The sequence below is a fragment of the Microcoleus sp. MON2_D5 genome (assembly GCF_036701905.1).
Lineage (GTDB): Bacteria > Cyanobacteriota > Cyanobacteriia > Cyanobacteriales > Microcoleaceae > Microcoleus.
In genome coordinates this window covers 90,125-147,795 of sequence record NZ_JAUBRM010000003.1, presented here as the reverse complement: position 1 = coordinate 147,795, position 57,671 = coordinate 90,125, and the positions used below count along the sequence as shown (strand labels likewise).

51 protein-coding genes, 4 pseudogenes and 1 CRISPR repeat array (1 of these 56 cut by a window edge) are annotated in these 57,671 nt (G+C 45.0%); of the genes and pseudogenes, 35 read left to right on the top strand and 20 right to left on the bottom strand.

Going from position 1 to position 57,671, the window contains the following annotated elements; all coding sequences use genetic code 11:
* Positions 1-925 carry the 3' portion of an OmpA family protein gene (locus tag QUA47_RS02135; protein ID WP_333429536.1) on the top strand. 11 nt of this gene lie to the left of the window's left edge, so only the last 925 of its 936 coding nucleotides appear in the window; its start codon lies beyond the left edge, outside the window; its stop codon occupies positions 923-925.
* A gap of 439 nt (positions 926-1,364) precedes the next feature.
* Here QUA47_RS02135 and QUA47_RS02130 read toward each other — a convergent pair whose 3' ends face one another.
* On the bottom strand, positions 1,365-2,477 hold the full coding sequence (locus QUA47_RS02130) for an AI-2E family transporter (RefSeq protein ID WP_333407074.1): 1,113 nt from the start codon (positions 2,475-2,477) through the stop codon (positions 1,365-1,367).
* Positions 2,478-2,620: 143 nt separating this feature from the next.
* On the opposite strand from QUA47_RS02130, the gene QUA47_RS02125 reads away from it, so the two are divergent.
* A complete protein-coding gene (locus tag QUA47_RS02125; RefSeq protein ID WP_333429535.1) occupies positions 2,621-3,577 on the top strand; it encodes an alpha/beta fold hydrolase in 957 nt (318 codons plus the stop codon).
* 139 nt (positions 3,578-3,716) lie between these two features.
* On the opposite strand, the gene QUA47_RS02120 is transcribed toward QUA47_RS02125, so the two are convergent.
* On the bottom strand, positions 3,717-3,944 hold the full coding sequence (locus QUA47_RS02120) for a hypothetical protein (protein ID WP_333429534.1): 228 nt from the start codon (positions 3,942-3,944) through the stop codon (positions 3,717-3,719).
* A 113-nt stretch (positions 3,945-4,057) separates the two neighbouring features.
* Here QUA47_RS02120 and QUA47_RS02115 point away from each other — a divergent pair, with 113 nt between their 5' ends.
* Entirely contained in the window at positions 4,058-4,249 is a 192-nt protein-coding gene (locus QUA47_RS02115; protein ID WP_333429555.1) for a DUF433 domain-containing protein, read from the top strand.
* A 50-nt stretch (positions 4,250-4,299) separates the two neighbouring features.
* Here QUA47_RS02115 and cysS read toward each other — a convergent pair whose 3' ends face one another.
* Positions 4,300-5,952 (bottom strand): cysteine--tRNA ligase, encoded by a 1,653-nt coding sequence (cysS, locus tag QUA47_RS02110; RefSeq protein ID WP_333429533.1) that lies wholly within the window; start codon positions 5,950-5,952, stop codon positions 4,300-4,302.
* A 71-nt stretch (positions 5,953-6,023) separates the two neighbouring features.
* Positions 6,024-6,188 (bottom strand): annotated as a pseudogene (locus QUA47_RS02105) (Uma2 family endonuclease); the annotation flags it as partial.
* A gap of 137 nt (positions 6,189-6,325) precedes the next feature.
* Here QUA47_RS02105 and QUA47_RS02100 point away from each other — a divergent pair.
* The 7 genes and pseudogenes from QUA47_RS02100 to QUA47_RS02070 all read left to right on the top strand — a co-directional run bounded on the left by QUA47_RS02100 (position 6,326) and on the right by QUA47_RS02070 (position 13,923).
* A complete protein-coding gene (locus tag QUA47_RS02100; protein ID WP_333429532.1) occupies positions 6,326-8,038 on the top strand; it encodes an HlyD family efflux transporter periplasmic adaptor subunit in 1,713 nt (570 codons plus the stop codon).
* 73 nt (positions 8,039-8,111) lie between these two features.
* Positions 8,112-9,284, top strand: coding sequence for an ABC transporter permease (locus QUA47_RS02095; protein ID WP_333429531.1), 1,173 nt, complete (start codon positions 8,112-8,114; stop codon positions 9,282-9,284).
* Positions 9,285-9,337: 53 nt separating this feature from the next.
* Positions 9,338-11,251 (top strand): TolC family protein, encoded by a 1,914-nt coding sequence (locus QUA47_RS02090; protein ID WP_333429530.1) that lies wholly within the window; start codon positions 9,338-9,340, stop codon positions 11,249-11,251.
* A gap of 54 nt (positions 11,252-11,305) precedes the next feature.
* Positions 11,306-11,438: pseudogene (locus tag QUA47_RS02085) on the top strand (ISKra4 family transposase); the annotation flags it as partial.
* Positions 11,439-11,894: 456 nt separating this feature from the next.
* Complete coding sequence (locus QUA47_RS02080; protein ID WP_333429529.1) at positions 11,895-12,158, top strand: hypothetical protein; 264 nt, start codon at positions 11,895-11,897, stop codon at positions 12,156-12,158.
* Between the two features lie 98 nt (positions 12,159-12,256).
* Positions 12,257-13,591, top strand: a complete 1,335-nt coding sequence (locus tag QUA47_RS02075) for a DUF4912 domain-containing protein (RefSeq protein WP_333429528.1) — start codon at positions 12,257-12,259, stop codon at positions 13,589-13,591.
* A gap of 164 nt (positions 13,592-13,755) precedes the next feature.
* A complete protein-coding gene (locus QUA47_RS02070) occupies positions 13,756-13,923 on the top strand; it encodes a hypothetical protein (RefSeq protein WP_333429527.1) in 168 nt (55 codons plus the stop codon).
* A gap of 201 nt (positions 13,924-14,124) precedes the next feature.
* On the opposite strand, the pseudogene QUA47_RS02065 reads toward QUA47_RS02070, so the two are convergent.
* From QUA47_RS02065 to QUA47_RS02055, 3 genes and pseudogenes are all read right to left on the bottom strand, one after another.
* Positions 14,125-14,808 (bottom strand): annotated as a pseudogene (locus tag QUA47_RS02065) (ISL3 family transposase).
* Positions 14,809-14,825: 17 nt separating this feature from the next.
* Entirely contained in the window at positions 14,826-15,005 is a 180-nt protein-coding gene (locus QUA47_RS02060) for a transposase family protein (protein WP_333429526.1), read from the bottom strand.
* Between the two features lie 12 nt (positions 15,006-15,017).
* Positions 15,018-15,278: a transposase family protein gene (locus QUA47_RS02055; protein ID WP_333429525.1), complete on the bottom strand. Its 261-nt coding sequence runs from the start codon at positions 15,276-15,278 to the stop codon at positions 15,018-15,020.
* Between the two features lie 455 nt (positions 15,279-15,733).
* On the opposite strand from QUA47_RS02055, the gene QUA47_RS02050 reads away from it, so the two are divergent.
* From QUA47_RS02050 to QUA47_RS02000, 11 genes are all read left to right on the top strand, one after another.
* Positions 15,734-17,047, top strand: a complete 1,314-nt coding sequence (locus QUA47_RS02050; RefSeq protein ID WP_333429524.1) for an ABC transporter substrate-binding protein — start codon at positions 15,734-15,736, stop codon at positions 17,045-17,047.
* A 183-nt stretch (positions 17,048-17,230) separates the two neighbouring features.
* Complete coding sequence (locus QUA47_RS02045) at positions 17,231-18,139, top strand: sugar ABC transporter permease (protein ID WP_333429523.1); 909 nt, start codon at positions 17,231-17,233, stop codon at positions 18,137-18,139.
* 71 nt (positions 18,140-18,210) lie between these two features.
* Positions 18,211-19,074 carry a carbohydrate ABC transporter permease gene (locus tag QUA47_RS02040; RefSeq protein WP_333429522.1) on the top strand — a complete coding sequence of 288 codons (864 nt, stop codon included), beginning with the start codon at positions 18,211-18,213 and terminating at the stop codon, positions 19,072-19,074.
* A 169-nt stretch (positions 19,075-19,243) separates the two neighbouring features.
* Positions 19,244-20,326, top strand: a complete 1,083-nt coding sequence (locus QUA47_RS02035) for an ABC transporter ATP-binding protein (RefSeq protein ID WP_333429521.1) — start codon at positions 19,244-19,246, stop codon at positions 20,324-20,326.
* A 328-nt stretch (positions 20,327-20,654) separates the two neighbouring features.
* On the top strand, positions 20,655-21,014 hold the full coding sequence (locus tag QUA47_RS02030; protein WP_333429520.1) for a hypothetical protein: 360 nt from the start codon (positions 20,655-20,657) through the stop codon (positions 21,012-21,014).
* 577 nt (positions 21,015-21,591) lie between these two features.
* Positions 21,592-22,029, top strand: coding sequence for a DUF3574 domain-containing protein (locus QUA47_RS02025; protein ID WP_333429519.1), 438 nt, complete (start codon positions 21,592-21,594; stop codon positions 22,027-22,029).
* Between the two features lie 163 nt (positions 22,030-22,192).
* On the top strand, positions 22,193-22,396 hold the full coding sequence (locus QUA47_RS02020; RefSeq protein ID WP_190658517.1) for a hypothetical protein: 204 nt from the start codon (positions 22,193-22,195) through the stop codon (positions 22,394-22,396).
* 324 nt (positions 22,397-22,720) lie between these two features.
* Complete coding sequence (locus QUA47_RS02015; RefSeq protein ID WP_333214374.1) at positions 22,721-23,233, top strand: hypothetical protein; 513 nt, start codon at positions 22,721-22,723, stop codon at positions 23,231-23,233.
* Positions 23,234-23,456: 223 nt separating this feature from the next.
* Positions 23,457-25,490 carry an ABC transporter ATP-binding protein gene (locus QUA47_RS02010; protein WP_333429518.1) on the top strand — a complete coding sequence of 678 codons (2,034 nt, stop codon included), beginning with the start codon at positions 23,457-23,459 and terminating at the stop codon, positions 25,488-25,490.
* Between the two features lie 669 nt (positions 25,491-26,159).
* Positions 26,160-30,107 (top strand): GAF domain-containing protein, encoded by a 3,948-nt coding sequence (locus QUA47_RS02005; RefSeq protein ID WP_333429517.1) that lies wholly within the window; start codon positions 26,160-26,162, stop codon positions 30,105-30,107.
* A gap of 195 nt (positions 30,108-30,302) precedes the next feature.
* Positions 30,303-31,604, top strand: coding sequence for a cytochrome P450 (locus QUA47_RS02000; RefSeq protein WP_333429516.1), 1,302 nt, complete (start codon positions 30,303-30,305; stop codon positions 31,602-31,604).
* Between the two features lie 158 nt (positions 31,605-31,762).
* On the opposite strand, the gene QUA47_RS01995 is transcribed toward QUA47_RS02000, so the two are convergent.
* The gene (locus QUA47_RS01995; protein ID WP_333429515.1) at positions 31,763-32,368 is read right to left on the bottom strand and encodes a chorismate lyase; all 606 of its coding nucleotides are present in this window, start codon (positions 32,366-32,368) and stop codon (positions 31,763-31,765) included.
* A gap of 178 nt (positions 32,369-32,546) precedes the next feature.
* Here QUA47_RS01995 and QUA47_RS01990 point away from each other — a divergent pair, with 178 nt between their 5' ends.
* Positions 32,547-34,166: an NAD(P)/FAD-dependent oxidoreductase gene (locus QUA47_RS01990; protein ID WP_333429514.1), complete on the top strand. Its 1,620-nt coding sequence runs from the start codon at positions 32,547-32,549 to the stop codon at positions 34,164-34,166.
* 69 nt (positions 34,167-34,235) lie between these two features.
* Here the strand turns inward: QUA47_RS01990 and QUA47_RS01985 are convergent, their stop codons facing one another.
* Entirely contained in the window at positions 34,236-34,787 is a 552-nt protein-coding gene (locus QUA47_RS01985; RefSeq protein ID WP_190659756.1) for an acireductone dioxygenase, read from the bottom strand.
* A gap of 228 nt (positions 34,788-35,015) precedes the next feature.
* On the opposite strand from QUA47_RS01985, the gene QUA47_RS01980 reads away from it, so the two are divergent.
* From QUA47_RS01980 to QUA47_RS01970, 3 genes are all read left to right on the top strand, one after another.
* Complete coding sequence (locus QUA47_RS01980; protein ID WP_333429513.1) at positions 35,016-35,981, top strand: M48 family metallopeptidase; 966 nt, start codon at positions 35,016-35,018, stop codon at positions 35,979-35,981.
* 225 nt (positions 35,982-36,206) lie between these two features.
* Positions 36,207-36,632 (top strand): DUF4359 domain-containing protein, encoded by a 426-nt coding sequence (locus QUA47_RS01975; RefSeq protein WP_333429512.1) that lies wholly within the window; start codon positions 36,207-36,209, stop codon positions 36,630-36,632.
* A gap of 227 nt (positions 36,633-36,859) precedes the next feature.
* Entirely contained in the window at positions 36,860-37,426 is a 567-nt protein-coding gene (locus tag QUA47_RS01970) for a TerD family protein (protein WP_333429511.1), read from the top strand.
* A 96-nt stretch (positions 37,427-37,522) separates the two neighbouring features.
* On the opposite strand, the gene hpsP is transcribed toward QUA47_RS01970, so the two are convergent.
* Positions 37,523-38,737 (bottom strand): hormogonium polysaccharide biosynthesis glycosyltransferase HpsP, encoded by a 1,215-nt coding sequence (hpsP, locus tag QUA47_RS01965; protein ID WP_333429510.1) that lies wholly within the window; start codon positions 38,735-38,737, stop codon positions 37,523-37,525.
* Between the two features lie 130 nt (positions 38,738-38,867).
* Between hpsP and QUA47_RS01960 the strand changes: the two are divergent.
* Both QUA47_RS01960 and QUA47_RS01955 read left to right on the top strand, forming a co-directional pair.
* Positions 38,868-39,122, top strand: a pseudogene (locus QUA47_RS01960) (IS701 family transposase); the annotation flags it as partial.
* A gap of 292 nt (positions 39,123-39,414) precedes the next feature.
* On the top strand, positions 39,415-40,737 hold the full coding sequence (locus QUA47_RS01955) for an acetamidase/formamidase family protein (RefSeq protein WP_333429509.1): 1,323 nt from the start codon (positions 39,415-39,417) through the stop codon (positions 40,735-40,737).
* A gap of 636 nt (positions 40,738-41,373) precedes the next feature.
* Here the strand turns inward: QUA47_RS01955 and QUA47_RS01950 are convergent.
* Complete coding sequence (locus tag QUA47_RS01950; RefSeq protein ID WP_333429508.1) at positions 41,374-41,514, bottom strand: hypothetical protein; 141 nt, start codon at positions 41,512-41,514, stop codon at positions 41,374-41,376.
* Positions 41,515-41,754: 240 nt separating this feature from the next.
* Here QUA47_RS01950 and QUA47_RS01945 point away from each other — a divergent pair, with 240 nt between their 5' ends.
* On the top strand, positions 41,755-42,426 hold the full coding sequence (locus QUA47_RS01945) for a tectonin domain-containing protein (protein ID WP_333429507.1): 672 nt from the start codon (positions 41,755-41,757) through the stop codon (positions 42,424-42,426).
* A 466-nt stretch (positions 42,427-42,892) separates the two neighbouring features.
* Here the strand turns inward: QUA47_RS01945 and QUA47_RS01940 are convergent, their stop codons facing one another.
* Positions 42,893-44,548 carry a leucine-rich repeat protein gene (locus QUA47_RS01940; protein ID WP_333429506.1) on the bottom strand — a complete coding sequence of 552 codons (1,656 nt, stop codon included), beginning with the start codon at positions 44,546-44,548 and terminating at the stop codon, positions 42,893-42,895.
* Positions 44,549-45,290: 742 nt separating this feature from the next.
* Here QUA47_RS01940 and QUA47_RS01935 point away from each other — a divergent pair.
* Entirely contained in the window at positions 45,291-45,776 is a 486-nt protein-coding gene (locus QUA47_RS01935; RefSeq protein WP_333429505.1) for a hypothetical protein, read from the top strand.
* Positions 45,777-46,092: 316 nt separating this feature from the next.
* Positions 46,093-46,562: a CRISPR direct-repeat array (repeat unit 25 nt; unit sequence GTTTCAATCCCTGATAGGGTTTTAG).
* A gap of 499 nt (positions 46,563-47,061) precedes the next feature.
* Positions 47,062-47,496, top strand: a complete 435-nt coding sequence (locus tag QUA47_RS01930) for a hypothetical protein (RefSeq protein WP_333429504.1) — start codon at positions 47,062-47,064, stop codon at positions 47,494-47,496.
* 402 nt (positions 47,497-47,898) lie between these two features.
* Here QUA47_RS01930 and QUA47_RS01925 read toward each other — a convergent pair whose 3' ends face one another.
* The 5 genes from QUA47_RS01925 to QUA47_RS01905 all read right to left on the bottom strand — a co-directional run bounded on the left by QUA47_RS01925 (position 47,899) and on the right by QUA47_RS01905 (position 50,688).
* Positions 47,899-48,558: a hypothetical protein gene (locus tag QUA47_RS01925; protein WP_333429503.1), complete on the bottom strand. Its 660-nt coding sequence runs from the start codon at positions 48,556-48,558 to the stop codon at positions 47,899-47,901.
* Positions 48,559-48,566: 8 nt separating this feature from the next.
* Positions 48,567-48,878 (bottom strand): type I restriction-modification system subunit M N-terminal domain-containing protein, encoded by a 312-nt coding sequence (locus QUA47_RS01920; RefSeq protein WP_333429502.1) that lies wholly within the window; start codon positions 48,876-48,878, stop codon positions 48,567-48,569.
* A gap of 65 nt (positions 48,879-48,943) precedes the next feature.
* Positions 48,944-49,669 carry a 2-phosphosulfolactate phosphatase gene (locus QUA47_RS01915; protein ID WP_333429501.1) on the bottom strand — a complete coding sequence of 242 codons (726 nt, stop codon included), beginning with the start codon at positions 49,667-49,669 and terminating at the stop codon, positions 48,944-48,946.
* A 91-nt stretch (positions 49,670-49,760) separates the two neighbouring features.
* Entirely contained in the window at positions 49,761-50,180 is a 420-nt protein-coding gene (locus QUA47_RS01910) for a GNAT family N-acetyltransferase (RefSeq protein ID WP_333429500.1), read from the bottom strand.
* A 208-nt stretch (positions 50,181-50,388) separates the two neighbouring features.
* A complete protein-coding gene (locus tag QUA47_RS01905) occupies positions 50,389-50,688 on the bottom strand; it encodes a hypothetical protein (protein WP_333429499.1) in 300 nt (99 codons plus the stop codon).
* Positions 50,689-51,099: 411 nt separating this feature from the next.
* Between QUA47_RS01905 and QUA47_RS01900 the strand changes: the two genes are divergently transcribed.
* Positions 51,100-52,392, top strand: a complete 1,293-nt coding sequence (locus tag QUA47_RS01900) for a Rieske 2Fe-2S domain-containing protein (protein ID WP_333429498.1) — start codon at positions 51,100-51,102, stop codon at positions 52,390-52,392.
* 232 nt (positions 52,393-52,624) lie between these two features.
* On the opposite strand, the gene QUA47_RS01895 is transcribed toward QUA47_RS01900, so the two are convergent.
* Positions 52,625-53,221, bottom strand: coding sequence for a hypothetical protein (locus QUA47_RS01895; protein ID WP_333429497.1), 597 nt, complete (start codon positions 53,219-53,221; stop codon positions 52,625-52,627).
* A gap of 215 nt (positions 53,222-53,436) precedes the next feature.
* Between QUA47_RS01895 and QUA47_RS01890 the strand changes: the two genes are divergently transcribed.
* The 4 genes from QUA47_RS01890 (at position 53,437) to QUA47_RS01875 (ending at position 55,460) form a co-directional block, all read left to right on the top strand.
* The gene (locus tag QUA47_RS01890; protein ID WP_333429496.1) at positions 53,437-54,588 is read left to right on the top strand and encodes a peptidoglycan DD-metalloendopeptidase family protein; all 1,152 of its coding nucleotides are present in this window, start codon (positions 53,437-53,439) and stop codon (positions 54,586-54,588) included.
* 26 nt (positions 54,589-54,614) lie between these two features.
* The gene (locus QUA47_RS01885; protein ID WP_333429495.1) at positions 54,615-54,842 is read left to right on the top strand and encodes a hypothetical protein; all 228 of its coding nucleotides are present in this window, start codon (positions 54,615-54,617) and stop codon (positions 54,840-54,842) included.
* Between the two features lie 68 nt (positions 54,843-54,910).
* Positions 54,911-55,135: a CopG family transcriptional regulator gene (locus QUA47_RS01880; RefSeq protein ID WP_333429494.1), complete on the top strand. Its 225-nt coding sequence runs from the start codon at positions 54,911-54,913 to the stop codon at positions 55,133-55,135.
* The gene (locus QUA47_RS01875; RefSeq protein ID WP_333429493.1) at positions 55,122-55,460 is read left to right on the top strand and encodes a type II toxin-antitoxin system PemK/MazF family toxin; all 339 of its coding nucleotides are present in this window, start codon (positions 55,122-55,124) and stop codon (positions 55,458-55,460) included. Before QUA47_RS01880 ends, QUA47_RS01875 begins: the two co-directional genes overlap by 14 nt.
* 120 nt (positions 55,461-55,580) lie before the next feature.
* Here the strand turns inward: QUA47_RS01875 and QUA47_RS01870 are convergent, their stop codons facing one another.
* Together QUA47_RS01870 and QUA47_RS01865 are read right to left on the bottom strand one after the other, a co-directional pair.
* Entirely contained in the window at positions 55,581-56,033 is a 453-nt protein-coding gene (locus QUA47_RS01870) for a Uma2 family endonuclease (protein WP_333429492.1), read from the bottom strand.
* 25 nt (positions 56,034-56,058) lie between these two features.
* On the bottom strand, positions 56,059-57,671 hold a 1,613-nt coding region (locus tag QUA47_RS01865), incomplete at its 5' end, for a CHAT domain-containing protein (protein ID WP_333429491.1).

Genomic DNA, 57,671 nt, shown 5'->3' with positions numbered 1-57,671 from the left:
TTTTAAGCAAAAACCTTCAATCCCCCCCACTCGCGTCTCTAAGTCGCGGGGAAAAGGTTTGCTTGTACTGTCACTGATTTTTCGACTGCTGCTGCTGGGGGTGGGCAGCGGTTTTGCGTGGGTTTTGGGGATGACGATCGCTCAAATTTATCCGTCAGGCGCGACGGAAATGCCGCTGGCAGAGAGATTGCTGCGTGTAACTCAAAATTTGACCTCCAGCCCGAAACGCGCCCCAGCAACGCAAATTCCGACGCTTCCGCCACCAAGCGCTACACCGACTCCCCAGTCCAAAGTCAGTCCTGCCCAGAGAGAGAAATTGCAGTCGGATTTGAGACAGTTGCAGGGCGAACTCAACGCGCTGATTGGTCGCACGGCGGCTTTGGAGAGTCAGTTGGGCAGCAGCCGCCCGACGGAAACTTTGGAAAAGCGTTTGCAGTTGATGTCGCGGGAATTGGCAGCGCCGGAAACGGCGGCAAGTGTTGCCCCTGCTTTACCCGCGATCGGCAGCAGCCCGAGTCTGAACCCTGAAACAGTGAATACTACGCCACAGAATGCCAATAATCCGGTGTTTGGGGGGGATGGGCTGATGGTGACTCTACCCAGCGATGTTTTGTTTGATACTGGCAGCATTTCTTTGCGCGCGGGAACTAATGCGATTTTGGACAATTTGGTGGCGGAGTTGGGCAATCACGAGGGGGCAACTGTGCGCGTTGCGGGCCACACTGACGACGCGGGGGAAGCGGGGGACAATCGCAATGTGTCGTTTGCGCGGGCTCAGGCTGTGGTGCAGTATTTGTCTGGTGTGCTAGGTCAGAAGTATCATTGGGTGGCGATCGGCTATGGGGAAAGTCGCCCTTCGGTGGATAATAGTTCTGATGCTAATCGGCAGCGCAACCGTCGCATTGAAGTGGCAATTAATCCTTAGTTTTTAGCGAGCGGTAATCAGTCACCAGTCATTAGACTTATTGCATAAATATTTTGATTGAGAGGGGAACAGCAGAGGCAACGCAGAGGCATTTCAAGATTGTTTGGGAAGGCTAAAATTCAAGTCTAGTCTTTAGTTAATAGTGCGAGATTAAGATATGGTGAGTGTTTTTTTTGCAATTTCTTAAGCTCGCACTGCACTTTCAAGCATATTAGGCCGATGCCAACAGAAACGATATAAATTAAATATTTCAATTCCCCTCTCCCTATAGCCCCATTTCGGGAGCATCTCATATTTGTAAAAACACTTCTTCTGGCTCCTTCCTTCTGACTCCTTCCTTCTGACTCTTTCATCCTGGCTCCTGGCTCCTAACTCCTAACTCCAATTTTGGGCTTGGCTGCTTTCATTGAGATGCTCCCCCATCTCTCCATCTTCCCCATCACGCCGAAGGTGTAAGAGGTGGCAAGTCAGAATTATTTTTAGCCCGATCTATGGCCTCTCGATGTTCGCTCCTAAGTTTTGGTTTTAAATACAAGTTTTCAATCAAAGCTGCCACTCCCGCAAACCAAGGCGGCACAATTACCGCTCCAATAATTCCTAATACTTGAACGCCGCCCAATACAGACAGCAATTGATATAAAGGATGCACACCAACCGATGAACCAACCAGCAAAGGATCGAGGACGTAAGTTTCTAAATTCTGGATAATTACAAATAACAGTAATACCCACAAAAGTACCCAGCCACCTTTAGCTAGTGCTACGATTAATGCTGGTACTGCTCCCAACACGGGGCCGATGAAGGGAATCAAGTTGGTAACACCTGCGATCGCACCCAAGCCTAAAGAAAATTCCGGCATTCCCAAAATGCTCAAACCTGTGGTAATAAATATCCCTAAAATGCCCGAAACTAACACTCGCCCGCGAATATAACTCCCCATTCTTTGACCGATTGGCGCGGCTTGTGCGGCTAATCTTGCGTCCCAAGGTTTAGGGAAAAATTGCACCAAACTTTTGATTAATGTGTCGCTGTCGGCAACCATGTAACCTGAAATAAATAATGCTAAAACTAGGCTGAAGACCCCACCTAGAATGCCTCTCGTTAAACTGTACGATCGCAAAACCAGTTGTTGACTCGATCGAATCAACCAATTAGTCAGCGATTGAGTGTCCACCAACTGACCCACCAAGGTTGGGGCATCGTCGGTTAGGCGACTCAATAAATTAGTTGCCACAGTTCGCAAACTTTCAACATACAGTGGTAACTGTCGCAGCAGTAACTCTATTTGTTCGATTACCGTGGGCCCGATTAACACTACCGTCCCGCTAAATCCGCCGATGAGAGTTAAATAAACCATAATCACCGCCAGCCAGCGGGGAACCCGCATCGTTTGGGCCCAATTAACGATCGGGACGATCGAAGCAGCCAGCACGACTGATATCATTAGAATTACTAGCAGGCTCCGCAATTGCCACAGCAGCACTAGCAGCAACGACGATGCTACAATTAGCAGCAAGTTAGGTAAAGAAATAGTTATCCGCTGTTCTGACATGATTAAGTAATCAAGGTTTGTATTGGCGCTTATGTCATCCCGCAGGGCGGGTTTATTTATCTTCTCATTTACCAAATATATGTCGGGTAAAACCCGCACCTACTCATCTTATAATAAAAAGTAACATCGGTTCAAAAAATAATATGCAACCCCCATATTCAACCCAAGATTTCTCCACTATTTCGTCTATAAAGTCACCAACGCTGTTTTACGAATGGCAAAATTATCGCTGTGCTTATGAACTTTATAACCCAACTACTGCGACAGAAGATAGCATCCCTTTGTTATTAATTCATCCGATAGGAGTTGGCTTGTCAAGAATCTTTTGGCATAGATTTTGTGAGAGTTGGTACAAAGCAGGTAACACCAACCCGATTTACAATCCCGACCTTTTGGGCTGCGGCGATTGCGAAATGCCGGCTGTGGCTTGCTATCCAGACGATTGGGCCGCACAGTTGCAGTATTTCTTGGAAACTGTAGTCAAAAAACCTGCGATCGTCCTCGTGCAAGGTGCTTTACTATGTGTAGCCTTGGCTTTAGCAAAAAGGCAGCAGGAAAGCGGCTCAAATTTAATTCGCGGCTTAGTCCTCGCAGGGCCTCCCGCTTGGGCGGTAATGAACAAACATTCGACCGAAAGACAGCAACGGATTGTCTGGAATTTGTTAAATTCTCCCTTGGGAAACGCTTTTTACCGCTACGCCAGACGCGCTGAGTTTTTGCGTTCTTTTTCAGTGAAACAACTGTTTGGCGATGCGGCAAAAGTTGACAGCGAATGGTTGGATGCTTTGCAGGCTGGGGCAGCAAATCCTGACAGCCGTCACGCGGTTTTCTCGTTTTTAGCGGGGTTTTGGCGCCAGGATTATAGCGGTACGATCCAAAAGTTCGATCGACCCGCACTCATTGTGATGGGAGAAACAGCCTCAAGCATCAGTCAAGCGGGTAAGGAAGAGAAACCGGATGAAAGATTAGCGCAATATTTAGCCCATTTTCCCAATGCGGAAGGTTTATTAATGCCGGGGCGTAATGTTTTGCCCTATGAATCCACCGCAGAATTTGTCGCGGCTGTTGCCGAGTTTGTGAATAAGTTAAAGAAAAATTAAATCTATTTGTGTAGTTGTTATCTAATAATAACTCACACAGTTTGTTGAAGAGAGTCTTCAATACGTTGCTGCAGGTCAGGATTTCGTTTCACAAACTTGCGGAATGCTCGTTTGAATTTGGGAGTCAGAACCAGTGATCTCATGTTTCTGGCTCGTCCAAAGACTGGCGTAATGTTGAAATAACATCCTCGGCTGACTGCTGTCGGAATTTGCCTTTACGGAAATCAGCTAAGGTTTGTTGAGCATCCGCAGCTATTTCGGCGCGGATACTCTCGCGGTGACGGTTTTGCAGGATTTTTATCAGCATTTCCTGCTGTTCGTAGGACAGTTGCAAAGCAGTTTCTAGCACTTGGTCGAGGGTATTCATAGAACTAGGCTATTACCTCTAAGGTTGAACAACTTGCGAAGTTTAGTAAATTGTATCGCTTATTCCAAGACTAGGCTAAACTTCAAGAAAAATGCACTAAACTACGTCTTGTCATAAGCGAGCGCAAAATCATTACGATCGAACCAGGTAAACGCGGTGGAAAGCCTTGCATCAGGCGAATGCGAATTACCGTGTATGATGTGTTGGGTTGGCTGGCTGCGGGAATGTCTCATGCAGAAATTCTGGACGATTTTCCCGAGTTGACGGAGGAAGACATTAGAGCGTGTTTAGAATTCGGCGGTTGAAACCGCTTCTTGTCAAACCAAGTATGCCTCCGCAGACTATGAATTTAGTTTCAACCCCGATGCCAGATGGTTGTACCATCTTTTTGATCGATCAGAGTAATTCCCTTATCCTTAAGTTCGTTGCGAATGCGATCGCCCTCAGCGAAATTCTTAGCTTTCCGGGCATCCTTCCGCTGCTGAATCATCGCCTCAATCTCCCCATCAGTTAATCCGCTAATCACTTCAAGTTTATTAATACTTATGTTCGAGTTATCGGTATAGAGAGTCGCACTTAGCGGGACGCTTATGCTAAATCCTAAAACTCGGGCTAACTTAACAAGATTCTGCCACTTTTGTTGCAACACTTCCGAAGGCATTTCCGTTTTTCCCCCATGTACAATTATATTGCTTTCGCGCCGCAATTCCTTCGCCAATTCAAACATAACAGCTAAAGCATTAGGAGTATTGAAATCATCATCCATCGCTGCTCTAAATTGCTGTACAGCCTCACTCTCCACTATGGGCAATTTCAGAATTTTATCTGAATCCCAGCCCAATTGGGAACCGTGCACAAAACCAAAAACTATGCCTTCGTTAAGAGTATTCCAGCCATTTCGAGCCCTAGCGATCGCCTCTTCGGTAAAATCTATTTGACTGCGATACTGCGCCATCAACACAAACAGCCTCACCGCCATCGGTTCCACCGCTTTTGACTTCTCGCTTTCATTCTTACTCCCCCCCTTACCAAGGGAGTCTTCATTCTTACTCCCCCCCTTACCAAGGGAGTCTTCATTCTTACTCCCCCCCTTACCAAGGGGGGGCTGGGGGGGGTTAGATTCCAAATCCCCCGACCAATTGCCCTCCAACAAATCGCGAATTGTAATAAAATTGTGCAAAGATTTCGACATCTTTTTGCCGTTGACAGTCACAAAAGCATTGTGCATCCAATAATTAGCAAGTGACTTGCCAGTCGCGGCTTCAGATTGAGCAATTTCGTTTTCGTGATGCGGAAAAGTTAAATCGGAACCGCCGCAGTGAATGTCAATTGTTTCGCCCAAGCAATCGCGCACCATCGCCGAACATTCGATGTGCCATCCGGGGCGACCTTTTCCCCAAGATGAATCCCAAGCAGGTTCTCCCGGTTTAGCGCTTTTCCACAGGGCAAAATCAGAGGAATCTTGCTTTTTTTGAGCTTCTATTTCTGCGGTTTCCAATCTACCGCTAGCCCCGGCTTGCATTTCTTCCAACTTGCGGCCGGAAAGTTTTCCGTAATCTGCAAACTGGCTGACGTTGTAGTAAACATCGCCGCCGGAAGCATAGGCATAACCTTTATTTTCTAATTCGTGAATCAGCCGTTTAATGCCGTCTATTGTATGGGTGGCGCGGGGATATTCATCGGCCCTGAGAATATTGAGCTTGTCCATATCTACGAAATATTCATCGATGAAGCGTTGCGCCACGGCTTCCATTGTTGAATTTGTTTCGCGGGCGCGGTTGAGAATTTTGTCGTCAATATCTGTAAAATTCTGCACGTAGCGCACATCGTATCCCCGCCACATCAGATAGCGGCGCACCATGTCCCAAACAATGTAAGCGCGGGCGTGGCCGACGTGGCAGTAATCGTATACCGTAACGCCGCAGCAGTACATCCGCACCTTTCCTGGTTCGAGGGGCTCAAAAGGTGATTCGCGACGGGTCAAGCTGTTGTAAAGCGTTAGGGGCATGGGATTTGAGATTTGGGATTGATGTACTGCTCTAATTTATTATATTGCGGTTGGTGAATCTTTCGGTGTCGCTACCAAACATCTGTTAAATCTAAGACAAATCCCGGTAACACATCTTCCCCTGACAAAGTGCTAGGATTATCTAATATTTCCACATCCTGATTTTGTCTGTATATCTCAACTTTCTGGTTTTTGCGATCGATTAACCACCCCAAACGAGATCCATTCGCGATGTATAGCGGTTCTCAAGAAAGTGAAATACACGGGCTAGTTCGATGCCCCATGCTTTTAGGCCCGATGCCCAACGCCCAAGAGCACCTCATGTTACTGATAAAGGCTATATTCCCGCATTTTTTCTCGCAATGGTTCCAGGTTGTCAGACTTAGAAAGCAATACAGATTCAGAAGAAATAGCGACCTTAGAAGGGAAGAGAGAAAGTAGTACGTCAACAGATGCTAGAATATCTCAGCCCCAAAGTTGCCTTTTTTTTATCCAAACAGTAACCAAAACGGTTAAAGGGCGATCGCGCACGCTTAACAGTTATTTACAGTTTGTAGGGGAGGAGTTGACAGTGAAATATAAAGAAAACAATAGTTTCAAAACAGGAGTCAAATGGCTACTGTGGTCTAGTTTTCTCATTCTAGGCATCGGCGGCGGCTTATTTGCCTACGGGTTATATCAAAATCGACCTCCCGAACCCATAGGAGTGCGCTTGATACCCGTCAAACTTGGCGATATTGAAGATACGCTTAATGAAAGCGGCACTATTGAATTGGCTGGTCAACAAACTCTTAAATCTCCCGTTAATGCTACTGTTGATGAAGTGTTAGTAAAAATCGGGCAAAATATCACATCTGGTCAGAACTTAATCACTCTTCGTAACCCCGAAAAACAAACAATTCTCAGCAAGCAAGAGTTGGTGATTCAAAAAGAAAAACTCACTCTAGAAAGCTTACGCCAAAAACTTGTTGCCGCCCAGGAAACGCTCAGTATCGCCCAAGGGAGACTTCAAAATTATAAATCCGGGCCAAATAACGATTTATTAGAAATTAAAAAACAGGAAATTGCTTTAGCAAATAATCGCCAAAAAGTTGTTGACGCTGAGGTGGTTTTGGCTGCTGCTGAGCGGAAACTTACCGAGCAAAAAGCATTATTTGAAAGAGGTTATATTCCGGGAGATGAGGTGCGAGCCCAAGAAGACGAAGTTCGCAATGCTAAAGTCAGTTTACGAAACGCACAGTCTCAAATCAACACCGATCTGCTCGACCTCAAAAGTCGGCAAATTCAGCGACAAGATAAAGAGCAAGGACTTCAGGAAAAAGTGATCGCTGCTGAGTCAGGAGTGCGACAAGCTCAGTTAGAGGTTGCTACACATAGCCCCACTCTCCAAAGCTCTCTGCTTGAGTACCGAGAAAAAGAACAGGAACTAAAAAACAATATGGTGACTGCATCTATTGATGGCAAGGTACTTAATATTCAAGTTAAAAATGGCGACGGAGTGCCGCAGGGAACAGAGCTTTTGACATTAGGTGACCCTTCACAAGAACTGGTAAAACTACAGCTTTCTACCCTCAATGCTGCTAAAGTTAGACCCAATCAGTCCGTTCGTATCAGCATTATTGGCCCCAATCCTAAGCAGTTTTCAGGAAAAGTAGACAGCTTATATATTCTTGCTCACAGTGGTGAGAGTAAAGGAAACGACCGCTCTAATCAAGGCAATCAACCAACGGTTCCTGCAACAGTAAGACTCGATGCTCCAACCCGGACTTTGATTCCAGGGAGTCAAGTGAATGTGGAGATAATTTTGCAGCAGCGCCAGAAGGTAGTAGTTTTAAATACAGAGGTAATTGTGCGATCGGAGTCTAAGCCTTTTGTGTGGATTCGTGACAGTCAAGGCAAAGCCCAGAAACGGTCAGTTACATTAGGTTTAGAAGGATTGACACAGGTAGAAATAACTTCTGGTTTGCGGCCAGGTGACAGTGTTGTGATACCCCCTCCTGAACCTTCCTTAAAACCAGGAACTCCTATTCAGGAAGAAAAAACAACTAAAAAGAAAGAAAAAACAGAGGGTGCCGAGCAGGAATAAAGATTAAAGAATAGGATCAAATCAGCTAATTTTATTAATGTACGAAATGTTGAGTTGTGATTTTTAATTACTTATGAGCCTTTCTCCTTTAGACCTCCTCCGCCTTACTTGCATTTCCCTAAGTGGCAATCTTTTGCGATCTGCCCTAACTACAGTCGGAGTTTTTATGGGTGTAGCTGCGGTCAGCGCAACGCTGCAAGTAGGCAATATTAGTCGCGCCGTAATTGCTGAACAACTGGCCAAGCGAGAAGCACCTCAACTGGGAATCAGTATTTCGGATGACTTGGGTTTGAAGTTAGAAGATATGGAATTTTTACGGAATCGGCTGAAAGGAATTCAGGCGATTAGCGCAGCAAATTGGTTTGGTTATAACGAAAAAGTTATATTTCAGGCTGAAGAAGCGGAAACTAATATCTTCGCTGTTTCTCAAGATCATTTATTGACATCGGGGCGGCGATTAATGGAGGGGCGTTTTTTTTCACCTAATGATTTTACTAATTATCGACCTGTAGTGGTAATTGATGAAATGCTGGCGACACAACTTTTTAAAGGTGGCACCAAACGTGTAGGTCAGCGCATTTATGCTAAGCGTAGACCTTACATTGTTGTTGGCGTAATGGAGAGCAAGGAAGGCTTTTTTGACAAACCCGAAGCTGAAATGTGGGTGTCGATGTCGGTTTACAAAGCGATGACAGGTAGCCAAAGAATTGGGAGAATTTCGGTGCGCCCTTACAATCTTAAAGATATTAAAGGAATGGAAAAGCAGGCAGAAAAACTTTTGGAGCAGCGCTTTCCCAAGGCAGAGGTTAATACTTGGAACAATGTTCAGGAAATTTTGGAGCAGCAGGAAACTCTGGAACTTGCTTCACAGGGACTATTGGCAGTGGGGGTAATTTCGCTATTGGTGGGAGGGGTTGGTATTGCTAATATTACGATCGCGGCGGTGATGGAACGCACCCCAGAAATTGGTTTGAGACGTGCGATCGGGGCTACTCAGAGAGATATAATGTTGCAGTTTATTCTAGAAGCAGTAATTCTGAGTTTAGCGGGGGGAATTGCTGCTATTGTGACGGTACACGGGTTAACGGTGGTGGTAGCGGATGTTTTTAAGTTGCCTTATAAATTTGACAGCAACACAGCAGCTTTGGCTTTAGGATCGGCATTAGCTGTGGGAGTGGGAGCTGGATTTCTCCCGGCTCTGCGAGCTAGTCAACTCGATCCTGTTAAAGCGCTGCGTCAAGGGTAGTCATCCCGTAGGAAATCGCCATAGAATTACTTGCAGAAATCACTGGAGTTAGCATGACTGAGCAACCGCACGAAGATTATCTCCCAAATAGCGATTCCCCTGCTCGCTACGAGATTCCTTGGATATTTCGTTTTAGCCTAGTTATGGTTGCAAGCTGTGGGCTATTGGCGATATTTGCTGTTGCTTTTAAGTCTAGTTCAACAGTCAAAACTGATGTTAGCTCTAAATCTGCGATCGCGCCCAAAATTCGGCCACTTACCACTAAAAAACATCTCCCACACATCCAAAATCCACCGCAAAATCAGGCGCTCATTAAACCCCAAAATCAGAGAGAAACGCCAACTACCAACCAGAGAATAGTTATTCCTCAATTCCCCGGCGAAAATCCAACAAGTAAAATCAAACCCTCACCAATTCCCAATTCCCAATCCCCAATCCCCAATTCCCAAGTATTAACAACTTCTACTACTCAAAAAAAACCTGTTCAACCCGAATCAATAGTAATTTCTGAAGCTCCACCCAATCCAGAAATAACAGCAGAACCCATACCTGAAAATACCCAAAATCCAACTCTTCAACAGCAATCTATAGCGGATGAATTAGGGGTTGAACTGACACTCCAGGAAGTTGTATTTTTAGGCTTAGAAAACAACAGAGATATCAAAAATCAATACCTCGAACGCATCGTCCAAAAACAAGATTTAGCCGTAGCAGAAGGCTTATTTGTCCCTATTTTTACACCGAGACTATCCGTGTCATCAATTCCTTTGAGGAATGGGGGAAGAGTCGCTACTACTGGCGAAGTCGATTTATCTGCCCAGGTGAGTGTCAAAATTCCCACAGGAGGAAATATAAGTTTTGTGTGGAGTGGTAAACAAGGACAAGATGCGAATGGTTTTGGCATTAATAGTGAAGGTTCTTTAAGTCAAAATCTCAGGTTAAATTTTACCCAACCTCTGTTAAGGGGAGCTGGAGTTGCTGTCAATCGAGCACCAATTGAGATTGCTCGCCTGAGTGAAAAAGGAAATATTCTGAGTTTGAAATCGACGCTAATTGAGACAATTACCTCAGTAATTTTAATCTATCGAGAGTTGATTAGGGCTCAGGAACAAGTTAAAATTTCACAAAGTTCTCTGGAAATTGCCCGTCAGCAATTGGAGATTAATCAGGTTTTGATTGAGGCAGGAAGGGTAGCAAAAGTTGAGATTTTTACAAGTGAAAAAGCTGTGGCAGATCTGGAAGTGACAGTATTAGCTAGTGAGGAGCAACTGAAGAAGGCAAGATTAGCACTGCTGCAAGTTCTAGACCTCGATCGCAATCTTAATATAATAGCAAGAGAAGCTGCTGCTGTACAGACTAACCCTCTGGATTTCTCTAAGATTCTACCATTAGCTCTGTCAAATAGTCCTGGTTATTTACAAGTACAGCTCGACCGGGAAATCGCTAAATATCAATTGCTACTAGCGGAAAATAATCGAAAATGGCAATTGGATGTAAATGCAAGTTATAATAATAATGCTACTAATCTTTCAGACAGCAGCTCGGATTTGAGAGCGGGACTGGTTTTGACTCGCGAATTTGGAAATAGAGGAATTGAGCGAGATTTTCAGAATAGTCGTGTTAAGCTATTACAAGCTGAGAATAATTTAAAGGAGTACAATCAAAAGCTGGAAGTTGAGGTCAGAAATGCAATTCGAGATATAAATTTGAATCTTAAGCAAGTAGAACTAGCTCAAACGTCAAGGGAGTTAGCGCAAAAGCAATTAGAAATAGAGCGAGAAAAAAGAAAATTGGGAGTGCAAAGTTCTCGGAGTATCGATATTGTGAATTCTCAGAAGGAGTTAATAGAGGCTAGAAATGCAGAACTTAATGCGAGAATTGCCTATTTTAATGCTTTGACAAAGCTTGATAAAATAATAGGTACTACTTTGGAGACGTGGCAGGTGAGGATTGAAAATGAAGAATGATGTTAGTTAGTTGTTATCGGATTGAATGAGACTTGTCAGTAATTCCAACCAGGCTCCATCGGATCGGGAGCGGTAGAATCAGCCGTCAAGCAGATAGGTACAAGGCTAAAAATTTCATTCTTCACAGTAGAAATCTGAAAGTGTTTCGCAAATGTTACAACTGCGTTGTGCCTACTTGAATGGTTAATTTGCAGTTTAATATTTTTGCAAAATCGGGATGCTCCCGCGAAGCCTTCTTGTTAGAAGGATTATAGAGCAATACGGTTCAGTTAAGGAAAATTGTAGCGAAAATGTTGGGCGGAGTGAAACGGAGGGTTCGTTCCACTCCGCCCAACCTACGCACGATCTGTTTTTTAGCACTAACCCAAGCGTATTGGATTATAGAGAAAGTCTTCCACTTTGTCATATTCGCAAAGACATATCCATTCTAAACGATCGCCCCCACCCTCCAAACCCATCAAAAGCCCCTCTCCCCATTTGTCATCAAATCCTGACATTTGCTTCAACACCGATCCCCCAAATCTCCCAAATGTCAAGATTCCCTGACAAAGTGATCCCCAAAATCACGAAAATGCGTATAAGTACCCAGGATTGAGGCAAAAGACCCCTTGACCCGATCGCAAGTTGTCTGCAACATTGAGTCATGACAAAGCGATCCCAAAGAAATGCTTGGATTAAGCAACCCTGGGAGTCGAATAGCGCGTGTGCTGCCAGCACAGCGTTGCTAGCAGCACCGATCGCACTCACAAAATCGATCTTGTCAATCAAGAATCGACAGATAAAGCTTTATTTAGATCTGACGGTGCGCGCCGAAGCCCAGAAGTTCAAACCCCCGATCGCATTGGGGACAAGACAAGCTAAAAACAAGCAAGGCTTCAAAGGTTGGAGAGATTTGGAAGCTCGATAATATGTGGATTAAAAAGAGTTTCTAACTCAAAAAGTCAACACATTTGTGTTGAGAGGAAAAATCTAACCCGCCATCCCAAATTAGTGGAGAACAAACTCATGGCAAAAGAACGCCCACCATTAGAAGAGATGACTTTGCGACAACTCCGCAGAGTTGCTAGCGAATGTGGAGTCTCTCGCTACAGTCGGATGCGGAAATCGCAACTTCTGGCATCAATTCAAGAAATTCAGCGCACCAAATTTTCCTACAGCCCATCTCGCAAACTAGAGGCACAAGAAGCAGTGGAAGCAGCAAAGTTTGAACTCGGTCAAGAAGATAGAACAGGCGGTTCTTTGTCGTCTGTAGATGAAGGTTTAGCAGATTTGCCCAACGGCTACGGCGAAAGCCGGGTTGTTTTAATGCCCCGCGACCCAGAATGGGCCTACACTTACTGGGACATTCCCAACGATCGCAAAGAAGAATTGCGCCGCCAAGGAGGACAGCAACTAGCGCTGCGGCTCTACGACGTTACAGATGTTAACCTCGAAACTCAAAGCCCGCACAGCATTCAAGAATATCCCTGCGACGAACTGGCGCGGGAATGGTACGTGCCAATCCCCGTGAGCGATCGGGACTACGCGATCGACATCGGCTACCGCTGTGCAGATGGCCGCTGGCTGGTATTAGCTCGATCGGCCCAAGTCCGCGTTCCTCCCGTCTATCCCAGCGACTGGATTGAAGACCAATTCATCAGCCTCGATTGGGAAGAAGAGTTGCAAGGCAAAACCTTCGCCGAACTGGTTCCTCCGGCCAAGAAAATGGCACAAGCAGCTAATGGCTTCGGTTTCAGCCCCAGCAACGCCATCTACGAACAAATCTTCGGCATGGCAGAATCTGCCGAATCCCTGCGGGTAGCGGGTTCTATTTTCGGTTCCATGCAGCACGTCGCCGGTTCCGTCCAGCAAGTCGGCATCCACGAACAAGCTGTAAGTTCCTACGTGTTCCCCTCCGGCGTCGGAATGTGGGCTGCTCCCACCATGTCCGGCCTCACCGCGTCGGGTGTCGGTATGTCCGGCCTCACCATGTCCGGTTTCGGTATGTCAGGTGTTGGTATGTCCGGTTTCGGTATGTCAGGTGTTGGTATGTCGGGAGTTGGCTTCGCCGCCCCGATGCGCCCCCGCCAGTTCTGGTTAGTTGCTGATGCCGAACTGATCGTTTACGGTGCCACCGAACCCGACGCTACCGTCTACGTAGGCGGACAACCGATTAAACTCAATGCTGACGGCACTTTCCGCTTCCAGATGTCCTTCCAAGACGGCTTAATCGACTATCCGATTTTTGCAGTAGCAGCAGACGGCGAACAAAACCGCGCCATCCACTTGAAATTCAACCGCGAAACTCCAGAACGGCGCACCAATACCAAGCAGGATGCCGTTGTGGAATGGTTGGGCTAATCCCAAAGGTCGATCGAGCGGCGGGCGCTGATTCAGGTTTGTGCCAATTTTTGAACCATCACAAGGCATAGCCTCAGCCGATCGTGATTTGTTAAGGTTAATCGCAGACAACAACCCATAACACCCCCTATACACCGTTCTCCTGTTTTGAGGAGCGGTGTTTTTTGTATTTGGAAGGAAGAAGGAAGAAGGAAGAAGGAAGAAGGAAGAAGGAAGAAGGAAGAAGGAAGAAGGAAGAGGGAAGAAGGAAGAAGGAAGAAGGAAGAAGGAAGGAAGAAGAGGGAAGAAGGAAGAAGGAAGAAAATTTTAGTTATCTAGGAGAGAAGTTTTAGTTATCTAGGAGAGAAGGAAGAATCAATCTACTGCATGGGTTTTAGCAATTAAGAATGTCCTCACCATCACGGCAGTTGCTATATGGCAAAATACCAGGCAAGTGCGCGATCGACCAAAGTTATACCAATTCTTAAAAGTAGGGATAAAGATAGATTGTATGCGAGCATTCGGCTCTCTGGAACTTACGGTGATATTTTTATCTAATGAGAAAAGCAAGCTAATACACGATCTCGAAAATTGTCAAAATTAGAAAAGCCATATCCTTGTCGCATAATCAACTTAATTCGATTATTTATCCCCTCCATCACTCCACTTGTGGTGCGATTGATAAAGTAGTTACAAATTCCCTCAAGGTGATTGATAATTGTCAAGGTAGCTTCTTTGAAAAATTATGTCGCATACTTTAGCCAATCCTTGAACTTAGCCTGGGCTATTTTGACGGTCAGATGGGTCTCGTATATTTGCCTAAACTCTTCTTTCATCTCATAAGCGATTCTTAAGCATTCTGATTTTTTTAAGGTAACAGCCAACCTTTGAACTTGCTCATAATTCAGATTACTTCGATTACTTAACAATAAGTATTTGCTGCCTCTATCTGTAATTCCTGCTGCTCTACGCACCTTATTTAAATCTTTATTAACTGCTTTCATTACATGAAAACTATCGATGACAATTTTGGCATTGGGAAATACTTTTTCTATGACTTTTGGAAATCCTCCCCACATATCAATACTCACTTCTTCAACTTGTTCTCGAACTTCAAACGGTTGCTTGACAAGGACTTCAATGATTTCTTGTTGACGGTGAGAGTCAATCATTTCAATCAAATTTCCCCCATCAATGTCACTAACAACAGTTACTAAACTTCCTTGGCCTTTACGCATACTTATCTCATCTATACTCACTCGCTTAGTTGACTCCCAATACTTTTTTTTTGAGAGGAATGGACAAAAGTAAAAATATTTTTAATTTCGTCATAACTCAATTCTTCTTCTCGCCCAATTTGTGACAGGATCGACTGTTGAACGCGCGTATAAATATTTTGTTCGTATCGTTGAGTATGCCGTCTTTTTTTGTCCATAAATTCTAATTTTTATGTACTATAACGTTGACAACTAGAGCAATAGAACTGCCGACGAGGCACTTTTAAATACACAGAACGACCAAAAACTGACAAATCTCTAGTTAGTATAGGTCGATTCTGATGGAGTTCTTCTGTAAAATTTTCACAGTGAGGACAAACTATTCCTGACACTACAATACTCAGTTTAAAGTAAATCTTTCCCTCAATTTGAGTACAAGTTTCAACCTTGACTCCCGGCAAGTCTAATAAATAATCTAAATGAAAGCTCATCGCATTAATTGTATTGAATGATCTATTTTACACCATAAACTCAGGAGAGCCGAGCATTCGTAGAAAATTAGGTCTTGCCTAAGTCCCTACTTTATTTCATCCGATTGACAACGGCTATCTTATATCGTTTCCGGTTGCATCAATATTGTTCAAATGTCCAAAAAGTCTGTTGGCGCGAAAGCATAATTTTAGTCAACAGCAAACAGTCAACAATCATGAGGAGGGCAACCGGAATTGATATCAGACAATTTTATTAATATCTATCTGTAGATAGATGTTTACTTAAATCCCGTTGTTGCTAGTTAAATCAAAATTTGCACTCTTGACTCAAGCATTATTAAGTAAGCTAAAGTTTACTTAAATTTTTATTGCACAAACTCGGTAAATCCAGCGAAACAAAAGAAAGCGAGTTATGAGAGAAAGAAGGCGATCGCACAGCCACTTCTCAAAAACAAATGCAAAAAATCAATTCCCCGCCGCAACGGAGGCAGAAGCCTCGCCTTTTAGCCTTATTCGCTGTCACATTAGCCACCGTCTTGCTTTTATTTATTCTGCCGGCACTGACTCAACAGCCAGTCGTGCTCACCATGTTAATGCAAGGTCAAGACATTGTTAACTGGAGACCCTTTGTCAAAGAATTTGAACAGAAAAACCCCGACATTCGCATCAACCTCATAGAAGGGCCTTTTGACACCAACCTCATAGAAAATCTTTACACATCTGCCTTTCTTTTAGGCGAATCGCCCTACGACATCATCAACATGGATATTGTCTGGGTTCCCAAATTTGCAGCCGCAGGTTGGGTAAGCGATTTGACAGACAGAATTTCCCCCGAACAACTATCAAAATTCATCCAAGGTAACGTCGAAGGCGGGCGGTATCGAGGCAAACTTTACCGAATTCCCCACGCTTCCGATGCCGGAATGCTTTATTACCGCAAAGACATTTTAGAACAAGCGAAAATTCCAGTGCCAAAAACCTTTGAAGAGATGGTAAAAATCTCTCAAAACTTGCAGAAACAGGGAAAAGCAACTTGGGGTTATCTGTGGCAAGGCAAACAATACGAGGGAGTATCTGCAATGTTTGTCGAGGTGCTCTCCGGTTTTGGCGGCTTTTGGGCAAACCCTCAAACTTTTGAAGTTGGGTTAGATAAACCCGAGGCAATTAAAGCAGTAGAATTTCTCAAAAAAACGATCGCCTCCGGCATTTCTCCTCCGGGTGTCACCACCTACGGCGAAGAAGAAACGCGGCTGTTGTTTCAAAACGGCAAAGCGCTGTTTTTGCGAAACTGGCCGTATGTTTGGAAGCTGGCAAATGCCGAAGGATCGAATGTTAGAGGCAAAATCGCGATCGAGCCAATGCTCAGCAGTACGGGTAAAACAGGCGGTTCCTGCTTGGGTGGCTGGGGCTGGGGAATTGCCAAAACCTCAAAACATCCAGAACAAGCCTGGAAAGCAATTCAGTATCTTACCAGTGAGGAAACCCAGCGCAAATTTATTTTAGAAACCGGTTTAATTCCCAGTTACAAATCGCTGTTTACCAACAAAGAAATAGTCGCCAAATATCCTCACTACCCGCAACTGCTAAAAGTAGTGGAACGGCCAGCTTTGCGCCCGCCCCTGGCACAATACGCTCAAGCTTCTGATATTTTGCAGCGTTATTTGAGTTCAGCTTTTACCGGGAGAATGAGTGCCGAAGAAGCAATGAAAGCAGCAGGTACCGAAACTCGCAATTTATTAGGCAGTTTAAAACAACCCCAAGCTTCGTAAAACTGACATCTTGCTATTCTGTTAGAAACAGGCAAGATGCCTGTTCCACAAAGAGTTAGAAACAGGCAAGATGCCTGTTCCACAAAGAGTTAGAAACAGGCAAGATGCCTGTTCCACAAAAAGTTAATTCAATTGTGGGCCGTTGCTCCTAGCCAGCCCAAAAATAAATTAAAGGTGAACAATATGCAATTAGACAAGATGCGACAGCGCGAACAAAAAACCGGATGGATATTAGTAGCACCAGCTTTGATAATTCTGATCCTAGTATTTGCTTACCCAATATTGCGCGCTTTTTGGCTGAGTTTATTCACCCAAAACCTCGGTACAGAATTAAAACTGGTTTTTTCCGGTTTTGCTAACTACAGTCGAATGTTAGGGGACGGGCGTTTCTGGCAAACTTTAGGCAACACCACTGTATTTACAGTCGTCTCTGTTTTGCTGGAATTAATTCTCGGTATGGGCATTGCCTTAGTCTTAAATCAATCTTTCACAGGGCGCGGCATTGTTCGCACAATCTCTCTGCTACCTTGGGCGCTGCCGACTGCATTGATGGGAGTAGCTTGGGCGTGGATTTTTAACGACCAGTACGGCGTAATTAACGACATTTTAAGGCGTTTGGGATTGATTCAAAACAGCATTAGCTGGCTGGGAGATCCCACTTTGGCAATGATGGCAGTGATTACAGCAGATGTGTGGAAAACGACGCCCTTTGTCAGCTTGCTTTTGCTAGCAGGATTGCAATCAATTCCCGGTGATTTGTACGAAGCCCACGCCATTGACGGCGCGAGTAGCTGGCAGAGTTTCCGTCAAGTTACTGTGCCCCTGCTGATGCCCCAAATTGTGATTGCTTTGCTGTTTCGATTTGCCCAATCTTTCGGCATTTTTGACTTGATTCAGGTGATGACGGGAGGGGGGCCGGCGGGAGCAACGGAGACGGTTTCTATCTACATTTACAGCACGGTGATGAGGTATTTAGACTTTGGGTACGGGGCGGCTTTGGTGGTGTGTACTTTTTTGCTGTTAGTGGCAGCAGTTGCGATCGCCGCTTACCTGTTATCGAGAGCCCGCACCAATGCAGCCGGAGGAAACTAAGACGATTTTAGATTTGGGATTTGAGATTTTAGATAACCAACAGTTGCACTTTTATTTCATTGGTATAAATTATGTCGATCGCCCGCGAACAACCCACCAAAAAAACCTTTGACATCCGCCAATTAATCTTGCCAATCTCAGCACTCTTAATCGTCGCATATTTCCTCGCACCTATTATCTGGCAGGTGCTAACTTCTTTCAAAGTAAATGCAGATATTTCAGCGATTCCCAACGTCTACATTCCCAAACGAATTACTTTCGAGCATTACCTGTCCCTATTCCAGCGCCGCCCGTTTGCACTTTACATTTTAAATAGCGCTTTTGTTTCCATTACTTCAACATTGCTGTGTTTAGCAGTAGGCGCTCCCGCAGCTTACGCTTTAGCCCGGTTGCGGCTGTGGGGGGAGAGAATCATCCTGGCAACTGTGACGATAGTTACCCTATTTCCGGCGGTGCTGCTATTTTTAGGACTTCTAGAAATTGTCAAAGCTTTGGGTTTAGGGAATAATTATTTAGCATTAATTATTCCTTACACCGCTATCAATCTACCGCTGACAATTTTGGTGATGCGGAGTTTCTTTCAACAGTTGCCAAAAGATTTGGAAGACGCGGCTAAAGTAGACGGATACAACACTTTCCAAATGCTGTGGCAAATCGTGCTACCGATGACATTTCCAGCTTTAGTCACAACTGGAATTTTGACATTTATTTCAGCTTGGAACGAGTTTATATTTGCACTAACATTTATGACTCGCGAATCTATAAAAACCATTCCCGTCGCAACGGCTCAACTTAGCGGGGTGTCAGTATTTGAGATTCCTTACGGGCCGATCGCCGCAGCCACCGTTTTGGGAACATTACCCTTAGTTTTCCTGGTTTTAGTATTCCAGCGGCGCATCGTTCAAGGTTTAACTGCGGGGGCGGTAAAAGGATAGTTGAGAACTCCTTCCTAGGCTCAGCCTGGGAACCGATATCTAGAGGCTCTGCCTCGCTTTTTAAACAGGAAAATTGGAGGCAGAGCCTCCGGATATGCGTGACCAGGCAGAGCCTGGTAACGAGTAAACAATCAACAGTCAACAGTCAACAGTCAACACTTTAAAAATCATGGCAAAACTGCAACTAAAAAACCTCAATAAAACCTACAGCCCTAAAGTAGTGCCCGTAAAAGACATTAGCTTAGATGTCAGCGAGGGCGAATTTCTGACTTTGCTGGGACCCTCGGGATGCGGAAAATCTACGACACTCAGGTTAATTGCAGGGTTGGAACAGCCAACTAGAGGCGAGATTAGAATTGGCGATCGCGATGTCACTTATCTCAGGCCGGGCGATCGCGATATTGCAATGGTTTTTCAAAGTTACGCGCTTTATCCGCACATGACAGTATACGAGAATATGGCATCGAGCCTCAAACTTCGCAAAATCCCCTCCAGCGAAATCAACCGATTAGTGACAGAAGTTGCAACATCCCTCGGATTGACGGAATTAATCGATCGCAAACCCGGAAAACTATCAGGCGGACAGCGACAGCGAGTAGCCCTCGGCCGCGCATTAGTGCGCCAACCGGAAGTATTTTTGCTAGACGAACCTTTGAGCAATCTCGACGCATTATTGCGGGAAAAAGTTAGGGCAGAACTCAAACAATTATTTTCCTCCCAAAAAGCTCCTGTAGTGTACGTCACTCACGACCAAACCGAAGCAATGACGCTTTCTACAAAGGTCGCAGTTCTCAACAGCGGCAACGTGCAGCAGCTCGATCCGCCACACTTAATTTATACCCGTCCTGCAAATCAGTTTGTAGCCGGTTTTGTGGGCAGCCCGCAAATGAATTTGCTCGTGCTTAAATGCCAGGGAAATTTTGCTAAGTTGGGGGATTTTCGAGTTCCACTCCCAAATATGCCGACTGTGCCGCCAGAAATTGTTTTAGGAATTCGCCCTGAACACGTCGGCTTTGCAGATGCTGAGGCCGGCAATATGCCGGGCCCAGACGCCATTAAAGGTGAGGTTTATTTAGTGGAAAACTTGGGAATGCAAAATTTAGTTAGCGTCCGAGTTAAAGGCGTGGACTCAGTAACGGTGCGGGCTTTGCTGCCCAATGACCGCCACTGGAATTCAGAAATTGTAGAGCTGGTTTTCCCGCCTCAGTTGCTGCACTGGTTTGACGTGAAAACGGGCGATCGCTTGCAATAAGAATTTGCCCTGCATAGCATGATTGATTAGAAATGGTCTAACCCTGTGCTGAAAAATATTTTTTTTGCTTATAACTAAGTTATGACTTTAGTTAGAGGTAGAACTCTTTGGCTGCTGTTAAGGTGATATTCATGTGTGAAAAAGCTAATTGGCTGACACATAGGTTGCGTGTTTACCAGATTTTATCGCTAACCTATAACTCTATTTTATGTGGTTAATGGCAAGTTGAAGCTAAGTTGGCTTTCCCTCGCGTTAGCTGCTGATGTTGGAGCAAGTCAATTAGTAGATGAAAAAATGTTGAAAATTATCACCAATCAACTTAGGGAGTATGACCGAGATGAATTTGATTTCCACAGCCATTGCTCGCATTAGTTCCCTGCTTAAGGGCTTTCAAATCAAGAGTTTTTTGAGTGTTGTCCTAGTCGGTTTTCTGCTTCTGACAACAAATGTTGATTCGGCGCGCAGCAACCAAGGTTTTGGCGGGCAAGCCAGCTCAAAGGCAGATCTAAACAATTCTGAAAGACCCCAAACAACGCGGGAATGGAGGCAAGAAGCTCGCGAAACGTCAGACTCTCCGGGCGAACGAGTTCAGAAGATTGGTCAAGAGGCAGGAGCAGCCGTGAAAGAATTCGGTGAGATGTACCAAGACACTGCTAAGAGAAGTGTCCGCGACTTAAAGGATAAGTAGGTCCAGCTAAAAAAATCTAACACTGAGAAACCTGATTGCTGTAGGGGCAGCCTCAAGAGTGTTCGCCCTGGCGGGTTTCTCAAGGCGTGAACAGTTTGACGTTTAAATAGGTTGAGCTACTTAATACGGCAGAGACAATCAAGTAGGCGAACATAAATAAACTAAGGCTGACGTTCAAAAACCCGGTTTCTCATGTGAAACTGGGTTTTTGAGTAGGAAGCTTTTTATGTTAAATTAAATCAAAGTCGCGTTAAAAACCCCTTCATAAGACTCGGCGGTTGAAACTGAGATATTGCAAAATTCTCAATCAGCATTTCAAGGGCGTTGCTCAGAGCAACGGCCCACAATAAAATTGAACTATGAGTGGAACACGCCGGAAAGCTGGTTCATGAAAATGGTGCTCTTGGGTCAGTTAAAACCGCTTTTCACCTCAAACTCGTGTGTGGCTTCGATCGCCCCTGGAATGCGAGTTCGAGGTCAAACTACACAAACTTTTGTTCCTCTCGCTTGAGACTAAGAAATAAGCGGTAAGGCACTTAGGTTGCACCCTACACATAGAAGTTCCGCGTAATTCCTGATGAATAAACATTTTAACAGTCTTTGCTTGACCGGCCTGCTGTTCATCCTGCCCGTTTGTCCGGCAACAATTGCCCGCGCTCAACTTCCCGAAACTTCGGATACTAAGGCCAAGCAAACAAATCTCCTCAAAGATGAACTGTATTTTGGGTTAACTAAACCGGGAGGCGAAACAATTTCTGAAGCAGAATGGCAGGAGTTTGTCAGCGCAGTTATTACCCCTCGCTTTCGGGAAGGGCTAACGGTATTAGACGGATCGGGGCAATTTCTCAACACCTCGGGAATTCTGATTCGAGAAAACTCTAAAATAGTTATTTTGATTTATGAAAGTAGCCTGGAAAAAAATCAAGCTATTAATGAAATTATCGAAACTTACAAGCGCACTTTCCAACAAGAATCTGTGTTGCGGGCTACCAGCGAAGTTAAGGTTTCTTTCTGATGCGGTTATCCAATCAAGTGTATTTATGATATTATTTGTGCTGAGCAAGGTCATACCCTCAAAGATGAGTAGGGTGCTGGTGCAAGAAAAATCATAATTTTTGGGTATCGATCGCACACTGCAACAAGTCGTTAGAAAAACCTGCCCGGGAGAAAACAAAAACATGACGAACGACGGCAACCAAAAAGCTGAACCGCCGGAAAGCGATGATTCAAAAGATTTGGACGGTATGGCGAAAGCTTTTCTTGTGAGCGTGGCTTGGTCTTACGCAGAGGCATTGGAGCGAACGAAACGATCGCAAAATCCACAGGAAGCAGCGCCGGAATCTCCGACAGAACAAGTCGAACGCGATCCTGAAAAAAATTAATGAAAGACTATTAATGCGATCGATTTGCCAAACTATCTGTGCGATCGAATGCAATAGTCAGTTCGCTGTTTTGAGTTAAGAACAATCAACTCAGAACAGCGAACTGTGCAGCTAAAAGCGGATTTGTATTGGATTTTACAATAAAAAACTGAAAGCCCCGTGACCCTTCCCCAAGCTCAGGAAAAGCTTTAGTCCGGTGATGACAACTGCGTTGCAGGTGTGAACCTCAAGCTATATCTATTCTTAAAAGAGATTTAAACTAAACAAAGTACGGTTTTACCGCTACAGTGTACAAAACAAATAACTAATTTTTAGATCGGTCTCATGTCTAATTCAAAAATGATTGGCAAAGCGATCGCAGGTGGCCTTTGCTTCGGCATCCTCGCCAGCTTCAACGCTTCACACGGCCCCGCATCCGCAGCAGCACCAATAATTGCCCAAGAAACAGCAGCCCCGGCCGCTAGCAGCATCGACAAGCAACTCCTAGGCCAATGGCAAGGCACAGTCCCCTCCGGTCAGTCTTTCACCTTCGTCTTTGCCCCAGAAGGCAAATTGTTTCTCATGGCTAAAGGCCCGGACGGAGCCGCCCGGGCCAAAGAAATGAGGTACAAAGTTAATCTCGGTGAAAAACCGATGCACATTGATGTCGGTCTCAGCAGCACAGAAACCGTTCAGACTGTTTTTGAGTTGACTCCCGAAGGTCAAATGCGCCTTCAGTTGCAAGGCACCAATCCCGGAGAGGCGAGACCTAATTCCTTAAACGAACAGGCAACCGTGTTTAAAAAGGTCTCCGAGGCCACTGCACTGCCTGCTGACACTCAAGTCATCGGTTTTTGAGGAAAATTATTGGCAGCCAGAAGGCACTCCAGTAGTTCTGAGTTTTGAGTTTTAAGTTATAAACCATTTAAAATTCAAAACTCATCCACGGCGAAGCGTTGCGAGGAATGTTAGCTTTCGCCGTCGGTTATGCAAAGCAATCTTAAAATCTTCCTACTGCCTTCTGCCTTCAACAGGCCCTGCTACAATCCACTTAATCTCCATTTAACTGCCATAGACCTCCATGAGTGAAACCGTCCTAGAAGTTCGCAACCTGCGGGTTCAATTTCAATCTGCGGACGCAGGCGATGCGTCTGCAACCGTCAAAGCGGTTGACGGCATTTCGTTTGAGGTCAAGCGAGGGCAAACTCTGGGCATCGTGGGAGAGTCGGGGTCGGGAAAATCGGTAACATCCCTCGCTGTTATGGGTTTGCTGTCGAGTTCGTCAACGAAAATCGACGGCGAAATTTGGTTTTATTCGACAAAAGACGGTGCTAGCAAGGGGCCTGTGAATCTGCTGGAAATGCCGGACAGGGAAAAACAAACATACCGGGGCAGCCAGATTGCGACGATTTTTCAAGAGCCGATGAGTTCGCTAAATCCAGTTTATACGATCGGATTTCAACTCACAGAAGCCATTTGTTTGCACCAACAGGTGTCGCAGACAGAAGCGCGGCGCCAAGCTGCTTCTCTGCTGCAAGAAGTGAAGCTGCTACCGGGCGACGATGAACTCAGGCAGCGGTGTTTGGCTTTGCGGCAAGAGCATTCCCGGGCTGCTGCGGGGAATCAAGCAGTTATAGAGGACGATCGCGATTTGATGCAGCTCGTCAACGGCCAAAAACAAGCTATGCTCGATCGCTATCCCCACGAACTCTCAGGCGGTCAAATCCAGCGCGTGATGATTGCAATGGCCATTTCTTGCAATCCAACTTTATTAATTGCTGATGAACCTACCACGGCTTTGGACGTAACCGTGCAGGCAACAATCTTAGCTTTGCTGCGGGAGTTGCGGGACTCTAGAGGCATGGCAATGATTTTTATTACCCACGATTTGGGCGTCATTGCTGAAATTGGCGATACGGTGGCGGTGATGTACCGAGGCAAGATTGTTGAGTGCGGTGCGATCGAACAAATTTTTAGCAATCCCCAACATCCTTACACAAAAGGTTTATTAGCTTGCCGCCCAACTCTCGATCGGCAACTGCGCCGCTTGCCGACAGTTTCCGATTTTATGGATGTCACCACAAATGCTAGCGGCGAATTAGTAATTGTCGAGAAAAATGCCGATTTAGACGGCGACAGCAGCGGGGGAAATCCCGCTTTTGCAACAGGAAAACCGCCTCGGCTGCCGCATATTTCCGGCCCTTTGCTAGCTGTTGATAACTTGCGAGTCGGTTTTCCGGTGCAGGGAATGTTTGGCGAAACTAAACGCTTGTTTATGGCGGTAAACGATATTTCTTTTGAGGTTTACCCGGGCGAGACTTTGGGTTTGGTGGGCGAGTCTGGCTGCGGCAAATCAACTTTGGCGAGAGCTTTGCTGCAATTAATTCCGGTGGCCAGCGGTAAAGTGTTTTTTGAAGGCCAAGAAATTACGCCTCCTGCGAAAAGTAGTTCGGCAGCGCAGTGGATGGCTAATTATCGGATGCAAAAAGAGTACGATCGCAAATTGCGGTGGCTGCGGCGCGATATGCAAATTATTTTTCAAGATCCTTTTAGTTCTCTCGATCCGCGCCTAAATGTTGGGGATGCGGTGATGGAACCGATGGTGATTCACCGCTTTGGTAAGAACCAGAAAGAACAGCGCGATCGCGCGGCTTATTTGTTGGAGAGAGTGGGTTTAAATCCCGATTTTATGCGCCGCTACCCTCACGAGTTTTCGGGCGGACAGCGGCAGCGAATTTGTATTGCTAGAGCTTTGGCTTTGAATCCTAAGTTTATTATTTGCGATGAGTCGGTTTCGGCATTAGATGTGTCCGTGCAGGCGCAAGTTTTAAATTTGCTGAAGGAGTTGCAAACAGAGTTTGGACTGACTTATATTTTTATTTCTCACGATTTGAGCGTGGTCAAGTTTATGAGCGATCGCGCGATCGTCATGAACAAAGGTAAAATCGAAGAAATTGGCACTGCCGAGCGCATTTACCGCCAACCGCAACAAGCTTACACGCGGCAACTTATAGCTTCTATTCCAGCAGGGAATTTGGAGCGAATTCGGCAACAGCAACTAGGTCGCCAAGCTGCTTGGCCCCCATCGCCTGCGGATGAATCGAAACAGGTTTGATCTCTAGTGTTTGTTTTAAACTGGTATCAATTACCCATTGCCCGTTAGCAATTACCAATTACTAATTAGCCATTACGCGCGAACCTCTCGGTCAACGAAAAACTGCTACGAAGATTTTTTTCATTTTATCTTCACAAATTAGCAGTTTATTTTTATTTGAAATTCATAATTTATGGTCAAATTCAACCTGCTTGAACTTGACTCATATTCCGGGTTTTTCAACCCACAGCCAGGGCGCTCCGCGCAGTATTTTCCTAAATCAAACCCAGTTATTTCTACACAAAAAAAGTTGGGTATAACACGCTAGTCTAACGCGGTAAGCAGCTTCAGGGGCAGCCTACATAATTAGGTTCTGCACCTAGGAGTGCGAGTTTCTGCGCCCAAGACTAGCTAAATTAGGCCAAATGTCCAATGCCTAACAGCAATATCTAAGGCAGTATTATAGATAAACTCTCTCTCTGAGTCGGAAAAATTATAAAATGTGCACCCCAGCTAAAAAGAGATTGCTCGCTACTGCCGTAAATACACTTAGTTATCGGGTGGTTTTGCGTAAATTTACGTATATTCTTAAATGCTAGAGCTTGCCAAGAAGGAAATTTTTACAATATTTCAACCTCTTTATTGTAATTTTTAAATCAGGAAAAGTCCAAGTTAATATCGAGTCAAAAAATGAAACACTCACTTCAACTCGAAGCCTCAAAAAACGCTAAAGTGTTTAACTTACTGCCAGGGTTTTTAATAAAAATCCGAGAAGCCTTCACTAGAATACAAAAGGTAGAAAGCAGAAAGCAGGATGAAAAAACCAGATTAGCGACGATCGCCCCTAGCAGTGTATTCTCAATTTTGATAATTGTACTGCTTGTCTTAAACGGGTTGCTCGTAGCTGGCAGCGCTGATAATTTCTACGATAGCCAACTCGCCCTGGGATTTTTGGGAGTAGCAAATATTGTCTTTTTGGGGGTATCGGCGCGCTCAAACGCCTCTTGGGTCCTAGCGCGCAACGATCGCCCATCCACCGAACCCAACGGAAGTGATCGCTTTTTTAGCCTCTCGCTAGATATGCTGTGCGTCCTTAGTTTTGACGGTTATGTAACACTCATCAACCCAGCAGCAGAAAAAATGCTCGGCTATGCACCAAGAGAAATGATTGGCGAACTATTCCTTGAATTCGTGCATCCAGACGATCGCGAAGCTACTTTAAAAGAAGCTGAAAGTATTGCTGCGGGGAATAATACCGTTGGGTTTGAAAACCGCTGGCGCTGTCGAAACGGGTCTTACAAGTGGATAGCTTGGACTGCTACCCGTTTCTGCGAGGAAGAATTGATCTATGGTGTCGGCCGCGACATTACCGCTCACAAACAAGCAGAAGCAGCGCTGCAAGAGAGTCAGCGTTTTGTTGAGCGAATTGCCAATACCAGTCCGAATCTTCTCTATGTTTACGACGAAACCGAGCAGCGAAATGTCTACAGCAACCGCGAAATCGCTGACACCCTCGGCTATACCCCCGAAGAAGTTAAAAAAATGGGTAGCAGTCTGTTACCTACGATTATCCACCCTGAGGATTTAGCTAAATTTCCCGAATATTGGCAGCAATTAGAAAATGCTCCCGACGGCGAAGTTATTGAGTACGAATATCGGGTACGCGATCGACAGAATTGTTGGCACTGGTTAGTCAGCCGGAATATAGTATTTAGCAGAACAAAGGAGGGAAAAATTCAGCAGCGTCTCGGTGCTGCTACGGACATTACAGAGCGCAAAAGAGCAGAACAAGCTTTAGCAGAACAACTTAAACTTTCTGTATTTACAGCAGATGTGGGAATTGCTCTGACTCAAAACCAGACTTTGTTTGCAACTTTGCAATATTGCGCCGATGCAGTTATGCGCCATTTGGATGCTGCCTTTGCTCGGATTTGGACGCTGAATGAAGAAGAGAATGTATTGGAACTGGAAGCAAGCGCGGGGATATATACTGGCATTGACGGCGCTTACACCCGCATTCCTGTCGGCGAGTTCAAGATTGGTTTAATCGCCCTGGAGCGAAAACCTCACATCACTAATTCTGTGCAAGAAGATCCCCGACTCCACGACAAAGAATGGGCCTCACGAGAAGGAATGGTGGCTTTTGCTGGATATCCGCTAATTGTTGACAATCAGTTGCTGGGAGTAATAGCGATGTTTGCTCGCCAGGAGTTGAATGAATCAACACTGGTTGCTTTGGCCTCTGTAGCAGATGCGATCGCCCTGGGAATTAAGCGCAAACAAACAGAAGAAGCTCTCGCCAGACAAAAGCAAACTTTGAGGGCAATTATTGACAACGCTCCGATCTGGGTATGGATGGTAAATGCTAGCGGGCGGATGTTATTAGTTAACAAAACTTTCTGCGAAGATGTGGCTATTCCAGAGTCAAGATTTTTAGCAGCGTCTCACTATTCCGAAGTTTTGGGATTAGAACAATCTGCTAACTGCATGGCATCTGACGCGCAAGCGTGGAGCCAAGATATTCCATATTATTCTGAAGAAATTCTTCAGCTTACTGATGGTGCATATCACCAGTTGGACACAATTAAAACTCAGGTCAAAGATGATTGCGGTAACGCGATCGGCTTAATTGGCTTGGGTTTGGACGTTACACAACAAAAAGAAGCTCAACGAAAATTGCAAGCTTCGGAAGCGAGGTTCCGCAAGTTAGCGGAGCAGGAAGCGCTGCTGAACCAGCTAGCTAGCAATATCCGCGAATCTCTGGATTTAGATACTATTTTAGCAACAACCGTGCAGCAAGTTCGCGAGTTGCTGCAACTCGATCGGTGTCTGTTTTTTTGGTATTTGCCCCACGAGCCATCACCAGTTTGGGATGTGATCTCCGAGGCAAAAAATACCGATTTACACTCGCTCTTGGGTTTATATTCTGTCAATCCAACTGCTTCTCTCGCTCAGCAGATTGGGAATTTAGAAATAATTCGTATCGACGATGTTGAGGCATTAACCGATGCAGCAGAACGGGAATTTTTAAGGTATGTAGGCCTCAATTCTCTGCTGGACATTCCCGTTCAAACACAGTCGGGTAAAATTGGCGCGATCCTCTGCGGTGCTTGTAGCGGGGTGCGGCTGTGGAGAGACGAAGAAGTGGAATTATTAATGGCAGTAGGAACTCAATTGGCGATCGCAATTAATCAAGCCGAACTTTACGAAAAATCTCGCCTCGCCGCCGCCGAATCAAAAGCAACAGCAATGCAGCAAAAATTGCTCAACCAGCTAGGCAGTCAAATCCGCGCTTCTCTCGATTTAGATACTATCTTGGCGACAACTGTGCAGCAGATTCGCCACTTGCTGCAACTCGATCGCTGTCTGTTTATGTGGTATACGTCCGATGCCGAGACGGCTGCTTGGGATGTCGTCCACGAAGCTAAAAATGATGACTTGCTCCCGCTTTTGGGTTATTACCCTGCTGAGGTAACGGGGCCGCTGGCGCAAAAAATCGCTAATTTGGAAATCTATCAAATAGATGATGTTGCAGCTTTCAGCGATCCAGTAGAAAGGGAATTCTTTTTGCAGGTGGGTTACAAATCTGTCTTGAATTTGCCGATTAAGAGTGCAGGGGGTTTAACTGGAGTTGTTGGCTGCACTTCTTGCCACGAGGTGCACAGGTGGACAACAGACGAAGTGGATTTGCTATCGGCAATTTGCGATCAATTGTCGATCGCCATCAGTCAATCCGAACTCTACACTCAAAGCGTCGATTCAGCTCGGATAGCACAAGAACAAGCTGCCAAACTCGAAGTAACTCTGTGCGAACTCCAGCAAGCTCAAACTCAACTCGTGCAGGCAGAAAAAATGTCGAGTCTCGGTCAGATGGTAGCAGGAATTGCCCACGAAATCAATAACCCGGTCAGCTTTATTTTCGGCAATCTTACCTACACAGAAGAATACACCACAAACCTGATGAAACTGCTGCAAATGTATCGAAATGAATACCCAGAACCTTCTCCAGCTCTTCAGGAGGAAATAGAGGTGTTAGAAATGGACTTCTTGCTAGAGGACTTGCCGAAAATGCTGTCTTCTATGCAGATGGGAGCTACTCGCATCCGGGATATCGTGAAGAGTTTGCGGAATTTCTCTCGCCTTGATGAAGCTGACATGAAAAAGGTTAACCTTCACGAAGGCATCGACAGCACATTGATGATTTTAGAACACCGTCTGAAAGTTCAGCCCGATCGCCCAGCAATTCAAGTCGTTAAAGAATACGGACAATTGCCGCTGGTGGAGTGCTACGCCGGACTGTTGAATCAGGTGTTTATGAATATTATCGCTAACGCTATTGACGCTTTACAAGAACCGCTACAAAATCCGGGAATTATCCGCATTCGTACAGAGGTAGAAGGTACTTTCGCTCTGATTAAAATTGCTGATAACGGTGCAGGTATAACCGCTCAAGTCAAGCAGCGGATATTTGACCCGTTCTATACTACAAAACCGATCGGTTCGGGTACTGGGATGGGTTTAGCGATTTCCCACTCAATTATAGTCGAAAAACATAAAGGTGAAATCAATTGTATTTCCGCTCTAGCGAAAGGAACTGAATTTACGATTAAGATTCCGCTTAAAAGCACAAAATTTTAAAATATGTTTGTAGGAAAAGTTACTAAGGTGAGTTAGTGGGAAAAACTAGAATTTTTTGTACTAACCTTAAGATTGGCGCATCCTACAGACTACACACAGATAATAGTTATTTTACCCAAAAGTTGTAGGGTACATATTGGGTAGCCTACAACTAAAATTGATATGATATTAAAAATCTAAAATCTAAAATCTAAAATGGCATTACCTCCCGGCAGTTTCGGTTTACCCCTAATTGGCGATACAATCAACTTTTTGCAAGATTCCCAATTCGCCAAAAAACGCCACCAGCAGTACGGGCCCATTTTCAAAAGCAGCATTTTCGGACAGCCTACCGTGTTTATGTCTGGCCAAGAGGCTAATTTGTTTGTTTTAAGCAATGACAACCAATATTTTGTTGCGACTTGGCCTGCCAGTACGAGAGCGCTTTTAGGGCCGCTTTCCTTGTCGCTGCAAACGGGTGCTAACCACCAAAATCGGCGCAAGTTGCTGTACCAAGCGTTTCAGCCGCGAGCTCTGGTCGGCTACGTCGGCGCGATGGAAAATATCACTCAGCGCTATTTGGAAAAATGGGCAAAAATGGAAACCATGACTTGGTATCCTGAACTCAGAAATTATACTTTTGATGTGGCGGCTAAGTTGTTAGTTGGGATTGATAATGGTTCGGAAACGGCCCTAGGACATAATTTTGAAACTTGGTGCTATGGTTTATTTTCGATTGCTTTAGATCTGCCTTGGACAAGGTTTGGCAAAGCTAAAAAGGGCAGGAAATTACTGTTAGCAGAACTGGAAAATATTATTCGCGAGCGCCAACAAGGAACCCCTAGTGGCAATGATGCTTTGAGTTTGCTGATTTCGGCTCGCGATGACGAGGGAAATAGTTTGAGTTTGGATGAGTTAAAAGATCAAGTGCTGTTGCTGCTGTTTGCGGGACACGACACTTTAACTTCGGCGATCGCCTCTTTTTGCCTTCTCCTAGCTCAAAATCCCGATGTGATGGCAAAAGTGCGGGCCGAACAGCAGCAGTTCCCCGCAAGTGAACCCCTAACATTGGAACAGCTCAAACAAATGACTTATTTAGAACAGGTTATGCGAGAAGTGCTGCGTTTAGTTCCACCGGTGGCAGTTATTTTTCGGACGCTAATTAATGCTTGTGAGTTCGGCGGCTATGAAATTCCCAAGGGTTGGAGCGTGCTTTCTGGGATTACTCAAACCCATCAGGATAGTCAACTTTATCCTGAACCCGATCGATTTGACCCCGATCGATTTAGCTCCGAGCGATCGGCTAAACCTTTTAGTTATGTGCCCTTTGGCGGCGGTTTGCGAGAATGTTTGGGCAAAGAATTTGCACGATTAGAGATGAAGTTGTTTGCGGCAAAGATTGTTCGGGAGTTGGAATGGGAGCTTTTACCCGATCAAGATTTGAATTTAATCGCAGTACCGACTCCGCGTCCCCGCGACGGTTTGCGAGTGAAATTTCGTCGAACAACAATGAAATAAGTAGAAGCTTCAGTTATACACCCTCCTGATTTTCCTCTTCTTCTTGAGAACAGGCTTTTCGACCTGTTCCACAAGAGATGAATTTTATTGTGGGGAGTAGGGGTTGGGCTTCTAGCCCGCCCTGAAAGCCTGATTGATAATGGTGCAATATCTCAGCCTCAATCAACATCCAATTGCATCGGCCCCAAATACTTAGTTAAATAAGGCGAAAACACCTCATAAATCAGCGTCAGGGGCTTCCCGTGATGCCAAAACAAATAGTGTCGCCCCCAAAAAGGGCCCGACTCTTCAAACGCTGATTCCAAAGCAGGCGAATCACCGCAATAAATGCCCTGCACATCGCGATACAATTCTGTCCGCAGTCTCGCTAAACTGGCCCAAATTGGCAAAGATTTATTTTGTAAATATTCATCTACGTGGCTCGCTTCCCACCAAGAAGTTGCATAGGCTAAGCGCTGTCCCGAAGCAGTCCGCAGCCACACTTGGCGGCGCAGGCGCGGCCCCGGAACGGCGACAATTTGCTGGGGCGCGCCGTCTGCGTCTTCACCCACTAAAGACATATCGATCACATCTACTTCAGTGGGTTCCCCTGTCAGCAGTTGCAGGTGACGGGTGGGGGAACCGTCGCCCAAGAGCAGTATTTGCCACGCCGGTGCGAGCTTGGTGTGGGGTAAACCCTTTTGTACTGCGTCTTCTGCTCCTTCCCACAGGGGGTTGAGAGCGTGCCAGGTTCGGCTGTTTTTAGGTGTGAATGTTGCAGTCAAGGGTCTTTACAAAACTTAATTTTTTGTTTATTATAACGCTTCTTCAATTATCCACTCAAAAATTAAAAATTGATCGACCGAGGACGATCGCCCATAGGATGTCCGGTTAAATAGTTATAATACTTCTGTTCGGGATTTTTATTCTTCCTTCTTCCTTCTTCCTTCTTCCTTCCACTATATGTTACGAATAACCGAAATAAAACTCCCCCTCGATCATCCTGAAGATGCGATCGCTAGCGCCATTCTCAAAAAGCTGCAAATTCCCCCCGAAGAATTACTCAGCTATTCCATCTTCAAGCGCAGCTACGATGCTCGTAAAAAAGCAGAAATCCTCCTTGTCTATATTGTGGATGTAGAGACGACACAGGAAAAGCAACTTCTCCAACGCTTCAAAAAAGATCCTCATGTAATGGTGACGCCAGACACGAATTATCGTTATGTAGCCAAAGCCCCCAGCAATTTGACGATTCGCCCCATTGTGATTGGTACAGGGCCGTGCGGTATGTTTGCGGGTCTGATGCTGGCACAAATGGGGTTTCGCCCCATCCTTTTAGAACGCGGAAAAGCAGTGCGCGATCGCACGGTTGATACCTTTGGATTTTGGAAGAAAAAAGCAGAATTCAACCCAGAATCTAACGCTCAGTTTGGCGAAGGTGGTGCGGGTACTTTTTCCGATGGCAAGCTCTACAGCCAAGTTAAAGATCCTCAGCATTATGGGCGGAAGGTGTTGACGGAACTTGTAAATGCGGGAGCTTCACCGGAAATTTTATATATTAATAAACCGCATATTGGCACGTTCAAACTGGTGGGAATTGTCCAAAGTCTTCGCGCCCAAATTGAATCATTAGGCGGAGAAATTCGGTTTCAAAGTCGTGTAGAAGATATCCAGATCGAAAATGGAAAAGTGCAGGGACTTACCCTCGCCAGCGGAGAATATATTGCTAGTAATTATATAGTTCTGGCGGTGGGACACAGCGCCCGCGATACTTTTGAAATGTTGTTTTCGCGCGGGGTTTACATTGAGGCAAAACCTTTTTCCATTGGTTTTCGGGTGGAACATCCCCAAACTATCATCGATCGCTGTCGTTTTGGCGATCGGGCCGGTCATAAGCTTTTGGGTGCCGCCGATTACAAACTGGTTCACCATTGCCAAAACAATCGTTCTGTGTATAGTTTCTGTATGTGTCCCGGTGGTTTGGTAGTGGCGGCTGCGTCAGAACCGGGGCGACTTGTCACTAATGGGATGAGTCAATATTCTCGCAATGAACGCAATGCTAACAGCGGGATTGTGGTGGGTATCACGCCGGAAGATTATCCGGGTCATCCCTTAGCCGGAATTGAGTTTCAGCGTCGCTTAGAAGAACGGGCATTTGAGTTAGGAGGTAGCACTTACAACGCCCCTGGGCAGCTTGTGGGGGATTTTTTGGCGAATCGCCCTTCCAGGGCGCTAGGCAGTGTGCAGCCGTCTTATACGCCGGGAGTTGTGATGACTGATTTGAGCGAAAGTTTGCCAGATTATGCGATCGCAGCTATCCGCGAAGCACTTCCGGCTTTTGACAAACAGATTAAAGGATTTGCGATGGATGATGCGGTTTTGACTGGGGTGGAAACGCGCACTTCTTCACCAATTCGGATTAAACGCAAGGAAGATTATCAGAGTTTGAATACAGAAGGTCTTTATCCTGCTGGGGAAGGTGCAGGATATGCGGGTGGAATCCTATCGGCTGGGATTGATGGGATTAAGGTGGCGGAGGCGGTTGCTTTGAGCATATTGCAATCTTCAAACCACAAAATTTGAGGCTGGATTTGAGGATTTTTAGATGATTTGAAGATTGCCGTCAACCGTCAACTCTCAACTGTCAACTGTTCAAACAGCAGCTAAACGCGATCGAATTTCCGTATCGGTATACTCAGGCGTCCAGCCTTCTTTGGTGGTAAAATAGCGCACCGCTTTAACTTTCCGGACTGCTGTCAAATAAAACCAGTGTTCTGTATTCGCCGGCACGTTGATAAATTCTTCCGGCTGCACTGTGAGTTCGACTTGGCTGCCGTCGGGCCGCACGAAGCCGAAAATGCCCTCACCTGCTACGATATAGCGGACTTCATCATCGGCGTGGATGTGGCACTTGCTGAATTTGGACAGCATGGTGTCGAGGTTGGGAATGTCTGGGTGCAGTACAATTAAGTCGCGATCCTGATAGCCTGCACTTTCCGACAACTGGTGAAAGTAGCCGTCGAGGGCTTGCAGCACTTGCTCTTTTTGATTGTCGTCAAGAGCATCTTTAGCTAACAAATTTTGAATTTCAGCGCTGTCACCCACTGGCCAGCGGTTGAGTTGAATGTTTAAGGAAGCGAGTTCTCGGGTAATGTCGCTTTGTTGAGTGTAGGTTGTACCGTTTTCGAGTCGCAGGATAGCCATTTTTGCACGTTCCAATTTTTGGGTGAGGCGATACACAGGCACTGTGAAAGATGTTTGTCGATCGCGCCTGTACCATAATCACAATTTTAACGCTAATTTGAACAGGCAAGATGCCTGTTCCACAACAGTTCAATATTTGTCGCGATAATATTGATAAGTCAGGCCCCAGCTAGCACCAGCAGCGATCGGCAACACTGAAATATTTTAGATGTAATTTTTGCAACAACCATGCCTACTTATACTGGAATTTCTAGCGAAGCTTTTCAACATCCCCTCGATCGCCAAGCCGAGGCAGCATTGCGGAGCGTGCCTGGATTTGACTTAATTGCCAGCAAATTTGTAGAATTTGTCTACGAACGACCGCAATTCGTTTACCTAATGGGAAATAGCATTCAAGTCGGCCCACGCCAATATGCCAGCATTTATCATATATTTCGGGAGTGCGTGCAGGCTTTAGATGTTTTTCCAGAACCAGGTTTGTTTGTTTCTCAGAATCCCTCCGTTAACAGCTATGCCCTGGGGAAAAACCAGCCTTATGTAGTATTAAACACTGGTCTTTTAGATTTGTTGGACGAGGCGGAACTGCGGGTAGTCTTGGCTCACGAGTTGGGACACATTAAATGCGGCCATCCAACTTTAAATCAAATGGCGATGTGGGCGATGAGCGTCGCATCGACAATTGGCGAGATGACTTTCGGTTTGGGAAATATGGTCGGTAGCGGTTTAATTTTCGCTTTTTACGAGTGGCGGCGCAAGGCAGAATTGTCGGCGGATCGGGCGGCTTTGTTGGTAACAGATGACTTAAACAGTGTGATGAAGACGATGATGCAACTGGCGGGAGTTAGCAGTAAATATGCTGACCAATGCAGTTTGCAAGAATTTATCCGCCAGTCTGACAACTATCAAGAGCTCGATCGAGACAATCTCAACCAAGTGTATAAATTTTTACTTTACAATGGCGGCCAGGGCGTGATGCTGAGTCACCCTTTCCCAGTGGAACGCCTGCGCTATTTGCGAGACTGGGCCAGTTCCGAGGAATACCGCCAAATTAAGCGGGGGAACTACAAGCGGGCGGTAGCTGAGGGTGCGGTTGATGTGAAGTCCCAAACGCCTAACAGCGAGACGGAGGCTTTGCGCCGTCAGATTGAAGAGTTGCAGCGGGAGATCGAGAGACAAAAATCAAAGCGAAACTAAGTTTAAATTCCTCGTCCCCAGGCTGTGCCTGGGAACCAGCTAAATGTTTTGTTGAAGATTTACCGGATTTGAGGGAGGGAGAAACGTAAAAGTAAGGTAAACCAGTGAGAGACTTACTCGCAACTGGCCTCCAATCTAAAAACTGTCCCCTCCTTTCGGAAATCTGTTTGTGAGGAGGTGTAGTTTAAATCAAGAGAAGCTTATAAATCAACGGGGCTAAAAAAAATGAATATTGATACCGCAATGAATACTAACAAGCCAACTTCTAATTTTTTCGGCAATGTGGGAAAAGTCGCGATGGCTCTGACTCTTCTAGCCGCCGGCATGGCATTTACAAATCCTGGGAGAGACAAATACCTAACTTATGCTTCCGGCGTACTCCAAACCGAGTTGGAAAGCACTGTGTGCAAAGATTCTCGGGTTCCGAAAGCTTTGAGCGGCATTACAGATACTTTGATCGGCAGTTGCAAGAATTTGCTGACTTCGCAGCGGGACACGATCGAAAGCTTGCTCGACAATACAACGCAGCGTCAAAATTTAGGTGTGGTCAGTATTTACACAACTGAATTAGGCAAAAAAAGCTATCAAACGGTTGGAGCTTTTGGTAATTTTGTTACCCTGCCACCGAGTTCTGAAAATGCTCCAAATTAGACTCAAATTAAGTTCAATTGTCGAAACCGGGTTTTGTAGAAAGCCCGGTTTTTGCTTACGTAATTCTCTCTCAGTAAATCTCAATAAATTCGGAGAGCGGTAGCACATATTTTTAATGAGGCCCGCTATTAGAGACAAAATATTAAGTTTTATTAAAGAAGAAAAGTTATTGTCCCACTTAATATTAACATAAACGCTATAAAGTTTGATGTTTAACAAATAAGCAGATGGCAATGCAATTAAGTAAGGGTGAGAGATTTAATATCTCTAAAGAAGCGCCCGGTTTAAAAAAAATGGCGATCGCCCTAGGTTGGCAGGTGACAGGGGCAGGAGAAAGCTACGAGATTGATGTCTCTGCCTTTATGCTAGGTGCTGACGGCAAAATCCCTAACGATAAATATTTTATCTTTTACAATAATCTGCAATCCGGTGACAGTTCGGTACTGCAATTGATTCGGGATAAAAACAAGCGAAGTCAAGAGAATAAAACGATTTACGGCGTTATCTTAAAAAGAGTTAATCCTGAAATTGAGGAAATAACTTTTGTTGTCACTATTGACGAAGCAGAAAAAATTAATGCAAATTTTAGCAATATAAAAAATGCTTTTATCAAGATTTACAATTTGGATACAGAAAAAGAACTTGTTCGTTATGAATTAAAAGAGAATTTTTCGCGAGAGACTGCTGTAGAATTTGGTCGCTTGTATAGAAAGAATGGAGAGTGGAGATTTCAAGCGGTAGGAGCAGGATATCAGGCAGGATTGCAGAGTTTTGTGGATAAGTATTGCAGCTAAAATATGAGCGCTCGAAAAATCTCGCCGGCTAATTCTGATAGCAGCGGCACTATAACTCGCAGCAGGCGAAGAAGCAGAAGGTAAACCGCTGTGACATTAGTTAGTAGACGACAAAATCTGCTGGTAAGCATCGATGGTTTGCTGGGCGATCGCATCCCAGTTATAATGCTTTTTGGCATACTCTTTGCCGTTCAATCCCCGCCGTTGGCGTTCCTGTGGATTCAGAAGTGCAGATTTAATTGAATTGGCGATCGCCCCTACTTCCAAAGGTTCCACCCAACCAGCTTCTGCTTGCTGTATGTCTTCGGCAATATGTATGCGATCGGAAATGGCGACAGGTACACCCGCAGCCATCGCTTCTGCTACAGCAATGCCAAAGTTTTCGTAATAAGAAGGCAAGACAAATAAGTCGGCGTTTGTCAACAGTTCACTTTTTAAATCGCCGCTCACAAAGCCAGTTATTGTTGTGTATTGTGCTAAGATTGAATTCTGAATTTGTACTTTAATTTTTGTTTCATAAGCAGCATCTTGGGGATTTGAGCCTGCTAAAATAAACTTAAAATTTATTCCCGCTGCCAAAATACTTTCTAATGCTGTAATTAGCAAGTCAAGCCCTTTTTTAGGTTCAATTCGCGACATAAATAAGATAATTGGCACTTGAGATTCGGGCAATCTCTTAGGAAACAAACCTGCTGTCACCCCCAATGGAATCACCAGATCCAGTGGCCCAGGCATCTTGCCTGGGAAGTCCAAATCCCGTGGCACAGGCATCTTGCCTGTGCAGTCCAAACCAAATCTTTCTGAGATTTTAGCCTCTTCTTTACTTGTGAAATGAATGGCGGCCGCCCCTGCTAAATTAGGGCGTTCTAAAACTGCTGCATAAATCTGTTTTAAGCGCTTTTTTTTCTGCAAATCGGCGGGGTCAAGCATACCGCAGGGACGGATAATATACGGTAAGTGGCGATATCTAGCAATTGTGGCAGCAAAGGTAGTTACCGGTGAGAAAAGAGCGTGAATGTGGGCCAGGTCAAATTGTCGCGCATTTTCATTCAACCACTGCAATAACGAGAATGAAAATTTATATCGGCGCCAGGGATAACAGCGGAAATAAATAATCTGATAGCCGTTTTGTTGTATTGGTTGATTTAAGGGGACATCTAAGGGATGTTGACCGATATCTCCGTTAGAATCTGTGGTGATAATTGTGAGCTCAATACCTCGCGAAGTGAGGGCGTCCGAAAGTCCGAGTACCATTTGACTCGGCCCGCCGTAGACGAGGGAAATGGAGGGGATAATTTGGAGAATTCGCATGGGGGATAGTTCTTTCGGCGTTGCTTAATCAGGGTATGAATCAACTTTTCTCTTGATGTTACAAAACTCACCCTTCGAGGGCTTATAGCAATTCCGAAATTTTCCATTCATACCCTGATTAAGCAACACCAAAGAATATCAAGTGAGAGATAAACGCAGTCTAATGAGGCATTTAATTTTGGTATTTTGTGCCTACACTTTTATCCTCTGGCATACCTTAATCGGAGGATTAAGACGTAGATGGGCAAATAAACCTTTAAACACCTTTACGGAAGCGCTTGAAGCATTTCGGACAGCAATATCTTTTAGGTTTGTCAAGTGGCTGAATGAAAATTGGGACGTATTCTCTGCTTACAAAGCTAATTTGGGCTTTATTTGGGCTTGAAATTTGTTTAAGTCCCGTTAAAAATATCCCTCTAGAAGTACGGTCTCAATATCCAGAAATTGAGTGGGAAAAAATCACCGGACTCAGAAATATCCTTATTTTTTCAGACATTAGATATAAATATGCTCAAATCTGTCATCTTTAAGATATAGATTTATGGTGAGTGTTTATTCCTTTTCTAAGCTATTTGTATTTTAGATAACAAATTCTAAAAGAATAAGCCTGAATAATATATTTGCTTTGATCTAGATGGATCAGGGGATTACAGACATTTACCATAAAAAAGCAAGCTATGCCGAATCGACGTGATTTTCTTCTTGGTGGGACTGTAGCTGCGGCTGCGACCTTGTTACCAAGTAAATTGACTGCTCAAACTCCAACCAATCGATCGGAAATGGCAGCTTTACAGGAAGGATATGTGGGACAGTATCAGGGTGGTGTGTACTTACTGCCAGCCAATGATGAGACAGTCCAATGGGGTTGGTTTAATAATGCAGAGACACCCCGCGCTCGGATTAAATCAGGGGACACCGTTGTCATGGAAACCATGATGGCTTCCATGAATCAAGTTTTGCCGGGGGTATCGATCGAAGAAATTACTAGACTGCGGGTAAATAATCCCGGTCGTGGACCCCATACGATTACAGGGCCGATCTTTGTAGAGGGCGCAGCACCCGGAGATACTCTCAAAGTCAAAATTAATCGGATTGTGCCTCGTTCCTATGGCTCGAACTGGAACCTGCCGGGTAATCTTGCCCTAGGGCAATTCCCAACTAGCTTCCCTGAACCCCAAGTAAAACATTTCTTCCTTGACCTCAAGCGTGGGGTTACAGAATTTTTGCCGGGGATTGAATTACCTGTGCGTCCGTTTCCCGGTATTCTTGGGGTGGCGAGGGCTGAAAGTGGACAATATAGCACCGTACCCCCTGGACCTTTTGGCGGAAACCTCGACTGTAGAGAATTAGTAGAAGGCACAACGATTTACTTACCAGTGTTTGTGGATGGAGCTTTATTGTGGTCTGGGGATTCCCATGCGGTGCAAGGTAATGGTGAGATTAATTTAACAGCGATCGAGTCTGCCTTTAATGAACTGAACCTGACTGTAGAAGTAATTAAGGGTAAACGCCTGACTTGGCCACGGATTGAGTCAGATACTCATTGGATAACGATGGGTTATGATCGAGACCTCAATATTGCGATCAATATTCTGGAAGAAGAAACCCTAAAATTTCTTGCTGAATCTAAAGGCTTAAACAGTAATGAAGCTCGTCAATACATGGCAAACTACGGTGATTGTCGAGTAGCAGAGGTGGTCAATCAACTAAAAGGGGTCTATTGTATGTTACCGAAACAACCAACTCCAGTCCTTGCCCCTAACCCTACCACTGATACCTCAGATAGTTTTGTCACCCATGCCATCGATGGTGATGCAATGCAGGCTATGAACATGGCGGCCATGAGTCTAATTGAGAGAATGCAGACCCTAAAAGGACTTGTACCCCTTGATGCCTATTCCCTTGCCAGTTTAGCCATGGATGCACGGATTGGCAAAATAGAGCCGGGAGCAAAACATCTACATTGCTTGATGCCCAAGTCTCTCTGGGTCAGAAGTTAACAGCAGTTTGCGTTCAGATAAGTGGTGGTGCGATCCCCCTAAATCCCCTTATGTCCTTTGGACAGGCTACGCCAACAAAAGGGGGACTTGAAGATCATTAACTTGGCTTACCAGAATTAAATTTGCTGGGCGTTGCTTAATCAGGGTATGAATCAACTTTTCCCTTGATGTTACAAAACTCACCCTTCGAGGGCTTATAGCAATTCCGAAATTTTCCATTCATACCCTGATTAAGCAACACCGGCTTAAGAGCCCGTCGAAAAAATCCCGCTGGGAGCTTTAGGCGGGGATAGCATAATTTCCCACTCACTCCAAAACCTTGTTCTAGGCGGGGATACTAAATTTTCCTAGTCTAGGACTTAAAACTGCTATCTCTTCATCAAAATATCAGTATGTCCCAGCCCAGAGCTTAAACCGCTACAGCTACGTCAGCATACTTCCATCTCGTGAGTGATACCCGGTAATCATAAAAAAGAAAAATAAACACTATATAATTTGCAATTTCAAAAATTACCCCAAAAAATTAGGTCAAGCAGCCGATGAAATTTTTCGAGTGGCAGCTTGTCCGCTGTAGAGTTTGCTGTAAGTTTAAGGGGCTGCGTCGGACAAGTTGACGCCGAAAAATTAGCGCAGCGGTCATCGGTTGCGGCGTGAGTGGCGGGCGTTCTTCCCAAGTTGTGGATTTAACGTAAAAGCTTCGAGAACGTTCGACGCCAAAATTTTACCGAAGGGGTGCAGTTGCACCGGAGCTAATGTGTCCCGTACTTCGTTAATCACTGCCGTTTCCATAAATGGTTGATGTCTCTATCTGACCATTCCTATAAATCGGTGTGAAGAGTTTAGTCAGCCATTTCTATAAATTGTCGATTAGACACAAAAATTTACAGCCAACCATTGACTAGGGGCTAAAATACTGTAATTTTAATTTTAAAGAAAATGTTGCGTGGCTGAGCGGTGCTAGTCACACCGAACAAGTCATGACTTCCCCAAACCATTTTATTAAAGGGATGAATTTATATGTCTTCATGGCAACTAGTTTCTGGAAATCTGACGCAAATATCCGTTGGTTCTGCGTCTCATATCTGGGGAGTTGATAGATATACCGTCTACCAGCGCGTAAATAATGCTTGGCGACAAGAAATTGGTGCGGTGGCAACATACGTTTCAGTTGGAGCAGACAGCACGGTTTGGGGTCTCAGTCTTCAGGATATTCCTCATTGGTATTTAGCACCTACATGGCACACACTTGGTGGACAGGCGATGAACCAAATATCCATTGGTTCTAAGTCTCATATTTGGGGGGTTGATAAATATTACTGCGCCTGCCAACTTGTAAAGAATACTTGGCAACAAATACGAATGACTCCTCAAATCAAACAGGTTTCAGTTGGAGCAGACGGCACGGTTTGGTGTGTTAGTTATCAGAATATTGTTTTCCAGTATGCTGGGAATGGTCAATTCCAGCAAATTGATGGAAAGCTGAAGCTAATATCCGTTGGTTCTGCGTCTCATATCTGGGGGCTTGATGCAAGTAACGCAATCTACCAACGTGTAAATAATGCTTGGCAAAGGGTTCCCGGCTCACTAGGATACATTTCAGTTGGAGCAGACGGCACGGTTTGGGGTCTGAATGCTAACAATGAGATTTTTGTTTATACTCACCATCCTGCTACGCCGACAACTAAATAATTTCAAGTATCAACTACCTCGATTAATATGGCATTGGATTTACTAATAAGCTGACGAAAGAGAGTTTCTATAATTTTATGCAATCAAAAACAATTGTCAAGTGGCTCACTGAATGACTGGACAAATAGGTATTTTCTTGCCCTGGTATTGGAACCGCTACAACTCCATCAGCATAAAAACATATCCTGACCTAGAGCCTGGAACTGCTAATGCTAAGGTCATCAAATAGTGTCAAGCGCGTGACACACGGGTTTAGGTGTCTTCAGCCGGACGGGCAGTCGGCTATTTTTCCGACGGTCTTCTAAATTTTTCACTTCAGCAAAGACTTAACAGCCCGTCGGAAAAATCCCGCTAGGGTTTAGGCGCGGAAAGGAGTATTTTCCAGCCTAGAGCTTATAACCCTTGCTGCTACATCAGGATACTGCAATATCCTATTTAGACTTAGAAACTGTTACAAATTCCTCAGCTATTCATATATTTTCAGCCTGGGCAGTTGTCTGAGTGCATCTGGGATGGAGGCAATTTGATTGCCACGGAGGTCAAGCGTTCTCAGATTGGACAGTTGCCCCATCGTTTCTGGAATGGAGGTAATCTGATTGCTACGGAGGTCAAGCGTTTCCAGCTCGGATAGTTGCCCGATCATTTCTGGAATGGAGGTAATCTCGTTTTCACTGAAGTCAAGTATTTTCAGCCTCGGCAATTGCCCTAGCTCCTCTGGGATGGAGCTAATTCGATTTTTAGCGAGGTAAAGCCATGCCAGACGGGACAGTTGCCCGAGTCCCTCTGGGAGCGAGGTAATCTGATTGTCACTGAGGTTAAGATCTATCAGATTCGACAGTTGCCAGAACACTTCTGGGATTTGGGTAATTTGATTGCCCTTGAGGTTAAGCCCTGTCAGATTGGACAATTGCCAGAGCACTTCGGGGAGGGAGCTAATTTGATTTTCGCTGAGATAAAGCCGTCTCAGATGGGGCAGTTGCCCGAGTCCCTCTGGAAGCGAGGTAATCTGATTGTCACTGAGGTCAAGGCATTCCAGACGGGACAGTTGCCCGAGCCCCTCTGGGATTTGGGTAATCTGATTGTCACTGAGGTTAAGGTATTCCAGATTGGACAGTTGCCCGAGCCTCTCTGGGATAGAGAGAATTTCATTGCCATTAAGGAAAAGATGTCTCAGCTTGGACAGTTGCCCTAGCGCTTCTGGAATTTGGGTAATCTGATTGTTACGGAGGTCAAGCCAATCTAGATTGGAGAGCTGGCTGAGCGCTTTTGGGATTTGGGTAATCTGATTGTTACGGAGATAAAGCGTTCTCAGGTTGGACAGTTGCCCGAGCGTTTCTGGGATGGAGGTAATCTGATTGTCACTGAGGTCAAGCGTTTCCAGCTTAGACAGTTGCCCGAGCGCTTCTGGGATAGAGGTAATCGGATTGTCATAGAGGTAAAGCGTTCTCAGGTTGGACAGTTGTCCCAGCGCTTCTGGGATGGAGGTAATCTGATTGCTCTTGAGGTGAAGCAGTGTCAGCTCGGACAGTTGTCCCAGCGCTTCTGGGATAGAGGTAATCTGATTGCCACCGAGGTCAAGCGATGTCAGATTCGACAGTTGTCCGATCACTTCTGGGATTTGGGTAATCTGATTGCCACCGAGGCTAAGTAATATCAGATTCGACAGTTGTCCGATCACTTTTGGGATTTGGGTAATCTGATTGTCACTGAGGACAAGCGCTTTCAGATTCGACAGTTGCCCGAGCGCTTCTGGGAGTTGAGTAATCTGATTGTCATTGAGGTAAAGACATTCCAAATTGGACAGTTGCCCGAGCATTTCTGGGATTTGGGTAATCTGATTGCATCTGAGATCCAGCTCTGTCAGATGGGACAATTGCCCAACTGCTTCTGAGACTTGGGTAATCTTATTGTCACGGAGGTCAAGGCATTCCAGATGGGGCAGTTGCCCGAGTCCCTCTGGGATAGAGGTAATCTTATTGCCTCCGAGAGCAAGCCATTTCAGATGCGTACACTTGACAATTTCTGGTGGCAATTCTTCCAACTCGAAACAAAATAAATACAGCTTCCAAGATTTTTTCTCAGCTGCCCACTCAATTTGCCGCACTGCTTCCTCTCGCGTCATGTCCTTTGTCTCTCAGTAATTGTATTTACCCCATTTAAAACCCTATAACCATTACATCTCGGTCAGCATAGAGGTATATCCTGAGCCAGAGCCTGAAATTGCCAAGGTCATTAAATAGTGTCAAGCGCGTGACACACGGTCTTAAGTGTCCTTAGCTGGACGGGCAGGCGGCTATTTTTCCGACGGTCTTTTAATTTTTTTCACTTCGGCAAAGACTTAACAGCCCGTCGAAAAAATCCCGCTAGGGTTTAGGCGGGGAAAGGGCAATATCCCCACCTACGACTCGAAACGGGTACGGCTGGGTCAGGATACAAAAGTTTCTAATTTTTATTTGACTCTCGAGCTTTTAGAAGTGGGGTGTCATTTCCAGGCAATAGTGTATTAAGTATCTTGGCAAACAAACCAGCCCCAACAATGTAGCTTTCGATAAAAAAGCTATATTGTTGGGGAGATATAAAGCCTAGAAGATAGTTGAAACTATCACCCTGGGTTTATGTAATCTTCTGCCGAGAGTCCATCACACGAAAAAGGGGTAACCAGAGAGCGTAATTCAAGAGCTTCATCCCTCAATGTGTCAATTTATATAAAAACTGTCCGGACTATTGAATGAGGAGTTGGAGATTTTGAATGTTGAGGCGCGGGGTTGGAGGAAACAATTGCTGAGAATGTAGCAATGCTTTTAGAACAAAACTTTTAGAGATAAGGCATTGCAGGAAATAAGGAGAAGGAAATCAGAAACTATATGAATACAGGCAATTTTTCACTATCTATAGGGGACATTTCTGGAATTATCCAGGCGGTTGGAGTTGTTGTATCTCTCATCTATGTGGCTATACAGGTTCGAGCTAGTACGAAAGCTATAAAAGGGGCTACTTATCAATCAATTATTAGTGTGTATGCAGAAATTGAAGCCCGAATTAGCCAAGACTCAGAAGCAGCACGCATCTATCGGCTAGGTTGTGACGAGCCTGAAGCGCTAGAAAAAGATGAAGCGCTAAGGTTTAGGGAACTTGTTTGTAGCATTTTTAATTTCTATGAAAATCTCCATTATCAATATAAAAACAATTTATTAGATGAAGTTTTATGGCAAGGTTGGTCTAATTACCTGAAAATTAAACTGGAGTATCCAGGAGTAGCGAAGTATTGGAAAATGAACGGAAAGCTTTATAGTAAAGATTTTCGGGAATATGTGAAAAGGAAATGTCTCAGACCTGAAAACAAAGTTTAATCTAGTGGTGTCGAAGGAAGCTCAAGAGATTTTCGGCGCTCCCGACATCGAAGTGTCAGAGGCTCTAGAAATCAAGCGGCGAGCTTATCCCGAAGATTTGAAGTGGTAAGCCCCCACAAGTTAAATTCCGGGGGGTTACATCAGGTTAGGAAAATAAGCTGACCCACCGCTTAAAAATCCCCAACTTGCGTGTAGTTGGGGAATCCCGGTCCGAGCAACTGTTGCTTTCGGCGATCGCCTCCGGCGACCGCAACCAGAACGCTGGTCACTCTTTTCGGTCAAAAACCAGGAATCAACCGGAATCAAAGTCAGTCAAGTTTTAATCCCTGATACGGTTTTAGGGCTTTACTTAAGATTTGTAGTAACGCAGTAAGTAACGAAGGAGTTTCAATCCCTGATACGGTTTTAGGTTGCTTCCGGCATGATCTAACCATCTAGATGTTTAAATGTCTGGATGTCTGTCTCAATCCCTGATAGGGTTTTAGATTGTTTCCAACCATCGTCTGGGATAGCGTAGTCGGCTAACAGAGGAATGTTTCAATCCCTGATAGGGTTTTAGATTGTTTCCGGCAAAGAATAGACGCTGCAAACCTTGTGCCTCTATCTCTGTGCAGTTTCAATCCCTGATAGGGTTTTAGGTTGTTTTTGGCTTGTGATTAACACTTAGAGTGTCTAAGCAAACACGCCAGTTTCAATCCCTGATAGGGTTTTAGGTTATTTCCGGTTTTCGGAGTCGCTCTGGCACCGATGGGATTTAGGGTGTTTCAATCCCTAATAGGGTTTTAGATTTTTCTTGTGGCCAGTTCCAGAAGCCTTGGTGTATTTAGTTTTCAACGTGCAGTTCCGTAAATTTAAAACAAAAGTACCATCCCAGCCTTTGAATTGTCAATACCCAAATTTTTGCACTCATTTTACAATTTATTCTAGACGGGGAAACTGGTCAGTATAAAGGTAAAATTATGCCCACAGTTGAAGAGTTACAAGCACTAATAGCCCAAGCACCCACAAGTGTTGACCGAACCACCTGGACTAAGGGTGAGTTACGGGTAGTGATGAGACTGTTTCAGTGTTGGTGTGGGTTGAGAAAGACTGAACCCTAGGGGACACTGCTAAATCAACTGTTTCAGTATCCAGGCGGGGACTATCTAGGACGCAGAGCAAGCACAACCAATACACTGCGATTCTAGACTCTGCTAACGCATCTGGGGGTTTGTAGTACCTTCAGCGCATTCCAGATATTCTCCTCAGCCTGCTAGACTCTTCTGAGTAAACTTATCTGAAACCTATGCCCACACCCACAATTAAAGAAATTAAAAAACTTATTAAAAGATGTCCCAAAAGCCCTGAGAGTTCTACTTGGAATATTCACAAATATACAGCAGTAATGGAATTATATGGTCACTGGTTAAGTGATTTAAGCGATAAAGATGGATATTATGAATTACTTAGACCTTTGTTTGACAGTAATAATCAATTCCTGGGAACTATAGTCCTAGATGTTCCTAAAAGAGGTGAACTTTTTTTTGACCTTTCAAGTCTATTAGAACGCCGCCCTCTTACTATTGATGAAACCCAGTGGACAAAAGACCAAAAGCACGTAGTCGAAACACTACATGACTGTTGGATATTTGCTTATTGGGACGGTCTGGGTACGGATGAGGAGTGGGAGATTTTAAAATCTTTATTCTCCGAGAATGGTGGAGAATACTTAGGAGTTTAAACCATTTCTGGTTCTTCATATTTTCTGAGCTAGAGATTGGAGCCGCTAAAATCATTAAATAGTTTCAAGCGCGTGACACATGGCTGTAACTGTCCTCAACCGGACGGGCAGGCGGCTATTTTTCCGATGACCGAGCCAACATTTTGCCAATTTAGCTGAAGCGGTAGCGGCCATCGAAAAAGTCCTGCTGAGGGTTAAGCAGGGAAACTTCCCTTTCCCAACCTATGACTCGGAACTGTTACACCTAGGTCAGAGTATTTGTGTTTCTTATATAGAAAGGAAGCGGTTGCTTTTCTGACTCAATCTGGCTCCACCTCTAAGTATGGTTTGGTAATTGCTCAACCCCCTTGACAGGAAGACGAGATAGACATTAGATAAAGGAAAGCTGCTTGACTAGCTTTCTCACTTCAACCAAACAAGGGACTTGACAATCTTTTCCAATTCTAAAGGTGTGATGCTAGAGTTTTTGCTACAGCCATAGAGTCTTTCTCCGTCTCCGACGCTGACATTATAGTAAGGCCCGTTACCTGCCGGAAAACTATATAGATTTGATTGGGGCAATTTCAATTGTTCTGGAGAAGGAACTTGTTCGGATTTAGCGCGGCCAGATCTCAGTTGAGAGCCATCCCTGCCAAACTCCACAATTATGTTGCCTAAAATTTCAGTACGCACAGGATAGGAAAACTCAAACCCTCCGCCACCAATTCCGTCGGCAATGCCGTTGAGTGCAAAACAATTATTTGCTGAGTTTCGATAAAGAATGGTGTAATTAGGAGCGCGCCCGCAAACTCCTCGAGCATTGCGACTGGAGTTAGGCGGACAAGGTTTCAATTCTACCTTGGCAACTTGGAAGCCACTAGGCACGTATGTAGGAATAGCCACTTGGATACCCAGCGCTCTCAAGGATGCTTGCTGAGTATCGCTTAAGCCACTTGACGAACTTTCAGCAGCCGACGCAAAAATAGTTAAAGGCAATAATCCCGCGACGATCAACATGACCCTTCCGCATCTGGCAAACATAATTTTAACTTCTCTTTTCAGGAATTCTTTTCCATCAGTCATTCGCACAACTACAGGCATTCTAATTGCGCCGCCAGAACTTTTTGCAGCACCGGAAGCTCAATCAAAAATTCTGTCCCCTTGGAGGGCTCGGAAACGCATTTCAAACGTCCGCTATGTTTTTCTGCAACAATCTGATAGCGTAACTGCTCAAAAGAATCAGAGATGTATTTAAGGAAAACCAACCCCAAGACGATGTGCTTATACTCTACCGCGTCAATGTTCTTTCGCAGCTTGTTCGCCGCCTTCCATAGCTTCTGCTCTAGGCTTTCCTTGGTCTGGGCGTTGATTGCGCTATTTCCCAGCCTAGAGCAGAAGCCCACTAGAAGGAGTTGACACTAGACGCAGAATCTGAGTGGTGGAGAATCTCTCTATTTTTGATAGAAGTTTAATAACCTGACTGTTTGACATAAGCGTTATCAGTCAATAAGGGAACACAGTTGCTGATATTAAACGCAGCCGCTAGCTCAATATCTGTGGTGAAGCCTTTAGCAACCAACTCTTTACCCGAACTACATTTTTTCAATGCTGTAACGAGATCATCTTGCCAATGGCGAAATACTGCCACAGCCGCTTCTGCCTCCGGTGACAATCGTCCATCTAGATGCGAAAGAATGGCACCCGCTCCAATTAGGTCTTCCAGAGCGGGCCGTAAACTCCCATCAGGCCACCTCTCACCAGCAGGGATAATAGCAATCCTAGTCCCGCGCGCCATCGCAAACTGTGCAATTGTCTCACTGTTTCGCAAACAACCGGCTAGTGTTGGCTTTGACCCTGTGTGTAACGTTAGAAAGGACCCGTTAGGTGAGGGTAAGACGAGCCTTGTGCCAGCAGGAATATTAAGTAGTGAGGAAGGGGCAAGGGAGTAGCCATAACTGGGTCGCCGTTCTCGACTGGCTAAACCAGCGTTGACAAGTTTTGCGTAATCAAGTGCTGATTCATCCCGCCATTGATAGGGAAAGATAATTGCGCCGTTGTTCGTAGCAATTTCAACACTGGTTGAAAAAGAGAGGATATCAACAATAATGATCACGTCACTGATCGGTGCGAGTTGGGCAACCCCCTGAAATCCCCATTCGCAGCGAAGTTCAAACTCTGATTGGTTGAAAATCATGTCAGTTGTGTAACTACGTTGCTTTGTCCATTTTTCCCAGCTTAGGGCTTGGAAGTGCGGAGGCTACGTCAGGATAAGCAATATACATGAATTACAACGGGAGTGAGTAATGATAGAACACCTCATCTTTGACATACCCACGAGATTCGTAAAGTGATTGCGCTTTTTGATTGGTCATCTGCGTAGATAATGCAATTCTCACGGCACCCGTTTGACGTGCAAAGCTTTCCGCCGCTTGCATTAATTGTGCCCCAACGCCTTGGCAACGAGCCATTTCTTCCACAAATAAATCATTCAAAATCCAAACTCGTTTCATTGAAACTGACGAAAAACTCGGATAAAGCTGAGTAAAACCCACACCCTGAAGTTCATCCAAGGCAATCAATATTGTTGAGTCACCCTGTTGGAAACGCATCTGGATAAACTGACGAGCCGCATCAAGATCTGAAATCTGACCGTAAAAGATGCGATAGCGATCAAACAACCGCGTCACCTCATCCAAATCATCCATGTGCGCCAACCGGACTTGCATCCCAAACCTCAATCACAAATCACGCGATTATAACAGTTCCGGATTAAAACAACAGACGGGTCAGTTAGATTAGCTAGCAAGCCAATTTGCGGTAAATGGCTTGCTAACTGATTTAGCTTAAATCCTTGCTAAGCGAGGCTTTGGGCCCTGTTCGCAAGTTTCTGCACAATTGCTACTCAAACCTCTGTCACTGCTGGGCTTCAGGTTTAGGTTCCTTCGGTTTTTTCTCAAAGACTTGGATACTTGGGTCTGATAGCACAAAGCCGTTAGAGGTTGATTCACCCATCTTGCCACCGATAGCAGCCACCCACATGGGATAGTTGGCAGCAGCATCTTCAAGCTTCTTCCATATTTTTGGCTTAACACTAACGGACACTACCCGACCGTCGCAGTCAAGCTCAAAGGTTTTCCAGTTGTCCTTGTTAGTCTCTACGTTATTCGGTAGTTCGTTAATTTTGATGATTAGTTCAAGCTTGCCAATTGTCATAGGTAATTTCGTTGGTTTAATGCGTTGCTTTTCTGGTACGAGAGTCAGCTTTGTATATTTTCCAGCCTAGGGGTGAAAAGCGCTACACCTTCATCGGGCTATTACCCTTTTCCCGTGTAGGAAAGCATGGAAAGACTCGCGCTCGCTCCATTGACTTGATCCGGCTTCACCTCTTTTGTAGTGCTGCAATTGTTCGAGGTTGTTGTGATCACTGATTTTTTGAATAATCCGCAGCGGAATGCCGGCGTTGCTCCCCAACGTCTGGGGTAAAATATAAGGCACCTCCATTTCTTGTGTGAGCGCGCAGGTTAATCCAGGGGAACTTGGAGGTCTTTTTCTTTCCCTACCCCCGACACCCTAACTTTTTGTCAAATGAAACCAGAATTCAATTTTTTTGAGCATTGGTATCCTATGATACCACTCGAAGACTTAGATCCCAAGCAACCAACTTCAGTAACACTTTTGGGACTGCGTTTAGTTATCTGGAAACCCAAATCATCTGAAACTTTCCAAGTGTTTTTAGATCGATGTCCCCACCGCCTTGCGCCCCTAAGTGAGGGACGCATTGATGACGAAACAGGGAATTTAATGTGTAGCTATCACGGTTGGCAATTTGATGAGCAGGGAAGTTGTACTCATATTCCCCAAGCGGAAAATCCAGAACTTGTAAGCAAGAATAAAGAAAATCTGTGTGCTGTAGCACTACCAGTTCGTCAGCAACAGGATTTACTCTGGATTTGGCCAGATGCAAAATCAAGCGAAAAAGCTGCAAATACACCCTTACCTTTATCACCGCAAATAGATGCAACTCAAGGCTTTGTTTGGTCTTCTTTTGTACGAGATTTAGAATATGACTGGGAAACCCTTGTGGAAAATGTGGCAGATCCGAGTCATGTTCCTTTTGCTCATCACGGCGTGCAAGGCAACCGTAAACAAGCAAGACCAATTGCCTTCCAAATCCTGCAATCAACACCCAATTTGATTGAAGGGGCAATAGTTGGGCCTTTTCAAACAAAAATCACTTTTGAACCACCTTCTCGCTTGGAGTATGCGTTCATTTTTGGCGATGACAGCAAAAAGTTGGGATTAATCACCTACTGTATACCTGTGTCTCCTGGGAAGTCTAGAATTGTCGCTCTATTTGCCCGTAACTTTGGCAAAACACTCTATCGTCTCAAACCCCGTTGGTGGGATCACATCACCAATCGCAATCTTGTTCTTGAGGGAGATATGGTTCTTCTACAGCAGCAAGAGTATTTTCTCCAACAAGCAAAATCTACCCAAAGCTGGAAAACTGCCTATCAGTTACCTACAAGTGCAGACCGTTTAGTAATTGAGTTTAGGAAGTGGTTTGACGGCTATTGTCACGGACAACTCCCCTGGAGCGAAGTTGGAATCAATGTTCCACCGACACGGAATATCAATAATGATCGCCAACAAACGCTCGATCGCTACAAACAACACACCCAACATTGTAGTAGCTGTCGAAAAGCACTTTTGGTCGTGCAACGCTTACAAGCATTGCTTTTAGGCTACTTTGTGATTACTGTTTGCGCTGTTGCTCTCTTTCCTGATGAATTGCGACTTTACGTGGGCTTACCCTTAATTGTGATAGCACTACTAGGTCTAGGAGCTTACATTTGGCTGAGATTTTGGCTTCGTCCTAGATTTTACTTTTTGGACTACATCCATGCACACAGATAAGGGCAATTTTTAGGCACTTTTGGCGTAGTTTTCTGCTCAATCAAGTTCAATAAATGAGCCAACAGATGCTCACAGGATAAATATACTAATTATCCTAGGTAAATTCATATTTTTAATAATCATTTATTTTCGGGCGTTGCTGATTTAGGGTATGAAGGGCTAAATCAGCAAGTTAGAGAAACCAGTATCCACAAAACTTCGGGATTTTTAAGTTATTTTTTTCATACCCTGATTAAGCAACGCCGCTGATTTTACCATCTGAAAATTCAGTGTCTCTTGCTTTGATCCATAGCACATCAGCAAAGAGATTGTTACGCACTGCTGCCATAGCAACTTTACAGGCTACTTCTGTCTTGCCGTACCCCGCACTACCGCATAGAGAGAGGATAGGTGCTTCTTGCGGGTCGTTTAGCCGGTGTAACACTTCTTCACTGAAACTCTCTCTTCCCCACACCTTTCGGCATCGTAAATTGGGAATCCATATCCCACGCTGGTTTTTGCTGTAACCGTCAGTTGGTTGTAGTGGTAATACGTTAATTTGGTCTTCCAGTGAAGGTGTTGTGCTTGCAACAGATACCACAGGTAACTCTATTTCCTTAATTTCGCTGGGTTCAGCAACTTCTTCCCAGTTAACACCTACAGCCTCACAAATTCTGAGAAAGGACTGTCGTTTAATAGGTATTTTCCTCCAAAACCGCTTCAGTGTCGCTTCAGAAGTATCGGCAGCCTGCTGCCACGTGATACTGTTTCTCTTCCAGCGCTTTTTTGCGTGTATAGCTTTCTCAACCTGGTCTAGCCCCTGTTGTGATGCTCTCAGCGTATTAGCCATACTAACCATTACCCCCAACGGTTTCCCAATCCAAATTTTAGCTCAGTTTGGTTCAGTAAAAAAAGCAGTGAGCCATTTAGTGAGTCAAACTGAGCTAAAAAGATGAGCCAAACTGAGCCGCTAAGCCAATTTGTATCTGAGATATTAGAAATGTGCGAAGGAAATTTAAGTAAAAAGTTTCCATCACTTAATTCAATATAAAAGGAGCAAATGCAATGCCTTTACCAACAAATAATTATGACTGGGATCGAGCTAGTGGTGATGACATTTTATTTGATGGAAACACCTCTAATGGAGAAAGTTCAGCCGAAGTCAAGCAAGTGTTTACGAACTTATCCACAGCAGTTTTAGGGAAGTCATATTCGATGACAACCGGTTATGCCTACGACCAAGGTTACTACAATTATTACAAAAAATGGCACGCTGGCATTGATATCGGTGCTTGGGCAGGAACTTCAGTGCGAGCTCCCATTTCTGGTACTGTTGCTTGGACATGGTCTTCCCCTAGTGATGGAGCATTTATCGCAGTTAATAGTAGTGATGGTCGTCAGTGGGTTTATGGTCATTTACAAAATTTCAACGGTTTAGCAACAGGAAGTACCATTTCTTCCGGACAACTCCTCGGTCAAGTTGGCAATCAATCAGGAGCCAATCACTTGCACTTAGAAGTACGCACTCCACCTTTCCAAGGAACTGGCGGTGCCAGTCCAGACCAAAACTTTGTCTTGAATGCTACGATGAGTCCCCTCCAAGCTTTTTCGGAGTTGAAGAACCAGGGCAATAATGGAGGTGGTAATACAAACGGTACTCCTACATCAGGCAATGACAACCTTACAGGAGGTGCAGGTAACGACAATATTAACAGTTTAGCAGGGAATGACACAGTAAGTGGAGGCGCTGGGAATGATACCCTTAATGGCAATAGTGGCAATGACCTTCTCTACGGCAATGATGGCAATGATTTATTAAGTGGCTGGACTGGAAATGATACTCTCATTGGTGGCGCAGGTAACGATGTTTTAGATGGCTTTTACTACAGTGGATTGAGTGGAAATGGGGAAGTTGACTATTTACGCGGTGAGGGAGGTGCAGATACTTTCATCATTGGTGATTCTTACGGAAAAGGCTACTTAGGTAGTAGTTGGGCTGTTATTCAAGATTTTTCAAGCGGACAGGCTGACAAGATTAAAGTCCAAGGAAGTCTTAGTCAATATCAATTGCGTTCTGGTAGCCAGTCGGGCTATTCCAGCAATGATACAGCAATTGTTTTGAGTAGTAATCCCAATGAAGTTTTGGCTGTGGCGTTGGGTGTCTCGTCATCTAATGGTGGTATTCAACTCTCAACCAGAGATTTCATCACCACATAAAACAGGAACTTTCAGCCGGAAAAAACTTGTTTGCGAAAGAGCGAGCGCTCTTGACGGATGAAAAGAGCGATCGAATTCGTGTTCTGACTTTTGGCTCCCCAGCGATCGCTTCTTTCTCCCACACTCTCAAAAAGAGCGATCGCCCTTTATCCATCCCCATCAATCGTGGCACGGGCGTCCCGCCTGTGCGATGGTATCGTTTCAAAAAAGAGCGTAAAGCGGAGGTATCCCGTAGGCGATCGCCCTGTAAATAGTAGAATTTACTCTGGTTTACTGCTTGTGCTATAATTGAGTAAAAATCTTTGTAATTACTACTAAGATAATGCAAGCTGAAAAAATATCAATCTCCCTATCAAAATCGCTACTACAGTTTATTGAAAGCTACAAAATTGCTAAAGGATGCAACTCGCCCTCCCAAGTAATTGCAGTAGCTTTAGAATTGTTGCGAAATCAAGAACTAGAATCTGCTTACCGACAAGCATCCAGTGAAGTAGACTCCGCTTGGGCTCTAACACTTGCCGATGGATTGACAGATGAAACGTGGTGAAATTTACTACGCTAATCTAAGTCCTACGGTTGGTTCTGAGATAGATAAACGCCGTCCCGTATTGATGGTAAGCAATGACGCTAATAACCGTGCTGCCAATACAGTTACAATTCTACCAATTACCTCTAATGTAACCCGTGTCTACCCTTTCGAGGTCTTACTAAATCCAGAGGATAGCGGTTTATCCAAACCTTCTAACGTACAAGCACAGCAAGTACGGACAATTTCTAAACAGCGAATCACCAGCGATGCAGTGGGAAGTTTGAGTGAGGAAATCATGCAGTTAGTAAATGTTGATCTCAAACTGCATTTAGATGTAGATTAACTGGGATATATAGGCGTTTTTTTTCGTGGCACGGGCGTCCCGCCTGTGCGATCAATCGGCTGAAAAAAGAGCGTGAAGGGGATCTATCCCGTAGGCGATCGCCCTCGTTCATTCCCCTGACTAAATTTGACTCCTCACCCACTGCCTAAACCCTCGAATCATCGACGTTTCACCCACCTTTTCTTGCATTTCCAAAAATCCCATAATCTCAGATGGCGACAAAAAAGGAAAGTGAGGAGAAACCTCCCGTTCTACATATTCCTGACCTTCTAACTGATAGAATATTAAACGCGAACCGTCATAACACCAAACCTCTGGCACGCCCAAACTCGCATACAATTCCATGCGGTTGATAGAACTGCTAGTAATGTCAATCTCGATTACTAAATCAGGTGGCGGTAGGGACACGGCAGTGCCGTGTCCTTTATATAATAATTCCGGTGCAACCGGAAACGACATCAAGCGATCGTGTGGTGGCGGACTCGGCATAAAAAATCGTGAAAAGGCCGATCGCACTGGGAACTTGCTGGCTTGCGGGCGATCGAGTTTTCCCGAAAAATCAGTGATATCCAACCAATAACAAATCACTAATCACCAATTACCAAGGACTCCCAATCATCACAAAAGCCGACCAATAATAAGGATGCGACAACTTTAAATCCGCAAACCCTTGCAGCGAACTCGGCAACTCCACCCCCTGACCCCGACTCAAACCCCGCAATCTTCCCCCCTCCAAACGCACATCTCCCCGCAACATGGCAATTTGCGCTTGTCGCAGCGCCGCCCCCTTAATTCGCGCCGTCTTCAACTGCTGGTAAAACTCACTCATCAATCCCAAAGTACCTTCATCACTCACGTACCACAAACTCCCCAAAGCCGTTTGCACCCCCGCTTGCAGCGCCAAACCCCCGAAACCCAACTCCGCCTGTGCATCTCCCACCGCAGTCCGACAAGCACTTAAAACTAACAGATTAACCTGCGGATCATTCAATCTCAAATCCCGCAATTGATCCAGTCGCAGCCGACTATTCCAAAACTGAATAAAAGAATTATTCGGTGCTCCAGGTCGAAATTCGCCGTGAGTAGCTAAGTGAATAACCCCAAAAGGTCGGCTTTGATGCTGTCGCTTCAAATTATCCAAAGTGAAATCCTCATTCAGAAAACTAACTCCCGGCCACTCTCGGGAAATAGCCGCTATTTCAGCAGGAACTGCAGGCAAAGGATTCAACTCTGAAAATTCCGAGGCACCCATTGCTAAAACTTGAGAATTTCTGAGATCGACGTAGCGAGTATCTGTTAAATTAATGCTGGGCATCAGGCTGAGATTGTACTTTTCCACCAAAAATTGCTGTCCGTCGTGCAAAGCAGCAAAGGGCATACCTCTCAAACCTCGATCGACAACAAAGGAAATAGTATCCGTTTCGCAGCTTTTCAAACTGTCCTCTAAAGGCGCAATCATCCACTTATAAAGCTGTTGGGAAGATGGTAGATAACTCGTAGTAGTCCGCACTCCCGGTTTGGTAATCTCATCCCTGAACTGAGTTACAACTTTCAGCAGTTCTGCCCGGTTCGCAGCCGGCACACTTTTGTGAACCACTTCACCGCAAGAATTTATTAGCATTAAATTTAATTCTTCGGGCTGCGAGAACAGATAAATTAAGCTGGGTTTCGTGCCCGTTTCTGCGCCCACCGATGCTAACTTTTTTTTGATTTCCTCTGGGGATACCAACTCGTCGCTGATGTTGATGCCCAAATATTCCCGAAATTCTTGGCTGAAAGATTTGTCCAGCAGAGACAAAGCTGCCGATATATTGCCGATTTCCAAATTCCTGCCGATATCGCCGCGAAATGCTGCTGACTGAATAACTGAATCTCTGATATTTGAATTGATGAAATTTCTCAGCCCTCTGGGAGATTGCATTCTTTCGGGCGGCATCCTGTCTCCGGGTTTTCCTATATCTCGCGATATTCTGTTTTGGTTCTGCCGCTGTTCGCGACTAAAGGGTTGGTTCGGATCGGGGAAAAGCGATCGCCCTCTATCAAATCGCGCTCTATCCCTTGGTGATATTGGCGGCGAATTGGGGTTATTGGGATTATTGGGATTATTGGGATTATTCGGATTATTTGGATTGTCGGGATTATTCGGATTATTTGGATTGTCGGGATTATTCGGATTATTTGGATTGTCGGGATTATTCGGATTATTTGGAT

What these genes read in the sequence shown, in the direction of transcription:
- QUA47_RS02015 (WP_333214374.1), top strand. Translation starts at nt 22,721, where the DNA reads ATGTCTAATTCAAAAATGATTGGCAAAGCGATCGCAGGTGGCCTTTGC.
- QUA47_RS02025 (WP_333429519.1), top strand. Translation starts at nt 21,592, where the DNA reads ATGAATAAACATTTTAACAGTCTTTGCTTGACCGGCCTGCTGTTCATC.
- QUA47_RS01925 (WP_333429503.1), bottom strand. Translation starts at nt 48,558, where the DNA reads ATGACTGATGGAAAAGAATTCCTGAAAAGAGAAGTTAAAATTATGTTT.
- QUA47_RS01945 (WP_333429507.1), top strand. Translation starts at nt 41,755, where the DNA reads ATGTCTTCATGGCAACTAGTTTCTGGAAATCTGACGCAAATATCCGTT.
- QUA47_RS02055 (WP_333429525.1), bottom strand. Translation starts at nt 15,278, where the DNA reads ATGAGCTTTCATTTAGATTATTTATTAGACTTGCCGGGAGTCAAGGTT.
- QUA47_RS02035 (WP_333429521.1), top strand. Translation starts at nt 19,244, where the DNA reads ATGGCAAAACTGCAACTAAAAAACCTCAATAAAACCTACAGCCCTAAA.
- QUA47_RS01955 (WP_333429509.1), top strand. Translation starts at nt 39,415, where the DNA reads ATGCCGAATCGACGTGATTTTCTTCTTGGTGGGACTGTAGCTGCGGCT.
- QUA47_RS02045 (WP_333429523.1), top strand. Translation starts at nt 17,231, where the DNA reads ATGCAATTAGACAAGATGCGACAGCGCGAACAAAAAACCGGATGGATA.
- QUA47_RS02000 (WP_333429516.1), top strand. Translation starts at nt 30,303, where the DNA reads ATGGCATTACCTCCCGGCAGTTTCGGTTTACCCCTAATTGGCGATACA.
- QUA47_RS02130 (WP_333407074.1), bottom strand. Translation starts at nt 2,477, where the DNA reads ATGTCAGAACAGCGGATAACTATTTCTTTACCTAACTTGCTGCTAATT.
- QUA47_RS02120 (WP_333429534.1), bottom strand. Translation starts at nt 3,944, where the DNA reads ATGAATACCCTCGACCAAGTGCTAGAAACTGCTTTGCAACTGTCCTAC.
- QUA47_RS01880 (WP_333429494.1), top strand. Translation starts at nt 54,911, where the DNA reads ATGCAAGCTGAAAAAATATCAATCTCCCTATCAAAATCGCTACTACAG.
- QUA47_RS01895 (WP_333429497.1), bottom strand. Translation starts at nt 53,221, where the DNA reads ATGGCTAATACGCTGAGAGCATCACAACAGGGGCTAGACCAGGTTGAG.
- QUA47_RS01910 (WP_333429500.1), bottom strand. Translation starts at nt 50,180, where the DNA reads ATGGATGATTTGGATGAGGTGACGCGGTTGTTTGATCGCTATCGCATC.
- QUA47_RS01915 (WP_333429501.1), bottom strand. Translation starts at nt 49,669, where the DNA reads ATGATTTTCAACCAATCAGAGTTTGAACTTCGCTGCGAATGGGGATTT.
- QUA47_RS02005 (WP_333429517.1), top strand. Translation starts at nt 26,160, where the DNA reads ATGAAACACTCACTTCAACTCGAAGCCTCAAAAAACGCTAAAGTGTTT.
- QUA47_RS01985 (WP_190659756.1), bottom strand. Translation starts at nt 34,787, where the DNA reads ATGGCTATCCTGCGACTCGAAAACGGTACAACCTACACTCAACAAAGC.
- QUA47_RS01935 (WP_333429505.1), top strand. Translation starts at nt 45,291, where the DNA reads ATGAATACAGGCAATTTTTCACTATCTATAGGGGACATTTCTGGAATT.
- hpsP (WP_333429510.1), bottom strand. Translation starts at nt 38,737, where the DNA reads ATGCGAATTCTCCAAATTATCCCCTCCATTTCCCTCGTCTACGGCGGG.
- QUA47_RS01905 (WP_333429499.1), bottom strand. Translation starts at nt 50,688, where the DNA reads ATGACAATTGGCAAGCTTGAACTAATCATCAAAATTAACGAACTACCG.
- QUA47_RS02075 (WP_333429528.1), top strand. Translation starts at nt 12,257, where the DNA reads ATGGCAAAAGAACGCCCACCATTAGAAGAGATGACTTTGCGACAACTC.
- QUA47_RS01890 (WP_333429496.1), top strand. Translation starts at nt 53,437, where the DNA reads ATGCCTTTACCAACAAATAATTATGACTGGGATCGAGCTAGTGGTGAT.
- QUA47_RS01970 (WP_333429511.1), top strand. Translation starts at nt 36,860, where the DNA reads ATGGCAATGCAATTAAGTAAGGGTGAGAGATTTAATATCTCTAAAGAA.
- QUA47_RS01990 (WP_333429514.1), top strand. Translation starts at nt 32,547, where the DNA reads ATGTTACGAATAACCGAAATAAAACTCCCCCTCGATCATCCTGAAGAT.
- QUA47_RS02030 (WP_333429520.1), top strand. Translation starts at nt 20,655, where the DNA reads ATGACCGAGATGAATTTGATTTCCACAGCCATTGCTCGCATTAGTTCC.
- QUA47_RS02090 (WP_333429530.1), top strand. Translation starts at nt 9,338, where the DNA reads ATGACTGAGCAACCGCACGAAGATTATCTCCCAAATAGCGATTCCCCT.
- QUA47_RS02080 (WP_333429529.1), top strand. Translation starts at nt 11,895, where the DNA reads ATGACAAAGCGATCCCAAAGAAATGCTTGGATTAAGCAACCCTGGGAG.
- QUA47_RS01875 (WP_333429493.1), top strand. Translation starts at nt 55,122, where the DNA reads ATGAAACGTGGTGAAATTTACTACGCTAATCTAAGTCCTACGGTTGGT.
- cysS (WP_333429533.1), bottom strand. Translation starts at nt 5,952, where the DNA reads ATGCCCCTAACGCTTTACAACAGCTTGACCCGTCGCGAATCACCTTTT.
- QUA47_RS01900 (WP_333429498.1), top strand. Translation starts at nt 51,100, where the DNA reads ATGATACCACTCGAAGACTTAGATCCCAAGCAACCAACTTCAGTAACA.
- QUA47_RS02010 (WP_333429518.1), top strand. Translation starts at nt 23,457, where the DNA reads ATGAGTGAAACCGTCCTAGAAGTTCGCAACCTGCGGGTTCAATTTCAA.
- QUA47_RS02040 (WP_333429522.1), top strand. Translation starts at nt 18,211, where the DNA reads ATGTCGATCGCCCGCGAACAACCCACCAAAAAAACCTTTGACATCCGC.
- QUA47_RS01980 (WP_333429513.1), top strand. Translation starts at nt 35,016, where the DNA reads ATGCCTACTTATACTGGAATTTCTAGCGAAGCTTTTCAACATCCCCTC.
- QUA47_RS01975 (WP_333429512.1), top strand. Translation starts at nt 36,207, where the DNA reads ATGAATATTGATACCGCAATGAATACTAACAAGCCAACTTCTAATTTT.
- QUA47_RS01940 (WP_333429506.1), bottom strand. Translation starts at nt 44,548, where the DNA reads ATGACGCGAGAGGAAGCAGTGCGGCAAATTGAGTGGGCAGCTGAGAAA.
- QUA47_RS02060 (WP_333429526.1), bottom strand. Translation starts at nt 15,005, where the DNA reads ATGGACAAAAAAAGACGGCATACTCAACGATACGAACAAAATATTTAT.
- QUA47_RS02050 (WP_333429524.1), top strand. Translation starts at nt 15,734, where the DNA reads ATGCAAAAAATCAATTCCCCGCCGCAACGGAGGCAGAAGCCTCGCCTT.
- QUA47_RS02020 (WP_190658517.1), top strand. Translation starts at nt 22,193, where the DNA reads ATGACGAACGACGGCAACCAAAAAGCTGAACCGCCGGAAAGCGATGAT.
- QUA47_RS01930 (WP_333429504.1), top strand. Translation starts at nt 47,062, where the DNA reads ATGCCCACACCCACAATTAAAGAAATTAAAAAACTTATTAAAAGATGT.
- QUA47_RS02125 (WP_333429535.1), top strand. Translation starts at nt 2,621, where the DNA reads ATGCAACCCCCATATTCAACCCAAGATTTCTCCACTATTTCGTCTATA.
- QUA47_RS02095 (WP_333429531.1), top strand. Translation starts at nt 8,112, where the DNA reads ATGAGCCTTTCTCCTTTAGACCTCCTCCGCCTTACTTGCATTTCCCTA.